The 43604-nt window shown below is 60.1% G+C and carries 40 protein-coding genes and 1 riboswitch (1 of these 41 cut by a window edge); of the genes, 18 read left to right on the top strand and 22 right to left on the bottom strand.

Going from position 1 to position 43604, the window contains the following annotated elements; all coding sequences use genetic code 11:
* The first annotated feature begins 44 nt into the window (after positions 1–44).
* On the top strand, positions 45–1223 hold the full coding sequence (locus tag KGA97_RS04710; RefSeq protein WP_223414047.1) for an NAD(P)/FAD-dependent oxidoreductase: 1179 nt from the start codon (positions 45–47) through the stop codon (positions 1221–1223).
* Positions 1224–1446: 223 nt separating this feature from the next.
* Positions 1447–3630: a YccS family putative transporter gene (yccS, locus tag KGA97_RS04705; protein ID WP_207284855.1), complete on the top strand. Its 2184-nt coding sequence runs from the start codon at positions 1447–1449 to the stop codon at positions 3628–3630.
* A 117-nt stretch (positions 3631–3747) separates the two neighbouring features.
* On the opposite strand, the gene KGA97_RS04700 is transcribed toward yccS, so the two are convergent.
* Positions 3748–4485 (bottom strand): substrate-binding periplasmic protein, encoded by a 738-nt coding sequence (locus tag KGA97_RS04700; RefSeq protein WP_008033284.1) that lies wholly within the window; start codon positions 4483–4485, stop codon positions 3748–3750.
* Positions 4486–4741: 256 nt separating this feature from the next.
* Between KGA97_RS04700 and KGA97_RS04695 the strand changes: the two genes are divergently transcribed.
* The gene (locus KGA97_RS04695; RefSeq protein WP_008044754.1) at positions 4742–5194 is read left to right on the top strand and encodes a GNAT family N-acetyltransferase; all 453 of its coding nucleotides are present in this window, start codon (positions 4742–4744) and stop codon (positions 5192–5194) included.
* Between the two features lie 98 nt (positions 5195–5292).
* Here the strand turns inward: KGA97_RS04695 and KGA97_RS04690 are convergent, their stop codons facing one another.
* From KGA97_RS04690 to KGA97_RS04680, 3 genes are read right to left on the bottom strand one after another with little or no spacing between them, the layout of a single operon-like run.
* On the bottom strand, positions 5293–5589 hold the full coding sequence (locus KGA97_RS04690) for a helix-turn-helix domain-containing protein (protein WP_008033286.1): 297 nt from the start codon (positions 5587–5589) through the stop codon (positions 5293–5295).
* A gap of 15 nt (positions 5590–5604) precedes the next feature.
* Positions 5605–6096 (bottom strand): YgjP-like metallopeptidase domain-containing protein, encoded by a 492-nt coding sequence (locus KGA97_RS04685; RefSeq protein ID WP_032832888.1) that lies wholly within the window; start codon positions 6094–6096, stop codon positions 5605–5607.
* Positions 6097–6142: 46 nt separating this feature from the next.
* Positions 6143–8266, bottom strand: coding sequence for a putative bifunctional diguanylate cyclase/phosphodiesterase (locus KGA97_RS04680; protein ID WP_223480275.1), 2124 nt, complete (start codon positions 8264–8266; stop codon positions 6143–6145).
* A gap of 322 nt (positions 8267–8588) precedes the next feature.
* Between KGA97_RS04680 and KGA97_RS04675 the strand changes: the two genes are divergently transcribed.
* Positions 8589–9257: a polysaccharide lyase family 7 protein gene (locus KGA97_RS04675; RefSeq protein ID WP_207284858.1), complete on the top strand. Its 669-nt coding sequence runs from the start codon at positions 8589–8591 to the stop codon at positions 9255–9257.
* Positions 9258–9449: 192 nt separating this feature from the next.
* Here KGA97_RS04675 and fba read toward each other — a convergent pair whose 3' ends face one another.
* The 6 genes from fba to tkt all read right to left on the bottom strand — a co-directional run bounded on the left by fba (position 9450) and on the right by tkt (position 15803).
* The gene (gene fba, locus KGA97_RS04670) at positions 9450–10514 is read right to left on the bottom strand and encodes a class II fructose-bisphosphate aldolase (protein ID WP_007981624.1); all 1065 of its coding nucleotides are present in this window, start codon (positions 10512–10514) and stop codon (positions 9450–9452) included.
* Between the two features lie 235 nt (positions 10515–10749).
* Entirely contained in the window at positions 10750–11082 is a 333-nt protein-coding gene (locus KGA97_RS04665) for an MliC family protein (RefSeq protein WP_008045002.1), read from the bottom strand.
* 56 nt (positions 11083–11138) lie between these two features.
* A complete protein-coding gene (locus KGA97_RS04660; protein WP_008033291.1) occupies positions 11139–11360 on the bottom strand; it encodes a hypothetical protein in 222 nt (73 codons plus the stop codon).
* A gap of 34 nt (positions 11361–11394) precedes the next feature.
* Complete coding sequence (locus KGA97_RS04655; protein WP_008033293.1) at positions 11395–12558, bottom strand: phosphoglycerate kinase; 1164 nt, start codon at positions 12556–12558, stop codon at positions 11395–11397.
* Between the two features lie 12 nt (positions 12559–12570).
* Entirely contained in the window at positions 12571–13623 is a 1053-nt protein-coding gene (epd, locus tag KGA97_RS04650) for an erythrose-4-phosphate dehydrogenase (protein WP_008033294.1), read from the bottom strand.
* Positions 13624–13805: 182 nt separating this feature from the next.
* On the bottom strand, positions 13806–15803 hold the full coding sequence (gene tkt / locus KGA97_RS04645) for a transketolase (RefSeq protein WP_008033295.1): 1998 nt from the start codon (positions 15801–15803) through the stop codon (positions 13806–13808).
* 260 nt (positions 15804–16063) lie between these two features.
* Here tkt and KGA97_RS04640 point away from each other — a divergent pair, with 260 nt between their 5' ends.
* The 4 genes from KGA97_RS04640 (at position 16064) to KGA97_RS04625 (ending at position 20692) form a co-directional block, all read left to right on the top strand.
* Positions 16064–17059, top strand: a complete 996-nt coding sequence (locus KGA97_RS04640) for an ArsR/SmtB family transcription factor (RefSeq protein ID WP_207284861.1) — start codon at positions 16064–16066, stop codon at positions 17057–17059.
* An 18-nt stretch (positions 17060–17077) separates the two neighbouring features.
* A complete protein-coding gene (gene metK / locus KGA97_RS04635; RefSeq protein WP_008033298.1) occupies positions 17078–18268 on the top strand; it encodes a methionine adenosyltransferase in 1191 nt (396 codons plus the stop codon).
* Between the two features lie 256 nt (positions 18269–18524).
* Positions 18525–20198, top strand: coding sequence for an NAD-dependent DNA ligase LigB (ligB, locus tag KGA97_RS04630; RefSeq protein ID WP_223480274.1), 1674 nt, complete (start codon positions 18525–18527; stop codon positions 20196–20198).
* Between the two features lie 98 nt (positions 20199–20296).
* A complete protein-coding gene (locus KGA97_RS04625; RefSeq protein ID WP_008045011.1) occupies positions 20297–20692 on the top strand; it encodes a DUF1090 domain-containing protein in 396 nt (131 codons plus the stop codon).
* A 128-nt stretch (positions 20693–20820) separates the two neighbouring features.
* On the opposite strand, the gene KGA97_RS04620 is transcribed toward KGA97_RS04625, so the two are convergent.
* Positions 20821–21270, bottom strand: coding sequence for a c-type cytochrome (locus KGA97_RS04620; RefSeq protein WP_008033302.1), 450 nt, complete (start codon positions 21268–21270; stop codon positions 20821–20823).
* 128 nt (positions 21271–21398) lie between these two features.
* Between KGA97_RS04620 and KGA97_RS04615 the strand changes: the two genes are divergently transcribed.
* The gene (locus KGA97_RS04615; RefSeq protein ID WP_223452596.1) at positions 21399–22583 is read left to right on the top strand and encodes a murein transglycosylase A; all 1185 of its coding nucleotides are present in this window, start codon (positions 21399–21401) and stop codon (positions 22581–22583) included.
* Between the two features lie 158 nt (positions 22584–22741).
* Here the strand turns inward: KGA97_RS04615 and KGA97_RS04610 are convergent, their stop codons facing one another.
* Together KGA97_RS04610 and KGA97_RS04605 are read right to left on the bottom strand one after the other, a co-directional pair.
* Entirely contained in the window at positions 22742–23125 is a 384-nt protein-coding gene (locus tag KGA97_RS04610) for an MAPEG family protein (RefSeq protein ID WP_008045013.1), read from the bottom strand.
* 41 nt (positions 23126–23166) lie between these two features.
* Positions 23167–24000 carry an EamA family transporter gene (locus KGA97_RS04605; protein WP_008033307.1) on the bottom strand — a complete coding sequence of 278 codons (834 nt, stop codon included), beginning with the start codon at positions 23998–24000 and terminating at the stop codon, positions 23167–23169.
* A 285-nt stretch (positions 24001–24285) separates the two neighbouring features.
* On the opposite strand from KGA97_RS04605, the gene KGA97_RS04600 reads away from it, so the two are divergent.
* Positions 24286–25455 (top strand): MFS transporter, encoded by a 1170-nt coding sequence (locus KGA97_RS04600; protein WP_008033308.1) that lies wholly within the window; start codon positions 24286–24288, stop codon positions 25453–25455.
* Positions 25456–25588: 133 nt separating this feature from the next.
* The gene (locus tag KGA97_RS04595) at positions 25589–26854 is read left to right on the top strand and encodes a cation:proton antiporter (RefSeq protein ID WP_223480273.1); all 1266 of its coding nucleotides are present in this window, start codon (positions 25589–25591) and stop codon (positions 26852–26854) included.
* Here KGA97_RS04595 and KGA97_RS04590 read toward each other — a convergent pair whose 3' ends face one another.
* Together KGA97_RS04590 and KGA97_RS04585 are read right to left on the bottom strand one after the other, a co-directional pair.
* On the bottom strand, positions 26855–27736 hold the full coding sequence (locus KGA97_RS04590) for a formate/nitrite transporter family protein (protein ID WP_223480272.1): 882 nt from the start codon (positions 27734–27736) through the stop codon (positions 26855–26857).
* A 196-nt stretch (positions 27737–27932) separates the two neighbouring features.
* The gene (locus tag KGA97_RS04585; protein WP_008033312.1) at positions 27933–28325 is read right to left on the bottom strand and encodes an acyl-CoA thioesterase; all 393 of its coding nucleotides are present in this window, start codon (positions 28323–28325) and stop codon (positions 27933–27935) included.
* Between the two features lie 198 nt (positions 28326–28523).
* Positions 28524–28622, top strand: a riboswitch (S-adenosyl-L-homocysteine riboswitch).
* A gap of 23 nt (positions 28623–28645) precedes the next feature.
* Here KGA97_RS04585 and ahcY point away from each other — a divergent pair.
* The 4 genes from ahcY to KGA97_RS04565 all read left to right on the top strand — a co-directional run bounded on the left by ahcY (position 28646) and on the right by KGA97_RS04565 (position 34201).
* Positions 28646–30055 carry an adenosylhomocysteinase gene (ahcY, locus tag KGA97_RS04580; RefSeq protein ID WP_008045025.1) on the top strand — a complete coding sequence of 470 codons (1410 nt, stop codon included), beginning with the start codon at positions 28646–28648 and terminating at the stop codon, positions 30053–30055.
* Positions 30056–30246: 191 nt separating this feature from the next.
* Complete coding sequence (metF, locus tag KGA97_RS04575) at positions 30247–31092, top strand: methylenetetrahydrofolate reductase [NAD(P)H] (RefSeq protein ID WP_008045026.1); 846 nt, start codon at positions 30247–30249, stop codon at positions 31090–31092.
* 196 nt (positions 31093–31288) lie between these two features.
* Positions 31289–32104 carry a substrate-binding periplasmic protein gene (locus KGA97_RS04570; RefSeq protein ID WP_223480271.1) on the top strand — a complete coding sequence of 272 codons (816 nt, stop codon included), beginning with the start codon at positions 31289–31291 and terminating at the stop codon, positions 32102–32104.
* Positions 32105–32326: 222 nt separating this feature from the next.
* Entirely contained in the window at positions 32327–34201 is a 1875-nt protein-coding gene (locus tag KGA97_RS04565) for a DEAD/DEAH box helicase (RefSeq protein WP_223434062.1), read from the top strand.
* Between the two features lie 250 nt (positions 34202–34451).
* Here KGA97_RS04565 and KGA97_RS04560 read toward each other — a convergent pair whose 3' ends face one another.
* The 3 genes from KGA97_RS04560 to KGA97_RS04550 form a co-directional block, all read right to left on the bottom strand.
* Complete coding sequence (locus tag KGA97_RS04560) at positions 34452–35048, bottom strand: YceI family protein (protein WP_008033318.1); 597 nt, start codon at positions 35046–35048, stop codon at positions 34452–34454.
* A gap of 32 nt (positions 35049–35080) precedes the next feature.
* Positions 35081–35632, bottom strand: coding sequence for a cytochrome b (locus KGA97_RS04555; protein WP_008033319.1), 552 nt, complete (start codon positions 35630–35632; stop codon positions 35081–35083).
* A 252-nt stretch (positions 35633–35884) separates the two neighbouring features.
* The gene (locus tag KGA97_RS04550) at positions 35885–37651 is read right to left on the bottom strand and encodes a flavin monoamine oxidase family protein (protein ID WP_008045037.1); all 1767 of its coding nucleotides are present in this window, start codon (positions 37649–37651) and stop codon (positions 35885–35887) included.
* A 223-nt stretch (positions 37652–37874) separates the two neighbouring features.
* Between KGA97_RS04550 and KGA97_RS04545 the strand changes: the two genes are divergently transcribed.
* Both KGA97_RS04545 and KGA97_RS04540 read left to right on the top strand, forming a co-directional pair.
* Positions 37875–39281 (top strand): adenosylmethionine--8-amino-7-oxononanoate transaminase, encoded by a 1407-nt coding sequence (locus tag KGA97_RS04545; protein ID WP_223480270.1) that lies wholly within the window; start codon positions 37875–37877, stop codon positions 39279–39281.
* Positions 39282–39421: 140 nt separating this feature from the next.
* A complete protein-coding gene (locus KGA97_RS04540; protein WP_223480269.1) occupies positions 39422–40141 on the top strand; it encodes a 16S rRNA (uracil(1498)-N(3))-methyltransferase in 720 nt (239 codons plus the stop codon).
* A 113-nt stretch (positions 40142–40254) separates the two neighbouring features.
* On the opposite strand, the gene trhA is transcribed toward KGA97_RS04540, so the two are convergent.
* Positions 40255–40872, bottom strand: coding sequence for a PAQR family membrane homeostasis protein TrhA (trhA, locus tag KGA97_RS04535; RefSeq protein ID WP_008033324.1), 618 nt, complete (start codon positions 40870–40872; stop codon positions 40255–40257).
* Between the two features lie 233 nt (positions 40873–41105).
* Between trhA and KGA97_RS04530 the strand changes: the two genes are divergently transcribed.
* Complete coding sequence (locus KGA97_RS04530; protein ID WP_008033325.1) at positions 41106–42020, top strand: LysR substrate-binding domain-containing protein; 915 nt, start codon at positions 41106–41108, stop codon at positions 42018–42020.
* A gap of 110 nt (positions 42021–42130) precedes the next feature.
* Here the strand turns inward: KGA97_RS04530 and madM are convergent, their stop codons facing one another.
* From madM to mdcH, 3 genes are all read right to left on the bottom strand, one after another.
* Entirely contained in the window at positions 42131–42895 is a 765-nt protein-coding gene (madM, locus tag KGA97_RS04525; protein WP_008026230.1) for a malonate transporter subunit MadM, read from the bottom strand.
* A 1-nt stretch (position 42896) separates the two neighbouring features.
* Entirely contained in the window at positions 42897–43313 is a 417-nt protein-coding gene (madL, locus tag KGA97_RS04520; RefSeq protein WP_008026228.1) for a malonate transporter subunit MadL, read from the bottom strand.
* A gap of 65 nt (positions 43314–43378) precedes the next feature.
* On the bottom strand, positions 43379–43604 hold the final stretch of the coding sequence (gene mdcH / locus KGA97_RS04515; protein WP_192416725.1) for a malonate decarboxylase subunit epsilon. It continues 686 nt past the right edge of the window; only the last 226 of its 912 coding nucleotides appear in the window; its start codon lies off the right edge, out of view; its stop codon occupies positions 43379–43381.

Genomic DNA, 43604 nt, shown 5'->3' with positions numbered 1-43604 from the left:
CTCCCACAGTTAGTTTTGTGGTGAGACAACTGGAGGACACCGTTTTGCGCTCTACCGAAGTCGTGATCATTGGCGCTGGCGCCGCAGGGTTGATGTGTGCGCTGACCGCCGCCGGGCGCGGGCGCAAGGTGATGTTGCTCGACCACGCGAACAAGGCCGGCAAGAAAATCCTGATGTCGGGCGGTGGCCGCTGCAATTTCACCAACATGTACACCGAACCGGGCAATTTTCTCTCGCAGAACGAACACTTCTGCAAATCCGCACTGGCGCGCTACACGCAGTGGGATTTCATCGGCATGGTCGCCAAGCACGGCGTGCCGTACCACGAGAAGAAACTCGGCCAGTTGTTCTGCGATAACAAATCCAGCGACATCCTCGAAATGCTGCTCAACGAGTGCGATCAGGTTGGCGCCAGCCTGCACCTGGACACATCGATCCAGACCATCGAGAAGCTGGAAAGCGGCTATCTGCTGGACACCACACTGGGCCAGATCACCTGTGAATCCTTGGTGATCGCCACGGGCGGCCTGTCGATCCCGACCCTCGGCGCCACCGGTTTCGGTTACCAGGTCGCGAAGCAGTTTGGCCACGAATTGTTGCCGACCCGCGCCGGCCTGGTGCCTTTCACCATCACTGATCAGCTCAAAGAGCTTTGCACCGAACTGTCCGGTACGTCGGTGGATTGCCTGGTGAGCTGCAACGATCAGAGCTTTCGCGAGAACATCCTGTTTACCCATCGCGGCCTCAGCGGTCCGGCGATTTTGCAGATTTCCTCGTTCTGGGAATCCGGCGACCCGGTAGAGATCAACCTGATGCCGGATCACGATGTGCCGAGCTGGCTGCAACAGCAGCAGGCCGAACGTCCGAACAGCGAGTTGAAAACCCTGCTCGGTGAAATCTTCACCAAGAAGATGGCCAACCTGCTGGCGGACAACTGGTTCGTCTCCAAACCGATGAAGCAATACACCCACGCGGAAATTGCCGACATCGCCGAGAAGCTGGCGAGCTGGAAAGTGGTGCCGGCCGGGACCGAAGGCTACCGCACGGCCGAAGTGACCTTGGGCGGTGTCGACACCAACGAAGTCTCGTCCAAGACCATGGAATCGCTGAAAAGCCCTGGGCTGTATTTCATCGGCGAAGTGCTCGACGTGACCGGGCATCTGGGCGGTTTCAACTTCCAGTGGGCGTGGGCCTCCGGGTACGCCGCTGCGCAATTCGTCTGACACAACCAATAACCTGTGGGAGCGAGCCTGCTCGCGATAGCGGTCTGACAGTCGACATCAATGTTGAATGTGCCGGCCTCATCGCGAGCAGGCTCGCTCCCACATTGATTATGGGTGGTTCGATAAAGGAACAGATTTTGCTGTCAGATGTGATCGGCGCCATTGCGTCGGCGTCATTACTGGCTCAATTTAGCGTCATTGCCTCGGAAGGCCCTCGCACTTCATGCCATCGACCCCTTTTCGTCAGTCCCTGCGTCGCCTCTGGGCGCTGGATAAATTCAGTTACAGCGTGCGGGTGTTCATCGCCCTGACCGGCAGCATGGCGCTGTGTTGGTATCAGGATGAAATGGGGCTGCTGATCCCGTTGTTCCTGGGGATCATCGCCAGCGCCCTGGCCGAAACCGACGACAGCTGGCAGGGCCGCCTCAATTCGCTGGCCGTAACGCTGGTCTGCTTCATCGTCGCGGCCCTGTCCGTCGAACTGCTGTTCCCCTACCCCGTCCTGTTCATCATCGCTTTCGCATTGGCCGCTTTCTGCCTGACCATGCTCGGTGCGCTCGGCGAACGTTATGGCGCGATTGCCTCGGCGACGTTGATTCTGTCGGTCTACACCATGATCGGCGTGGACCAGCGCGGCGGCGCAGTGACCGATTTCTGGCACGAACCGGTGCTGCTGGTGGCCGGCGCGGCCTGGTACGGTTTGCTTTCGGTGTTGTGGCAGGCGATGTTTTCCAACCAGCCGGTGCAACAGAGCCTGGCGCGGTTGTTCCGCGAACTGGGCTTTTACCTGAAGCTGAAATCGTCGCTGTTCGAGCCGATCCGGCAGATGGACGTGGAAGCGCGCCGACTGGAACTGGCCCAGCAGAACGGTCGGGTCGTGGCGGCCCTGAACGCTGCCAAGGAAATCATTCTGCACCGGGTCGGCAACGGTCGACCGGGCTCGAAAGTCAGCCGTTACCTGAAGCTCTACTTCCTCGCTCAGGACATCCACGAGCGCGCCAGCTCCTCGCACTATCCGTACAACGCGCTGGCCGACGCCTTTTTCCACAGCGACGTGCTGTTCCGCTGTCAGCGCCTGCTGCGCCAACAGGGCAAGGCTTGCCGAGCGCTGGCGGAATCGATCCAGATGCGCCAGCCATTCATCTATGACGCCAGCTTTGCCGAAGCCCTCAGCGACTTGCATGCGTCCCTCGAACACCTGCGTGTCCAGAGCAACCCGGCCTGGCGCGGACTGCTGCGCTCCTTGCGCGCCCTGGCCGCCAACCTCGGCACCCTCGACCGTTTGCTCAGCGATGCGAGCAACCCCGACGCCCTCGCCGACGCCACCGACAGCAGCCTGCTCGACCGTTCGCCACGCAGCCTCAAGGATGTGTGGATTCGCTTGCGCACGCAGCTGACGCCGACCTCGCTGCTGTTCCGCCATGCCCTGCGTTTGCCCCTGGCGTTGAGCATCGGCTACGGCATGGTGCATTTGATTCACCCGTCGCAGGGTTACTGGATCATCCTCACCACGCTGTTCGTCTGCCAACCGAACTACGGTGCGACCCGCCGCAAGCTCGGTCAGCGGATCATCGGCACCGCCATCGGCCTGACCGTGGCGTGGGCGCTGTTCGATCTGTTCCCGAATCCGCTGATCCAGTCGTGCTTCGCCATTGCCGCCGGTGTGGTGTTCTTTATCAACCGCACCACCCGCTACACCCTGGCCACGGCCGCGATCACGCTGATGGTGCTGTTCTGCTTCAACCAGGTCGGCGACGGTTACGGCCTGTTCCTGCCGCGACTGTTCGATACCTTGCTCGGCAGCCTGATTGCCGGCCTGGCGGTGTTCCTGTTCCTGCCGGACTGGCAGGGCCGACGCTTGAACAAAGTGCTGGCCAACACCCTCACCTGCAACAGCATTTACCTGCGCCAGATCATGCAGCAATACGCTGCCGGCAAGAGCGACGACCTGGCTTATCGCCTGGCCCGGCGCAACGCGCACAACGCCGACGCGGCGCTCTCGACGACGCTCGCCAACATGCTGATGGAGCCGGGGCATTTCCGTAAGGAAGCGGATGTCGGGTTCCGTTTCCTGGTGTTGTCGCACACCTTGCTCAGCTATTTGTCAGGACTGGGTGCGCACCGTGAAACCCAACTGCCGACGGACGTGCGCGAGCAATTGATCGAAGGGGCCGGCGTGAAACTGGCGGCGAGCATCGATGAAATCGCTCAAGGGTTGGCGAGCAAACTGCCGATTGCGATTCAGAGTGATGAGGAAGAGGCGCTGGCCAATGAGCTGGAGCAGATGCCGGACGAGATCGATGAAGGGCAGCGATTGGTGCAGACGCAGTTGGCGTTGATCTGCCGGCAGTTGGGGCCGTTACGGACGTTGGCGGCGCATTTGATCAAGGACACCGGCGAGGATTGAGATTTGTGGTGAGTGGGCCGGCCTCTTCGCGGGCAAGCCTCGCTCCTACAAGTATCGCCGCGATACCTGTAGGAGCTAGGCTTGCCCGCGAAGAGGCCATCAGCAACACCGCAAAAACTACATCCCGTGCTGCTTCATCAACTGCTCATAACTGCCATCCGCTTTCATCTCCGCAATCTCACGGTCGAAACTGGCCACGATCTCTTCATGGTGCGGATTTTTCAGACTGACCAGAATGTGCAGGCTGTTCTCGCTCAACGGCTTGGGCAGGAACTCCACGGCATTGCGCACCTTGGCGGACTCCCGGGCCAGGTAATAACGAGCGACGTATTCGTCTTCCAGCGTCAGCTTGACCCGATCGGCAGCGACCATGCGCACGGCCATGGCGAAGCTGTGCACCGGGACCTTCTGCAGCGAGGCGTCCTCATCGAACGCCGGTGAATAGGCGTAGCCGCGTACCACTGCAATCGGATAAGTGTGCAGCTGCTGCAGGTTGTTGTATTCGATCGGTGCGTCCTTGCGCTTGAGAAAGCGCACGCGGTTGAGCAGGTACTCGCCGGAAAACCGGCCGAGCCTGGTGCGCTCTTCGGTATACCAGGCGTTCACCAGCACATCGTAACGGCCTTCGCCCACACCCATCAGGGCACGTGCCCAGGGCACCTGTTCAAAGTCACTTGCATAGCCGGCTCGCGCCAGCGCGGTGCTGACAATGTCTGTCGCCAGGCCGCCATTGAGCAGCGTCGCATCAGTAAAGGGTGGCCAGGCATCGGCTACCAGTCGCAGCTTTTCCGCTGCCGCGCTCTGAGTCAGCAACAGCAATCCGATCAAGGCCAAAGCTCGATGCAATCGCGGCATGCTCGAAAATCCTTAGCGGGCGGCTGCCCGACGTGTTTTCAGCCAAAACTCCAAGGCCCCGTAACGGCGAAACCCAGGTACCAACATTAGCTCATCGAAGCCACTGCACAGCGCTTCAGCCCAGATTACACAAAGAAGACAACGCCGCGCGAATTGAATGATGGCATTTTGGCCTTTGTCACAGATTTCTCTGCCATAAAGACATCTTTCGCCCAGGCGATTAGTATCGGAGCGACTAGGTCAACGGAATGTGAAGATGACAATCGATTGGATCTGCAAGCACCACAGTGATCTGGGCAAAGAGCAGCTGTACGCCATTCTGCAGCTGCGCTCAGAGGTTTTCGTTGTGGAGCAGAAATGCGTCTATCAGGACGTGGACGGCCAGGATCTGGAGGGTGACACCTGCCACTTGATGGCCTGGGACGGCGATCGGCTGGTGGCGTACCTGCGCTTGCTCGACCCGGAATTACAGGGCGGCGATGTGGTGATCGGCCGGGTGCTTACCGCCCCGCAAGCGCGCGGCAAAGGGTTGGGTCATGAGCTGATCGCCCTGGCGTTGAAGCAGGCTGGGAAGCGTTGGCCTGATGTGCCGGTTTATCTGTCGGCGCAGGCGCATTTGCAGGGGTATTACGGGCGGTACGGGTTTGTCGTGGCGGGTGAGGAATACGTGGAAGATGGTATTCCGCATATCGGGATGCGTCGTTCTTGAGGGCCTCTTCGCGGGCAAGCCTCGCTCCTACACAGACTTCACTGTTTCTGTAGGAGCGAGGCTTGCCCGCGAAGGCGCCAGATCAAACACCGCAGGAGCTAGGGATATTCCAACACCGCTTTAATCTGCCGCAGATTCCGCTCGATCCATCCCCGATCAATCGCTCCCCACTCGCGAATCCGATAGCGCCCCGCATGATTGCGCGCGCCCTCTTCCTGCTCGAACTCGCAAACGATATCCAGATCCGCCAACGCAGCAATGGTGTCCTGCGCCGTGCGCCGGGGCATGCCGGTCACGTCGGTCAATGCCGGGACGCTGCTGGCCAGCCCACTGTCGATCAGGTACGCCACGTATAAACGGCGATAGAAGCTGCTCTTGGTCTTGCTCACGTCCATCCACACACTCCTTGGCTACTGCATTTCCCGCCACGTCAGGTACACCCGCAAATCGAATTCGACCTGGTGATACCCCGGCAACATGTGTTCGCACAGCTTGTAGAACGCCTTGTTGTGATCCGATTCCTTGAAGTGCGCCAGCTCATGCACCACGATCATTTTCAGGAACTCGCAAGGCGCTTCCTTGAATAGCGAGGCCACGCGAATTTCTTTCTTGGCCTTGAGTTTGCCGCCCTGCACCCGCGAGATCGTGGTGTGCAGGCCGAGGGCGCGGTGGGTCAGGTCCAGACGGTTATCGAACAACACTTTGTCGATGGCCGGGGCATTACGCAGGTATTCCTGCTTGAGGTCCAGGGCATAGGCATACAGCGCCTTGTCACTCTGCACGTCGTGCTTTTGCGGGTAGCGTTTGTCCAGGTAATCGCCCAGCCGACCTTCGGTGATCAGCCAGCGCACCTGGTCCTGCAACTCTACGGGATAGGCCTGAAGGTATTTCAACGCGGTCATCGGGATAGGCAACATCAATTACTGAAAGGCCGCCAGTGTAGCGAATTCAGTCGACCAACGTGCTCCAGTCGAACGGCCGCACAAAGTCGCCGACGTCTTCGGCCATCATCGGCCGCGCCACCAGGAAACCTTGCACGTACTCGCAACCATTGGCTTGCAGCCATTCATATTGCGCGACGGTTTCCACGCCTTCGGCGATCACCAGCATCCCGTACTGCTTGCACAGGTCGATCACATTGCGCACCAACGCCGCATCCCGCGAGGAGTCCGGCAACCGGGCAATCACATGCCGGTCAAGCTTGAGCGTGTCCAGTTCCAGATCCCGCAGATGCGACAACGAGCACGGCCCGGAGCCGAAATCATCCAGCGCCACCCGCACCCCCAGATTGCGCAGCAGGCGCAGTTGTTTGCGGGTTTCATCGGGGTTGTGCATCAAGGCCTCTTCCGTGACCTCGACCTCCAGATGCCGCGCCTGCAAGCCATGGCGCTCCAGCACCTGACGCAACTCGGTGACCAGGTTGGGCATGCCGAACTGTGTACTGCTCAAGCTGACGCCCAACACCAAATCTTCGGCAAACAAGGTTTCCCAGGCTTTGCGTTGCCCGGCGCCGCGATGATAAATCCAGCTACCCAGGCGACTGATCAACCGCGCCTCTTCCAGCAACGGCAAAAACAGCCCCGGCGGCACGTCGCCGACGCTCGGATGCTGCCAGCGCAGCAGGGCTTCGAACCCACGAATCTGCCCTCCGGCAATGGCCACCTGCGGTTGATACACCAGATTGAAATCGCGGTTTTCGATGGCGGTGCGCACACTTTCTTCGAGCATCAGCCGTGAGCGCGCCCGACCGTTCATGTCATGGTCGTAGAAGCGATATTGCTGACGCCCGGCACGCTTGGCTTCGTACATGGCGATGTCGGACGCTCGCAGCAAACCATCGAGATTGGCCCCGCAATCCGGATACGTGGCGATGCCGATGCTTGCCCCGAGGGCGATATCCAGCCCATCGATCTGCTGACAGATCGACACCCGCTCAATCAGCTTCTCGGCAATCTTGGCCGCTTGCTCGGGGAACTCCAGATCGAGCAGCGCCGTGAATTCATCGCCGCCCATGCGCGCCAGAATGTCGAAGGGTCGCAAGCAAGCCTTCAATTGTTCGGACACCCAGCGCAACACGCGGTCGCCGGCATCGTGACCAAGGGAATCGTTGACCCGTTTGAAACCGTCGAGGTCGAGGTACAGCAACACCCAGGCGCTGTCGTTACGCTCACCGCGCAGCAGCAGGTTTTCCACGGTCTGATAGAAACCACGGCGATTGAGCAGGCCGGTCAACGGGTCGGTCACCGCCTGGAATTCCAGCTGCTGATGCAGATGACGCACCACCGACATGTCCAGCACCGTCACCACCATCGCGTGTTGCTCGGTTGGCAATGGCGCGCATGAAAGTGCGACAGGCACCTGCTGGCCCGGCGCCGTACGCAATAGCGCATCGTGCAGGCGCAGGGTTTCGCCGCGTTTGTAACCGGCCAGCAGTTCTGAATCGGCCCAGACCGGAATATGCGGCTTTTGCAGGTAATCCAGAAACTCTTTGCCTTGCAGGTCTTGCACCGTGGCGTTGAGCAGTCGCGACATCGCCGGGTTGGCAAAGCGGATCAAACCGTCCTCGCCGACCACCAGGATGCCTTCGGCGGCATTGTCCAGCACCGAGGCGTTGAAGGCGCGCGCGACCTCCAGATCGTGGCTCAGGCGCTGCAACGCCCGGCGATTGCGCTGATGCTCCAGCAGCGCCTGGACTTTGGGCTTGAGAATCTGCGGGTCGAACGGTTTGAACAGGTAATCCACCGCTCCACTGGCGTAGCCCTTGATCACGGCATCCTGGGACTGTTCGTTGGCGGTGAGGAAAATGATCGGCGTGAGACGGGTGCGCTGACTGCCGCGCATCAGGCGCGCCACTTCAAAACCGTCCATGCCCGGCATCTGCACATCCAGCAGCACCAGGTCGATATCGTGTTCGAGCAGAAGGCCGAGGGCTTCGAAACCGGACGCAGCAGTAATGACCTGCCAGTCCTGGCGCTGCAGCAACGCGCGCATGCTGATCAGGTTTTCAGGGTAATCATCGACGATTAAAAGGGTTGAGCTGCCTTCGGCTGGCGTGGGTTGCGCGCATTCCATGCTGCTTCTCTATGTCGGGGCGTCAGGCCGGTTTCTCGTGAAAACCGGACAAATGTTACGTCTTCACTCTAGACCGGGATTCGCGAAAGCAGAAGATATCAGTACGCCATCATTTAACTAAAGGGTTCATTGCCCGACTAACGGTCGCCTCTACAGCCCGCTAAAACCGGGAAAGATGGCCTTTTAACAGGATTTTGACGTCATCCATTTGTCAGACAGACGTTAACAAAATAGCCTTCTACGCTTATAAAGACCGCCCCCAAAGGCGCGTGCTAGAGCTTCTGGTACGTCCGTGCCGCAAAAATTCGTGGAAGCTTTGCCTATGATCGATCTCGCATCCTGGAACCTCAGCGTTCCCGTCGGTAACCCGCCGTACACCGTTGAAACGGCCAAACTGGTGAATGGGTTCAAGGATCAATACTTCCACTCCGACACCGGCACACTGTTTTTCTGGTCGCCGGTGACTGGCACCCGCACCGAAAATGCCAAATACCCCCGCACCGAACTACGGGAAACCTACAGCAACGGCACCCTGAAAAACTGGTACTACCCGGACGCCGACAACTCCCTGCGCGCCACCCTGGCGGTGAACCAGGTGCCGAGCTCCGGCAAAATCGTCATCGGCCAGATCCACGCCTACGAAAGCCAGAAACCCATGGTGAAGGTCGAGTATCAGTACAAGACCACCACCAAGACCGGCAACATCGTCGCCAAAGTGCGCATGCACCCCGATGACGACGTAGGCCGGGTAATCACCATCGCCACTGGCGTGAAGCTGGATCAGGAGTTCTCCTACCTCATCCACCTCAGCCCTGGTGGTGCGTTGGGCATCAGTGCCGCGGGTTATCAGTGGGACACCAACATCAGCGCCACGTGGCGGGTCAAACCCCTGTACTTCAAGGCCGGGGTGTATGTGCAGGACAACACCGGGTACACCAGTGAAGGCGGTAAAGTGACATTTAGCAAACTGGATATTGATCACGATAAGTGATGTGAATCACGGCAGAACCTGTGGGAGCGAGCCTGCTCGCGATGGCGGAGTGTCATTCAACGTTGAAGTCGCCTGACACCCCGCCATCGCGAGCAGGCTCACTCCTACAATGACCGCATTCAACCAAGAGTCATCGCCCATAAAAAAACCCGCCTCTCGGCGGGTTTTTTGTGCAACTCAAACGCTGAAGGCTTAGTTAACCTTGGCGTTCAACTCACCTTTCAGATAACGCTGATACATCCCTTCCAGCGAAATCGCTTTGATCTTCGAAGCGTTGCCGGCAGTGCCGAAGGCTTCGTAGCGAGCGATACACACATCACGCATCGCAGTCACGGTCGCGCCGAAGAACTTACGCGGGTCGAATTCGCTCGGGTTGGTGGCCATCAGGCGACGCATCGCACCGGTGGACGCCAGGCGCAGGTCGGTGTCGATGTTGACCTTGCGCACGCCGTGCTTGATGCCTTCGACGATTTCTTCAACCGGTACGCCGTAGGTTTCTTTGATGTCGCCGCCGTACTGGTTGATGATCGCCAGCCACTCTTGCGGAACCGAAGACGAACCGTGCATTACCAGGTGGGTGTTCGGGATGCGCTTGTGGATTTCTTTGATGCGGTCGATGGCCAGTACGTCGCCGGTAGGCGGCTTGGTGAACTTGTACGCGCCGTGGCTGGTGCCGATGGCGATGGCCAGGGCGTCAACTTGAGTGCGTTTGACGAAGTCGGCAGCTTCTTCCGGGTCGGTCAGCATCTGGCTGTGATCCAGAACGCCTTCAGCGCCGATGCCGTCTTCTTCACCGGCCATGCCGGTTTCCAGCGAACCCAGGCAGCCCAACTCGCCTTCTACCGAAACGCCGCAGGCGTGAGCCATGGCGACGGTTTGTTGGGTAACACGGACGTTGTAGTCGTAGTCGGTCGGCGTCTTGCCGTCTTCGCCCAGGGAGCCGTCCATCATCACCGAGCTGAAGCCCAGTTGAATGGAGCGCTGGCAGACGTCAGGGCTGGTGCCGTGGTCCTGGTGCATGCACACCGGGATGTGCGGGAATTCTTCGATTGCCGCCAGGATCAGGTGACGCAGGAACGGTGCGCCGGCGTATTTGCGAGCACCGGCCGACGCCTGGACGATCACCGGGGAGTCAGTCTTGTCAGCGGCTTCCATGATGGCGCGCATCTGCTCAAGGTTGTTGACGTTGAAGGCTGGAACGCCGTAGCCGAACTCGGCTGCGTGGTCCAGCATCTGGCGCATGCTGATAAGTGCCATTGTGTGTGTCTCTCCCGGTTTGGGTCGTTAATCGTGCCAGCCTGCCGGAGCGGCGGCGGCTATTCAAGTTATTGCAGATCGGGGGTTAATCCAGTCCGCTCATTCGGTATTACGCAGAAACCCTGTAGGAGCGAAGCTTGCTCGCGAAAGCGGTTTAACTGACACCACATGCGTTGAATGTGGCGCCCTCTTCGCGAGCAAGCTTCGCTCCTACAGGCTTGGCACAAGCCTTCAATTACTCGGCTTTACAACCGCGGCCGATCAAATCGTTGGTGGCGACCCAGTAAACCAGGCCTTCCTCACCTTTTATGTGAAACGCCAGCATGTCGTTGCTGTACAGCGAACCTTCGGCGCCCGGCTCGAGCTTCAGGCGATAGACCTGATCGGCCCCACCGAGGCGCACGTCGACGGCCTTATGGCTGTCATCAGTGTAGCGCCAGACCACTTTGGCCTGGCTGTCGCAGGTCCAGGTGGCCCAGCTGTCCGTCGATTGGGCCGGCTTGAACAGGTCAAAATTCGAGCAACCTGCCAGCAGCACCAGCGCCGTAATGGCGATAAAACCTTTCATCCGTGTTCCTCGACTGACGGCGCACGCTGCCAGCCCTGAGTAAGGAGTCAGACCCGTCAAGGACAACCATGTTCCTTGGCGGGGGTCTGTGTTTCGTATTTGTCCAGGCCATCAGGCCCGGAACGCTTGTTGAGCACCGGGTTGGTTTCCGCTTGCCAGTCAGCCTGGTAGCAGCTTTTTTGTACCGATTGCGGCGCAGGTTCCGGTGCGGCCTTCGGGTTACTCCCGCAAGCCGCCAGTGAACCGGCGACGATCAACAGCGCTAGCGTCTTGACCATCTGAACACTCCTTTGCCTGGTCAAATCAGCGACCTCAGGCCTTGGCCCGACTTTCCAGGACTTCTACGGCCGGCAACACTTTGCCTTCGACGAATTCGAGGAATGCGCCGCCGCCGGTAGAAATGTAGGAGATCTGATCCGCTACGCCATATTTATCAATGGCCGCCAGGGTGTCGCCGCCGCCCGCGATGGAGAACGCCGAGCTTTCGGCGATGGCCTGGGCCAAGACTTTGGTGCCGTTACCGAACTGGTCGAATTCGAACACGCCGACCGGGCCGTTCCACAGGATGGTCTTGGACGACTTCAGCAGCTCGGCGAAATTCGCCGCGGTCTGTGGGCCGATGTCCAGGATCATGTCGTCTGCCGCCACATCGGCGATCAGCTTGACGGTGGCGGTGGCGCTTTCAGCGAATTCCTTGGCGACCACCACGTCGACCGGCAGCGGCACGCTGACTTTGGCGGCGATGGCGCGAGCGGTGTCCAGCAGGTCCGGCTCGTACAGCGACTTGCCGACCGGGTGACCGGCTGCGGCCAGGAAGGTGTTGGCAATGCCGCCGCCGACGATCAGCTGGTTGCAGATCTGGCTCAGGCTGTTCAGTACGTCGAGCTTGGTCGACACCTTGGAACCGGCAACGATGGCTGCCATTGGTTGAGCCGGAGCGCCGAGGGCTTTGCCCAGTGCGTCCAGTTCAGCGGCCAGCAACGGGCCCGCGGCCGCGACTTTGGCGAACTTGGCCACCCCGTGGGTCGAACCCTCGGCGCGGTGAGCGGTGCCGAAGGCGTCCATCACGAACACGTCGCACAGGGCGGCGTATTGCTGGGCCAGTTCGTCAGCGTTCTTTTTCTCGCCCTTGTTGAAGCGCACGTTTTCGAACAGCACGATGTCGCCGGCCTTGACGTCAACGCCGCCCAGGTAATCGGCAACCAGCGGCACTTCGCGGCCCAGGGCCTTGCTCAGGTAGTCAGCGACAGGCTTGAGGCTGTTCTCGGCCGAGAACTCGCCTTCAGTCGGGCGGCCTAGGTGCGAGCAGACCATCACGGCCGCGCCTTTTTCCAGGGCCAGCTTGATGGTCGGCAGCGAGGCCAGGATTCGCGCATCGCTGGTGACAACACCGTCCTTGACTGGGACGTTGAGGTCTTCGCGGATCAATACGCGCTTACCTTGCAGATCGAGGTCGGACATCTTCAACACGGTCATGGGTCGCACTTCCTACGGTTTTTTTGAAGTTGCTGTTTGCAGATAGTGTTCTGCAACGTCCAGCATTCGGTTGGCAAAACCCCATTCGTTGTCGAACCAGGCCAGGATGTTCACCAGCCGCGGGCCGGAAACTCGGGTCTGACTGGCATCGACGATCGCCGAATGTGGGTCATGGTTGAAATCACAGCTTGCGTGGGGCAGCTCGGTGTAGGCCAGCAGGCCTTTGAGCGGGCCGCTGGTGGCAGCCTCGCGCAGAATCCGGTTGACCTCGGTGGCGTCGGTATCGCTCACGGTCTGCATCGTAATATCGAGGCAAGACACGTTCACCGTCGGCACCCGCACGGCTTTGGCCTGAATTCGCCCGGCAAGTTCCGGCAACAGGCGTTCGATGCCGCGCGCCAGACCAGTGGACACCGGAATCACCGACTGAAACGCCGAACGCGTACGGCGCAGGTCTTCGTGGTGATAGGCGTCGATCACCGGCTGATCGTTCATCGCCGAGTGGATGGTGGTGATCGACACGTATTCCAGGCCGATGGCCTGATCCAGCAGGCGCAACAGCGGCACGCCGCAGTTGGTGGTGCAGGATGCGTTGGACACCAGCAGCTCGTCGCCGGTCAGGCAATCCTGGTTCACGCCGTAGACGATGGTGGCGTCGACATCCGCCTCGCTGGCCATCGGCTGGGAAAACAGCACGCGTGGTGCGCCGGCGTCGAGGAAACGCTGACCGTCTTCACGGGTGTGGTAAGCGCCGGAGCACTCCAGCACCAGATCGACGCCCAGGGACGCCCAATCGATGCCTTCGGGGGTGGCACTGCGCAGGACCTTCACGCAGTCGCCATTAATATGCAGACAATCGCCGTCGACCTTCACCTCGCCGGGAAAACGCCCGTGCGTGGAGTCGAAGCGTGTCAGGTATTCGATGCTGGCCATGTCCGCCAGATCGTTGATCGCGACAATTTCAAACCCGGCCGCCGAGCCTCGCTCAAACAACGCACGCAAGACGCAACGACCAATCCGGCCGTAGCCGTTGAGTGCAACTTTGTAGGGACGCGGTTGAGGCATGGGGTTCTCGATGACGCTTGGGAATGTGGTCGCCAGGCCTGCCGTCTTCGCGGGCAAGCCTCGCTCCTACAGGTTTGCGATTGTTGAGGATCGGGATGACCCCAATTCCGCCAACAACGCTATCCCTTGTAGGAGCGAGGCTTGCCCGCGAAGGCGTCAGCCCCGATAACGCAACTTCTGGATCAGTCTTCCAGCAGCTCTTCAGCCTGACCCAGGATGTTTTCCAGGGTGAAGCCGAACTCTTCGAACAAGGCTGGCGCAGGCGCCGACTCGCCGTAGGTGGTCATGCCGATGACGCGACCTTCCAGGCCCACGTACTTGTACCAGTAGTCCGCGTGAGAGGCTTCGATGGCGATGCGGGCGCTGACCTGCAACGGCAGGACCGATTGCTTGTAGTCGGCGTCCTGGGCATCGAACACGCTGGTGCACGGCATCGAAACGACGCGTACTTTACGACCCTGCTCGGTCAGCTTGTCATAAGCCTGAACCGCCAGGCCGACTTCGGAACCGGTGGCGATCAGGATCAGATCAGGCTCGCCTGCACAGTCCTTCAACACGTAACCGCCACGGGAGATCTCTTCGATCTGAATCGCGTTGCGGGTTTGGTGCTGCAGGTTCTGACGCGAGAAGATCAAGGCCGAAGGACCGTCCTTGCGCTCCAGTGCGCACTTCCAGCTCACCGCCGATTCCACGGCGTCGGCTGGACGCCAGGTGTCGAGGTTTGGCGTGCAGCGCAGGCTGGCCAGTTGCTCGATAGGCTGGTGAGTCGGGCCGTCTTCGCCCAGACCGATGGAGTCGTGGGTGTATACGTGGATTACGCGCTGCTTCATCAAGGCCGACATGCGCACAGCGTTGCGGGCGTATTCCATGAACATCAGGAAGGTCGCGCCGTAAGGCACCAGGCCGCCGTGCAAGGCAACGCCGTTCATGATGGCGGTCATGCCGAACTCGCGTACGCCGTAGTACATGTAGTTGCCGCTGGCGTCTTCAGCCGTGACGCCTTTGCAGCCTTTCCACAGGGTCAGGTTGGAACCGGCCAGGTCAGCGGAGCCGCCGAGGAACTCAGGCAACAGCGGGCCGAACGCGTTGAGAGCGTTCTGGCTGGCTTTACGGCTGGCGATGGTTTCGCCTTTGGCAGCGACTTCAGCGATATAAGCATCGGCTTTCTCGGTGAAGTCGGCCGGCAGATCACCGCTCAGACGACGAATCAGTTCGTTCGCTTCGGTCGGGAAAGCGGCGGAGTAGGCAGCGAAACGCTGGTCCCACTCGGCTTCGGCAGCGCGGCCGGCTTCCTTGGCGTCCCACTCGGCGTAGATGTCGGCCGGGATTTCGAACGGACCGTGGTTCCACTTCAAAGCAGTACGGGTCAGTGCGATTTCCGCGTCACCCAATGGGGCGCCGTGGCAGTCTTCTTTACCTTGCTTGTTCGGCGAACCGAAACCGATGGTGGTCTTGCAGCAGATCAGGGTCGGCTGCGCGCTTTTGCGAGCGGTCTCGATGGCGATTTTGATCTCTTCAGGATCATGACCGTCGACGTTGCGGATCACCTGCCAGTTGTAGGCTTCGAAACGCTTCGGCGTGTCATCGGTGAACCAGCCTTCGACTTCGCCGTCGATGGAGATGCCGTTGTCATCGTAGAAGGCGATCAGCTTGCCCAGGCCCAAAGTACCGGCGAGCGAGCCGACTTCGTGGGAAATGCCTTCCATCATGCAGCCATCACCCAGGAACACATAGGTGTGGTGGTCAACGATGTTGTGGCCCGGACGGTTGAACTGCGCCGCCAGGACTTTTTCAGCCAGGGCAAAACCCACGGCGTTGGCCAGACCCTGGCCCAGTGGACCGGTGGTGGTTTCAACGCCCGGGGTGTAGCCGAGCTCCGGGTGACCCGGGGTGCGGCTGTGCAGTTGACGGAATTGCTTCAGGTCATCGATCGACAGGTCGTAGCCGGTCAGGTGCAGCAGCGAGTAGATCAGCATCGAGCCGTGGCCGTTGGACAGCACGAAGCGGTCACGGTCGGCGAACGATGGATTGCTCGGGTTGTGCTTCAGGTAGTCACGCCAAAGTACTTCGGCGATATCCGCCATACCCATCGGGGCACCGGGATGGCCGCTGTTGGCTTTTTGCACGGCATCCATGCTGAGGGCACGAATGGCGTTGGCACGCTCACGACGGCTGGGCATCGCTGATCTCCTAGGGTTTGAATAAAACGAAACGGAAAAAAGGCGAGCATTTTCCCTCACAGGCATGCCTCGCGGCAATGACAGATAGTCATCTGAAGGCGTTTTTCCAATGGATAAAGACGGTTTCGGCTGGTGAAACCTTTCTGCTATTCGTTTGTAGAGTGAAACAAGTCATCAGAAGTGCCACCCATCGAGCAATATCAAAACTTTTTGATATTGCTCTTGCGGTACTTTCTGACCGTCACTAGACTGCTGGCCCTATGAATTTACGCGTGCCTTCCATTCAACATGACGAGAGCGATGAGCTGGCGGCCCTGTGCAAGGCCGGTGGCGATCCTCTGCGGCTGAATGTATTGCGCGCGCTGGCCAACGACTCGTTTGGCGTACTCGAACTGGCGCAGATCTTCGGTATCGGCCAGTCGGGCATGAGTCATCACCTCAAGGTACTGGCCCAGGCTGACCTGGTGGCGACGCGCCGTGAAGGCAACGCGATTTTCTACCGTCGCGCCCTGCCCCACACCGACCTGCTCGGCGGCAAGTTGCACGCCGCGCTGCTCGAAGAAGTGGACAACCTGACCCTGCCTGCCGATGTGCAGTCGCGGATCGGCCAGGTCCACGGGCAACGCGCAGCGGCCAGCCAAGACTTTTTCTCACGGGTCGCGGAGAAGTTTCGCGCCCAGCAAGACCTGATTGCCGGCCTGCCGCAGTACCGCGAAAGCGTGGTGGCCTTGCTCGATAAACTGAGCTTCAGCGAAGGCGCCACGGCCATCGAAGTCGGCCCTGGCGACGGTGCTTTTCTGCCGGAACTGGCGCGCCGTTTCACTCACGTCACCGCGCTGGACAACAGCCAGGCGATGCTCGAATTGGCGCGGCAGGTCTGCGAACGTGAAACGCTGGCTAACGTCAGCCTGCAACTGGCCGATGCATTGAATGGCGTAAGCCTCAAGGCCGATTGCGTTGTACTGAACATGGTGCTGCACCACTTTGCCGCGCCGGCCGATGCGCTCAAGCACATGGCCAAATTGCTGCAACCGGGCGGTAGCCTGCTTGTGACAGAGTTATGTAGCCACAACCAGAGTTGGGCCAGGGAGGCCTGCGGTGATCTCTGGTTGGGGTTTGAACAGGACGATCTGGCCCGTTGGGCCACCGCTGCGGGACTCGTTCCCGGGGAAAGCCTCTATGTAGGCTTACGTAATGGTTTCCAGATTCAGGTCCGCCACTTTCAGCGGCCAACTGGCGACACTCACCATCGGTAAATTCAGGAAAAAATCGAGATGAGCGAATACTCCCTCTTCACCTCCGAGTCCGTGTCCGAAGGGCATCCGGACAAAATCGCCGACCAGATTTCCGATGCGGTGCTGGACGCCATCATTGCTGAAGACAAGTTCGCCCGTGTGGCGTGCGAAACGCTGGTAAAAACCGGCGTGGCAATCATCGCAGGTGAAGTCACCACGTCGGCCTGGGTCGACCTGGAAGAAATCGTGCGTAACGTCATTCTGGACATCGGCTACAACAGCTCCGATGTCGGCTTCGACGGCGCCACTTGCGGTGTGATGAACATCATCGGCAAGCAGTCCCCTGACATCAACCAGGGTGTTGACCGTGCCAAGCCTGAAGATCAGGGCGCCGGCGACCAGGGCCTGATGTTCGGCTACGCCAGCAACGAAACCGACGTGCTGATGCCAGCACCGATCACCTTCTCGCACCAGCTTGTGCAACGGCAAGCCGAAGCCCGTAAATCCGGCCTGCTGCCTTGGCTGCGCCCAGACGCCAAGTCGCAAGTGACTTGCCGTTACGAAGGCGGCAAGGTTGTCGGTATCGACGCCGTTGTACTGTCGACCCAGCACAACCCTGAAGTGTCGTACAAAGACCTGCGCGAAGGCGTGATGGAGCTGATCGTCAAGCACGTGCTGCCTGCCGAACTGCTGACCAAAGACACCCAGTTCCACATCAACCCGACTGGCCAGTTCATCATTGGCGGCCCAGTGGGTGACTGCGGTCTGACCGGTCGCAAGATCATCGTCGACAGCTACGGCGGCATGGCCCGTCACGGCGGCGGCGCGTTCTCCGGTAAAGATCCATCGAAGGTTGACCGTTCGGCTGCCTACGCCGGTCGTTACGTGGCGAAGAACATCGTCGCTGCCGGCCTGGCCGAGCGTTGCGAGATTCAGGTTTCCTACGCGATCGGTGTTGCCCAGCCGACTTCGATCTCGTTGAACACCTTCGGCACCGGCAAAATCAGCGACGACAAAATCGTCAAACTGGTTCGCGAAGTGTTCGACCTGCGTCCATACGCAATCACCACCATGCTTGACCTGCTGCACCCGATGTACCAGGAAACCGCAGCGTACGGCCACTTCGGTCGTACCCCGGCGACCAAGACCGTTGGCGAAGACACCTTCACCACGTTCACCTGGGAAAAAACCGACCGCGCCGACGACCTGCGTTCGGCTGCCGGCCTGTAAGACCTCCCCGGCGGTACCAAAAGCCCTGCACGGTTCGCCGTGCGGGGCTTTTTATTGTCTTGCCTTTGAGACCGAGTCGCTCCCATCGCCGGCAAGCCGGTCTCGCTCCTACATTGGAATGCATTTCCCTGTAGGAGCGAGCCTGCTCGCGAAGAGGCCAGCCCAGTCACCCGGAAACACCAGGCAAAACACCCACCGTCCCCGCCAGAAAATACTGACTAGCCTTCAAGCATCCCCCTGAGCAAGGACGCTCACGATGCTTCTGCGCCTGTTTTCTGTTTTTTCTCTGAGCTTTTTTTGCCTCACTACAACCGCAGCCGACTGTCCCGACTGGCCGCCCGTCAGGGCTCTGGACGAAATCACCACCCTGCAAAAACAGATCGACACCTGGGATGACAGTTATCACCGCCATGGCCGCTCGTTGGTCGCCGACGAACTTTACGATCAAGCCCTCGCTCGCCTCACCGAATGGCGCAGTTGCTTTGACTTGGGCCTGACGCCCGAACCATTACGCACGGCTGGCGGCAAAATTGCCCACCCCATTGCCCACACAGGCCTGGAAAAAGTGCGCGATGGTCGTGCAGCCGAAACCTGGATGCGCGATCGCAAGGACCTCTGGGTACAACCCAAAGTCGATGGTGTGGCGGTGACGCTGATCTACCGCAAGGGCGTACTGCACCAGGTAATCAGTCGCGGCGACGGAATAAACGGGCAAGACTGGACGGCCTCGGCGCGACTGATCCCCGCCATCCCCCGGCAACTGTCGCGCCCGCTGGACTTGCTGGTGCAAGGCGAACTCTATTGGCGACTGGCCGACCATGTGCAAGTCAAGGCGGGAAGCCTCAATGCCCGCGCCACCGTGGCCGGTTTGATGGCGCGCAAGGAACTCAGCCCTGAGCAGGCGACCGGCATCGGCCTGTTTATCTGGGACTGGCCACAAGGCCCGGCCGGTTTGCCTGCTCGCATCGCCGCTCTGGATGAGCTGGGTTTGCCGAGCATCGCGCCTTACAGTCAGCCGGTACAGACAGTTGCCGATGCTGAACACTGGCGCAATTACTGGTACCGCTCGCCCCTGCCCTTTGCCAGTGATGGTGTGGTCCTGCGCCAGAGCCAACGGCCTTCGGCCGAGCGCTGGCAGGCAAAAACACCGTACTGGGCCGTCGCCTGGAAATACCCCTTTGCCCAGGCGCTGGCCGAAGTACGCAAAGTCGACTTCAAGGTCGGTCGCACCGGACGGATCACACCCGTGCTGGACTTGAAACCGGTGACGCTCGATGACCGGCAGATCAAGCGTGTCAGCGTCAGCTCACTGCGGCGCTGGGAGGAGCTGGACATCCGCCCCGGCGATCAGGTGTCCATCAGCCTCGCGGGGCTGACCATTCCCCGGCTCGACGGCGTCGTATTACGCGCCGCCGAACGCCCAGCCTTGAAAGCGCCGCTGGCAGCGGACTTTCATCATTTGAGTTGCTGGCAACCGACGCCGGGCTGCGAAAGCCAGTTTCTCGCGCGACTGACCTGGCTCAGTGGCAAGCAAGGGTTGGCCATGCCTCATGTCGGCCCGGGAACATGGGAGACACTTTTCGAAACAGGCCACCTGAACGGCCTGCTGGATTGGTTGACCCTCGATGCTCAAGAGCTTGCTAACATTAACGGCTTCGGCGAGCGCAGCAGTACTCGTCTTCTAAACAGTTTCAACAGTGCCCGCCAACGCCCTTTTGCTCGCTGGCTCAAAGCCCTGGGTTTACCACCGACCGGCCAGGCAAACCTCGCCGACTCCTGGCAGGAACTGGCACAACGAAACACCGAACAATGGCAGGCCGAAGCCGGCATCGGCCCGGGACGCGCGGCGCAATTGAGCGCATTTTTCCGCGACCCGCAGGTCCTGGCCTTGAGCGACACATTACGTGCGGCGGGGATCGACGGTTTTTAGCAACCGCAGATTCTCGCCCGCCCGGGAACCCAAAGAGGCCGACGAGCTCAAACGCCCATCGCCCTATCGACCCGATTGCACCTGCACATGGAGCTTTTATGAAATTTCTTTCACCGCTCGCCCTGCTGACCCTTTGCAGCGTGATGGCCGCGCCACTGATGGCCGTCGAAGAGGCCCCGGGGCTGACCGGTTGTGCCGCCAAGAAACAGGGCATCATCAACCAGATCGAACTGGCCAAATCCCATGGCAACGCCGAACAGCAGGCAGGCCTGGAAACGGCACTGAGCGAAGTCACCGCGCATTGCACCGACGCTTCGCTGAAGAAGGAGCGGGAAAACAAGGTCCTCGACGCCAAGCATGACGTCAGCCAGCGCCAGGCCGACCTCGACAAAGCCATGAAGAAAGGCGACCCCGAGAAGATCAACAAGCGCAAAGACAAACTGGCCGAGTCGCGCAAAGAGCTGCAAGACGCGCTCGACGAGCTGGATAAATAAGAAAAGGTAAAGTCAGGAATTTGCAGCGTTCTTCAGGGAGCTTCGCGAGCAGGCTCGCTCCCACAGGTGAATGCATTCCAATGTGGGAGCGAGCCTGCTCGCGAAAGCGTCAGCAAGAGCGCTGCAAATCAATGATCCCGAAATTCCTTATGGCACGCACTGCAGGCATCTTCGACCTTCTGCACCGCCGGCCCCAGGTTGCTGGCCTTGTATGGCTGAACCTTGCTGGCAATCACCAATTCACCGGTGGCGGCTTCAAGGGTGCGGGCCATTTCCTGAAAGCGTGCCTGTTTCTGCCACACATCGCCCTTGGCGCTGGTGTGATCTTCTTCGCGCACCTGCGGAAAATGCTTCCACGGTTCCTGGGACAGCGCATCGAGTTTCACCGCGCCGTCAGCGAATTTCGGGCCGTCGAATGGAATGCGGCCGCGCAACATGCCACCCAGGTCTTCGCCGGTCTTGAGCATTTGTTTGAAGATTGCCTTGCGCTGGCCCAGTGGCGAATTCGGATCGACACCGCCGCACGCGGACAAGGTCAGGCAGGCCAGCAATACAACGGAAAGTCTTTTAAGAGTCATGGTGGCTTCAGGTCACGGGAAACGGCGGCCAGTATCCTCGCGTCATCGGCAAAGACCAATAGCCCTATTATCAATACGGGTTGTTTGAGCGCATGGAGCACTCAGGCAACCGACAAAGGAATTACTCCATGAACAGCCGTTTCAAGGCATGGCGTCACCGCCTCGCCTGGACCCTCCCGATGGTGGCCGTGCTCGCAGGCTGCACCGGTGGTGACAACAACAAACCCAAGACCCACGCGTTGGCGACTTACTCCAGCGCCACCTGGGAAGCCCTGCCGACGGTGTCCGATAACGACCTGGTCGCCGGCTTCGGTTCATGGCGCAGCGCCTGCACCCGACTCAAGGCCGACCCGATCTGGGGCTCGACCTGTGCCGCTGCCACCAACGTGCCGCAAACCGCCAGTGACATTCGCGGCTTCCTCAAACAGAACCTCGACGTCTACGGCCTGCGCGCCGCCAACGACAATCCCAACGGCTTGATCACCGGTTACTACGAACCGGTCTACCCCGGCAGCCTGACCCAAACTGCCGTGGCGAACATCCCGGTATACGGGGTTCCAGAAGACATGATCATCGTCTCTCTGGACAGCATCTACCCGGAGCTCAAAGGCAAACGCCTGCGCGGACGGCTCGAAGGTCGCGTGCTCAAGCCTTACGACGATGCGGCAACCATCGAAACCAAAGGGGTCAAGGCGCCGGTCGTGGCATGGCTGACCGACCCGATGAACCTGCAATTCCTGCAAATCCAGGGTTCCGGTCGCATTCAGCTCGACGATGGTCGCCAGTTGCGCATTGCGTATGCCGACCAGAACGGTCATCCGTATCGCCCCATCGGCCGCTGGCTGGTAGAGCAAGGCGAACTGAAGAAAGAAGACGTGACCATGGGCGCAATCAGCGACTGGGCCAAGGCCAATCCGGCGCGCATTCCGGAACTGCTCGGCAGCAACCCGAGTTATGTGTTCTTCACCCGCAACCCGGACAGCAATGAAGGCCCTCGCGGCTCGCTGAACGTACCGCTGACGGCGGGTTACAGCGCGGCAGTGGATCGCAAAGTGATTCCGCTGGGCAGCCTGTTGTGGTTATCCACAACGCGGCCGGACGGCTCCGCGCTGGTTCGCCCGGTGGCAGCTCAAGACACTGGCGGCGCGATTGCCGGTGAAGTCCGTGCGGATTTGTTCTGGGGCACCGGCGAAGCGGCAGGGCAACTGGCTGGCGACATGAAACAGCAGGGGCAGATCTGGATGCTCTGGCCAAAAGGCGCGGCCTTGCCGCAAGTGCCTCAGGTGGCTGATGCGGTTAAAGCCAACCCTTAATTACTGTGGCGGCAGATAGATAGCTTTCGCGGGCAAGCCACGCTCCTACAGGGATCTGCGGCGATCACACAATTGTGATCGACTGTAATCCCTGTAGGAGCGAGCGGGCGGCGATCCGACTTGCCCGCGAAGGGGCCAAAATAAACACCGCAGATATGTCAGACCGAAATCACAAAGAAACTCACGATCAACCCCATCCCCACAAACCACACCAGCGACCGCAGAATCGCCCAGTCCGCCAGGTAGCAAATGATGTACAGCAGACGGCTGGTGATGAACAACACCGACAGCACATTGATCGTCACCAGCTCGGCGTTGCCGGCCAGGTGGGCCACGATCACCGCCGCCGCGAACGCCGGGGTCACTTCGAAACTGTTCAATTGCGCTGCATAGGCGCGCCGGCCCAAACCATTCAGTGACTCGAGAAAATCCCGGGGGTCATGGTTGTCTTTCAGTCCAAAACGGCCACTGATCTTGGCAATCCCCACGCAGAGATAGGGCAGGAAGAACGCAATCAAAATGCACCACAGAGCAACCGTCATATCGCAGTCCCTTTCTTCGAGTTATAAAATCCGGATTCCGGTCAAAACTTCATCACCAACATGCCGATCAGCACCAGCCCACAGGCCAAGAGCCGCGGCCGACCGAAAGGTTCTTTCAGATAGCGCATGCCAAACAGCACCACCAGAATCACGCTGATCTCGCGCAATGCCGCCGCTTCTGCAATCGACCCCAGCTGCATCGCCCACAGCACCAGAGCGTAGCTGAACAACACGCAGAACCCGACCGCCAATCCCAAGCGCCATTGTTCACGCCAGAACAGCATGAACGCCGGCCGCTTGCGCACCAACGCCAGCAGCGGAAACGGCCAGGCGCTGAGCAACGTCACCCAGACCAGGTAGTCCAGCGGATGCGACCAGCGCCGCAACGCCTGGCCATCGATAAAGGTGTAGCAGCCAATGCACAGGCCAATCAGCGCCACCACCGGCAGCATCGACCACGGCAAACGCGTACCGCCACCGCCCTGCCACAGCAGGCACAGCATGCCCAACGGGATGAGCAGAATTCCGAAGATCTGCTGATTCGTCAGCACCTCCCCGGCAAAGATCAGCGTCAAGGCCAGCACCACTAACGGCGACAAGCCACGCATCAGCGGGTACACCAAACCGAGATCACCCACCCGATAGGCCTGAATCAGCAGATAGCGATAAAGCAATTCGAATGCGGCCGATGCGAGAATCCATGGCCAGATTTCAATCGGTGGCAGCGCCACGAACGGCAGCATCAGCGCGACAAAAAGCATCGCCACGCTGTCCATGCAGGCCACGACCAACAACCGTTCCGCACTGAATTTAATCAGGGTGTTCCACGCCGCGTGCAACAGCGCCGCCACCAACACCAACGCCGTCGCAAGCACGGCACACTCCTTTTGTTCATCATCCTCACCCTGTAGGAGCACGGCTTGCCGGCGAAGGCGTACTTCAGACCGCTTTCGCCGGCAAGCCGTGCTCCTACAGGGACGGGGGGAGATAATTGATTCGCCATATGTCAGCAGCTGTTTATACTGCAAGCGACCACGCCGCACTCAGTTGCGCACAGACTAATTCCAATAATTTCTGCCATGACCCGCTCTCTTCGAGAACGGTCGTCGGCCTGCGTATGCCTGATCACAGCGTCAAGACTACCGACAGAGACCTTGCGCATGCCACTCGCCTTGCTTGCCCTCGCTGTTGCCGCGTTCGGCATCGGCACCACTGAATTCGTCATCATGGGCTTGCTGCCCGACGTCGCTCGCGACCTCGCCGTCAGCATTCCCCACGCCGGCCTGTTGATCACCGGTTACGCCCTGGGCGTGGTGTTCGGCGCGCCGATCCTCGCGGTCGGCACCGCCAATATGCCGCGCAAAGCCACCCTGCTGGGCATGACACTGATGTTCATCCTCGGCAACGTGCTGTGCGCGTTGGCGCCAAACTACGCCACGCTGATGGCCGCGCGAGTGGTTACCGCGTTGTGCCACGGGGCGTTCTTCGGCATTGGTTCGGTGGTCGCGGCCGGTCTGGTCGCGCCGAACAAACGGGCGCAGGCGATTGCCATGATGTTCACCGGCCTGACGCTGGCCAATGTGCTCGGCGTGCCATTGGGCACCGCGCTCGGCCAATACGCCGGTTGGCGCTCGACGTTCTGGGCGGTGTCGGTGATCGGTGTGATCGCAGCGATTGCGCAATGGGTCTGGTTGCCGAAGGACATCGCCATGGACAAGGCCAACCTCGCCAGCGAGTTCAAGGTGCTGGGCAAGGTCAATGTGCTGCTGGCCTTAGGCATGAGCGTGCTGGCGTCGACCAGCCTGTTCAGCGTGTTCACCTACATCGCACCGATCCTGCAGGACATCACCGGGGTCAGCCCGCACGGCGTGACCATTATGCTGCTGTTGTTCGGCGTCGGTTTGACGGCGGGCAGCATGCTCGGCGGCCGCCTGGCCGACAGTCGCTTGCTGCCTTCGCTGGTGGGTATGGCGTTGGCGGTGGTGGTCGTGCTGGCCGCGTTCACGCAGACCAGTCACTCGGTGATTCCGGCGGCAATCACGCTGGTGTTGTGGGGGATCTTTGCCTTCGCCCTGTGCCCGATTCTGCAACTGCTGATCATTGATCAGGCGCATGAAGCACCGAACCTCGGCTCGACGTTGAACCAGAGCGCTTTCAATCTCGGTAATGCGGCGGGCGCGTGGATTGGCGGGCTGGTGGTCGCCAGCGGCGCGGACCTGGCGGACTTGCCGTGGACCGGCGCGCTGGTCAGTGGCCTGACGGTGCTGACAGCGCTTTTCTTCATTTACCTGCAACGTCGCGGTGCGGCTGCGGTCAATGTGTCCGCCTGAATAATTGCCTTCGCGGGCAAGCCTCGCTCCTACAGGATCGCGCAGATCCCGTAGGAGCGAGGCTTGCCCGCGAAGAAGCCGACTCGGTGCACCTACCTGAAAACTAATCTCTCCCCTCATCCAAGGACCCCGGATGCTTGAACTTGTCGCTGCGTTTATCTGCCTCACCTCCCTCCTCACCTACGTGAATTTCCGCTTCATCGGCCTGCCCCCGACCATCGGTGTCATGGTCACCGCGCTGATGTTTTCCCTGCTGTTGCAGGGCCTGAGTTTCCTCGGTTACCCCGGCCTCGAAGAGCGCGTGCAACAGCTGATCGGCCAGATCGACTTCGGTGATCTGCTGATGAACTGGATGCTGTCCTTTCTGCTGTTCGCCGGCGCGCTGCACGTCAATCTCAATGACCTGCGCAGCTATCGCTGGCCCATCGGCCTGCTCGCAACATTTGGTGTATTGATCGCCACCGCCGTGATCGGCAGCCTCGCGTATTACATCTTTGCCCTGTTCGGCTGGCACGTGAGCTTTCTGTACTGCCTGCTGTTCGGCGCGCTGATTTCCCCGACCGACCCCATCGCGGTGCTCGGCGTGCTGCGGACCGCCAACGCGTCCAAACCGCTGAAAACCACGATTGTTGGTGAATCGCTGTTCAACGATGGCACCGCGGTAGTGGTGTTCACCGTGCTGCTGGGTATCGCGCAACTCGGTGAAACCCCGACCGTAGGCGCCACGGCCCTGCTGTTCGCGCACGAAGCAATTGGCGGCGTGCTGTTTGGTGGGCTGATTGGCTACCTGGTGTATCTGATGATCAAGAGCATCGAGCAGCATCAGATCGAAGTCATGTTGACCCTGGCACTGGTGATCGGCGGCTCGGCCATGGCGTCGGAGCTGCATGTTTCCGCACCGATTGCGATGGTGGTCGCCGGCCTGATCATCGGCAATCTGGGGCGCAATCTGGCGATGAACGACATGACCCGAAAGTACCTGGACGGTTTCTGGGAGCTGCTCGACGACATGCTCAACGCCCTGCTGTTTGCCCTGATCGGCATGGAGCTGTTGCTGCTGCCGTTCAACTGGCTGCACGTGCTGGCGGCAAGTTTGCTGGCCCTGGCCATTCTGCTCTCGCGCCTGTTGACCGTGGCACCAGCCATCCTCCTGCTGCGACGCTGGCGCACAGTGCCGCGCGGAACGATCCGGATTCTGACCTGGGGTGGTTTGCGCGGTGGTGTTTCGGTAGCGCTCGCCCTGGCGCTGCCATTGGGCCCGGAGCGTGATTTGCTGCTGAGCATCACCTACATCGTGGTGTTGTCGTCGATCCTGTTGCAGGGCTTGAGCATCGGCAAACTGGTCAAGCACGTGACCCGGGATGAGCCTGCGCCAACGGCACAGGCCGGGCATCACTGATTATTTTTTGACCTGCTGCGGGTCGGGTTGCCGATCCGCAGATTGCTTCGGCGGCCCGCTTTCGCTGCGAATCTGCGCATGGCTCAACAGCGCAAAGATAAAGCTGCCACCGATGATGTTCCCCGCCAGCGTGGGACCTGCGAACACCAGCCAGAAATCCTTCCACGGCAACTCGCCGGCAAACACCAGATACGACACCTCGGCCGAACCGACGACGATGTGGGTGAAATCCCCCAGCGCCATGAGGTAGGTGATGAGGATGATGATCCACATCTTGGCGCTCTCCATGGACGGGATCATCCAGACCATGGTCGCGATCATCCAGCCCGACACAATGCCTTTGGCGAACATCTTGCTCGCGTCGTTCTCCATGACTTTGCGCCCGATATCGAGGAAGGCCAGGTCGGTCCTGGTGTCGAAAATCGGCAGGTGCAACATCACATACGCGACCAGCAAGGTGCCGCAAAGGTTGCCCACCAGCACCACCGACCACAGCCGCAACAACCGGCCGAAATTGTTCAGGGTGGGTTTGGTCATGACCGGCAGCACCGCCGTCAGGGTGTTCTCGGTGAACAATTGCTGGCGGGCGAGGATGACCGCAAGGAACCCGGCGCAGTAACCGAAACTGGCAATCACCTTGAAGTGTTCGTCGTCCGGCAGGCGCGAGTTGAGCAACCCCATGGCCATCAGCGACAGGCCCATGGTCAGGCCGGCGGCGAGCGCCGACCACCATAGCGCGGCGACGCTGCGTTCGAGTTCCTGATCGCCCTGGGTGCGGATGATTTCGTGCAATACAGCCGCACGTGGCGGCTGGCTTTTTTCGACGTCATGCCGTTCTTCAGCCGAGAGGTTCGGGGTCTTGCCGTCTTTTTGCGCGTCCATAGAGCTCCGGAACCGGTGGCGTGTCATGTAGGTACGACACGCGGGGTTCGGCGCTTGTTCAGTGGCCCCACAAATGAAACCGCATTCTGTAGGAGCCGGCTTGCTGCGGGCGGCGTTCCGACGATGGGGTCGACTCGGCTTCTGCGCTGTCGCTGATTACGCTATCGCCAGCAAGCCGGCTCCTACGGAACTCGCATTACTCGTCCTTGAACTGGTCTTTGACGTATTTGATCTCGGTTCGGCCGTGTGGGGCGGGCAGGCCGTCTTCGCCGAGGTTGACGAAGACCATCTTCTCCACCGTCAGGATGCTTTTGCGGGTGATCTTGTTGCGCACTTCGCAGGTCAGGGTGATCGAGGTGCGGCCGAACTCGGTGGCGGTGATGCCCAGTTCGATGATGTCGCCCTGGCGCGAGGCGCTGACGAAGTTGATTTCGGAAATGTACTTGGTCACCACGCGCTGATTGCCCAACTGGACGATGGCGTAGATCGCCGCTTCTTCGTCGATCCAGCGCAACAGACTGCCGCCGAACAGCGTGCCGTTGGGGTTGAGGTCTTCGGGTTTTACCCATTTGCGGGTGTGGAAATTCATATTCACTCCTGAGCGTCTTGCCGAATGATGGGTGCCATCATGGCAGAGCCCGGACTAGAGCTCTATTAAGCATCGTCTATGGTCACGATTACCGTTCGGACATTGACCGACAGAAACGCTTTGGAAGATCAGCATAGCCCGCTATAATCGCCCCCGTTTCAAAACGGTAACGTTCCATTGATACCGTTTTCCCGCCACCTGTCCGAGGGGCGCTGCAGCAGGTTCAACCTGTCAGGCTCGGATGGGGCGTTGACTGGCCACGGCCAGACACTAAACGCACAACGGCGCCCATTCGCATACATTACGAATGGAGGCTCTTCATGAGCGCTGTTATCACGCCTGCAGATTTTAACGATTACAAAGTCGCCGACATGTCCCTGGCTGCCTGGGGCCGTCGCGAAACCATCATCGCTGAATCCGAAATGCCAGCCCTGATGGGTCTGCGCCGCAAGTACGTCGGTGAGCAGCCGCTCAAAGGCGCCAAGATTCTCGGCTGCATCCACATGACCATTCAGACTGCCGTGCTGATCGAAACCCTGGTTGCCCTGGGTGCCGAAGTTCGCTGGTCGTCCTGCAACATTTTCTCGACTCAGGATCAGGCCGCTGCTGCTATCGCCGCTGCTGGCATCCCGGTTTTCGCCTGGAAAGGCGAGACTGAAGAAGAGTACGAGTGGTGCCTGGAGCAAACCATCCTGAAAGATGGCGCGCCATGGGATGCCAACATGATCCTCGACGACGGCGGCGACCTGACCCAGCTGCTGCACGACAAGTACCCACAGGTTCTGGATCGCGTTCACGGCGTGACCGAAGAAACCACCACTGGCGTTCACCGCCTGCTGGACATGCTGGCCAAGGGCGAGCTGAAAATCCCGGCCATCAACGTCAACGACTCGGTGACCAAGAGCAAGAACGACAACAAGTACGGCTGCCGTCACAGCCTGAACGACGCGATCAAGCGCGGCACCGACCACCTGCTGTCCGGCAAGCAAGCGCTGGTCATCGGTTACGGCGACGTGGGCAAGGGCTCCGCTCAGTCCCTGCGTCAGGAAGGCATGATCGTTAAAGTCTCCGAAGTCGACCCGATCTGCGCCATGCAAGCCTGCATGGACGGTTTCGAACTGGTTTCGCCGTTCATCGACGGTATCAACACCGGTACCGAAGCAAGCATCGACAAAGCGCTGCTGGGCAAGATCGACCTGATCGTGACCACCACCGGTAACGTCAATGTTTGCGATGCGAACATGCTCAAAGCCCTGAAGAAGCGCGCTGTTGTCTGCAACATCGGCCACTTCGACAACGAAATCGACACCGCTTTCATGCGCAAGAACTGGGCATGGGAAGAAGTGAAGCCACAGGTTCACAAAATCCACCGTACCGGCCCTGGCGCATTCGATGCCCAGAACGACGACTACCTGATCCTGCTGGCCGAAGGCCGTCTGGTTAACCTGGGTAACGCCACCGGTCACCCAAGCCGCATCATGGACGGTTCGTTCGCCAACCAGGTTCTGGCGCAAATCTTCCTGTTCGGCCAGAAGTACGCCGACCTGTCGCCAGCCCAGAAAGCCGAGCGCCTGACTGTTGAAGTACTGCCGAAGAAACTCGACGAAGAAGTGGCCCTTGAAATGGTCCGCGGTTTCGGCGGCGTCGTGACTCAACTGACCAAGACCCAGGCCGACTACATCGGCGTGACTGTCGAAGGTCCGTTCAAGCCGCACGCTTACCGCTACTGATTCGACCTGCTGTCCGCTCCCCATGGGAGCGGACTTAAGCAGAAACCACGCTCCCCTGTAGGAGCGAAGCTTGCTCGCGAAAGCATCACCGCGTTGTTTCTGAAGCACCGTGTTGTTGCTTTCGCGAGCAAGCTTCGCTCCTACAGTAAACGTGGCGACTGCAAGGCTTACGCGTTTCCAAGGATATGACCATGTCCCAAGACCGTCGCTACAGCTTCGAGTTCTTCCCTACGAAGACCGACGCTGGGCATGAAAAGCTGCTCGCCACTGCTCGTCAGCTGGCCACGTACAACCCCGATTTCTTCTCCTGCACCTATGGCGCTGGCGGTTCGACCCGTGATCGAACCCTCAACACCGTGTTGCAGCTCGAAAGCGAAGTCAAAGTCCCTGCCGCACCGCATCTGTCCTGCGTAGGCGACAGCAAGGACGACTTGCGCGGCCTGCTGGCGCAATACAAGGCTGCCGGCATCAAGCGCATCGTTGCCCTGCGCGGTGACCTGCCTTCGGGCATGGGCATGGCCAGCGGCGAAATGCGACACGCCAACGACCTGGTCCAATTCATTCGTGAAGAGACCGGTGATCATTTCCACATCGAAGTCGCCGCCTACCCGGAGATGCATCCGCAAGCGCGCAATTTCGAAGACGATCTGACCAATTTCGTGCGCAAAGCCAACGCTGGCGCCGACAGCGCGATCACCCAGTACTTCTTCAACGCCGACAGCTATTTCTACTTCGTCGAGCGTGTACGGGCGATGGGCGTGAACATCCCGATCGTGCCGGGCATCATGCCGATCACCAACTACAGCAAGCTGGCGCGTTTCTCCGATGCCTGCGGTGCGGAAATCCCGCGCTGGATCCGCAAGCAACTGGAAGCCTACGGCGACGACACCCAGAGCATTCAAGGCTTTGGTGAACAAGTCATCACCGAAATGTGCGAACGCCTGCTGCAAGGTGGTGCGCCAGGGCTGCACTTCTACACACTGAACCAGGCTGAAGCGAGTCTGGCGGTGTGGAACAACCTGAAGTTGCCGCGCTGATAAACGTTTAAAGCAAGATCAAAAGATCGCAGCCTTCGGCCACTCCTACATTCGGGCATGTTTAATCCCTGTAGGAGCGGTCGAAGGCTGCGATTTTTTGCTTTCTACGTACTTTTATTGTGATGCAACACACGGAGATAGAGCATCTGCAGTCGGTTTCTGGCTCTTTCCCGTTTCTCGTCGTAATCTCAAGCCCATGCCTTTGATCCCACAGTTAATTGCCGTGCTGGTTTTCACTTGCCTGAGCTTCGCCGCTCGGGGCGAGAAGCTACGCATTGTCACTGAACCGTGGGCGCCTTATGTCTACGAGGAAAATGGCAAATCACTGGGCCTGGACTACGAAACCACGGCCATCGTCTTCAAGCGCCTGGGGATCGAAGTCGAGTGGCAGTTCCTGCCGTGGAAACGCTGCCTGTCGATGCTTGAAACCGGCCAGGCCGATGGCGCGCTGGACATTTTTCACAGCGACGAGCGCGAGGCGACCCTGCTCTACCCCAGCGAACCGCTCTCGGAAGTCCAGTTCGTGCTGTTCTATGCCAACGAACGCCCGCATCCGTTTAGCACCCTCGACGATCTGAAAGGCCTGACGATAGGCACCTCGCCGGGTTATCTGTACAGCCCGGACTTCCGTGAATCGACGCTGTTCACGCGCGAACCGGCGCCCACCCATGAAGCCAACTTCGGCAAACTGGTGCGCGGCAGGATCGACCTGCTGATCACCGACCGCCGGGTGGGCCAGCATTTGCTCGACGAATTGAATATCCGCGACCAGATCAGCGAAAACCCGACCGTCATCAGCCAGCAGAGCCAGTTCCTGGCAGTGCGCCGCAACGCGGGCATGGATTTGCTGGTGCAGCGTTTCGGCGCCGAGCTCAAACGATTCAAGCGTGAACCCGCGTACGCCGAACTCAGCGCCCGTTATGGCGCCGGTCCGGCTACCAGCACGAAAACTGCCGGGACCACCGCTGCCCGCGAAAAAACCGTTGAGCAGCAGGAAAGCGGCGCGCAGTGATTGCTCTGTTATACTCCGGCCTTCCCGCCAGGCTCACGCCCGGACGCTCGGACTTGTTCAAGGCATCTCGACCCCGCTACAGCGCAGCTTTTCAGCCCGCGCGAGCGCTCCAGACGAGCCTTCGAGGCCCAGCAGGACCGGACGGGATTGCGTCCTCTTAAACGCCATTCGCGCCAGGCAAGACTCCCATTGGGCCAAGCCCTAACTAAAACAGGATTACTCATGTCCTTTGCTTCCCTCGGTCTCTCCGAGGCTTTAGTCCGCGCCATCGAGGCAGCGGGCTATACCGAGCCTACTCCGGTGCAACAGCGGGCCATTCCCGCCGTGTTGCAAGGTCGCGACCTGATGGTTGCGGCTCAGACAGGTACTGGCAAAACCGGTGGCTTCGCCCTTCCGATCCTGGAGCGGTTGTTCCCTAACGGTCACCCGGACAAATCCCAGCGTCACGGCCCGCGCCAACCGCGCGTACTGGTCCTGACCCCTACCCGCGAACTCGCGGCTCAGGTACACGAGAGCTTCAAGGTCTATGCCCGTGACCTGAAGTTCGTCAGCGCCTGCATCTTCGGCGGTGTCGGCATGAACCCACAGGTTCAGGCCATGTCCCGTGGCGTTGACGTGCTGGTGGCCTGCCCTGGCCGCCTGCTCGACCTTGCCGGCCAAGGCAGCGTCGATTTGTCACACGTGGAAATCCTCGTGCTGGACGAAGCCGACCGTATGCTCGACATGGGCTTTGTCCATGACGTGAAGAAGGTCCTGGCCCGCCTCCCGGCCAAGCGTCAGAACCTGCTGTTCTCGGCGACGTTCTCCAAGGACATCACCGACCTCGCCGGCAAGCTGCTGCACAACCCGGAACGCATCGAAGTGACGCCGCCGAACACCACGGTCGAGCGTATCGAGCAACGGGTTTTCCGCCTGCCAGCCAACCACAAGCGTTCGCTGCTGGCGCACCTGATTACCGCGGGCGCCTGGGAACAGGTGCTGGTGTTCACCCGCACCAAGCACGGCGCCAACCGCCTGGCCGAATACCTGGATAAACATGGCCTCAGCGCCGTTGCCATCCACGGTAACAAGAGCCAGAACGCGCGCACCAAAGCCCTGGCCGACTTCAAGGCCGGCGAAGTGCGCATCCTGGTCGCTACTGACATCGCCGCGCGCGGCCTCGACATCGACCAGTTGCCACACGTGGTCAACTTCGAACTGCCGAACGTCGACGAAGATTACGTGCACCGTATCGGCCGTACTGGCCGTGCCGGTCGTTCGGGCGAGGCGATCTCGCTGGTGGCTCCGGACGAAGAAAAACTGCTGAAAAGCATCGAACGCATGACCAAGCAGAAAATCGCCGACGGCGACCTGATGGGCTTCGATTCCAGCGCCGTGGAAGCCGAGAAACCGGAAGTGCGCGAGCGTCCGGACGTGCGTAACCCGCGCAACCCACGTGGCCCGCGCGGCGACGGTCCGAACGGCAGCGGCGGTGGCGGCGGTCGTAAAGACAAGGGCAAGGACAAGGGCGGCAAGGAAAAACCGGCGGCCAGCGGCCGTGGCGAGCGCCCGGCACGTGAGCAGAAGCCACGCGAAGGCACGCCTGCCCGCGAGCAACAGCGCCCGGCGCCACGCGCTGCCGCTGATCGCGCTCCGGACGAGTTCCTGGACGACGATATCGATAACTTCGGTAACCGCGTCGACTACGTGCCTCAAGCCAAACCGGCCCAGGGCCGTGGCCGCCGTCCGGGTGCTCCGGCACAAGGCACGGCCGCTGGCGCAGGTGCTCCACGCACCGGCGGCAAGCCTCAGGGTCGCCAAAGCGGTCCACGCAGCAGCGACGGCGCCTCCACTGGCACGCCGCCAGCCAAGCGCAGCGGTCCACGCAACGGTGCACCACGTGACGGTCAGGCCCGTCGCGAAGAAGGCCGCAACCGTCGCCCGGCACGTGACGAGCAGTCTCGCTCGGAACCAGCCGTGCAAAACCCGCGTGGCCCGGCTCCGAAGATCATTCACAAGGAGTCGAAAACCGATCGTTTCCCGACACCTGAACAGCTTGATCAATTGCCAGGCCGTCCGCGCGGTGAAAAACCAGCGTTGCTGACTCGCAACCGCTGATTTGACGCAGCCATGAAAAATGCCCCTGATCTCACGATCCGGGGCATTTTTTTATGCATGACGCAAACCCCCTGTGGGAGCGAGCCTGCTCGCGATGGCGGACTGTCAGCCAACATATCTATCGAAGGTGATGGCCTCATCGCGAGCAGGCTCGCTCCCACAAGGGATGTGCAGTACCCATTCTTTTGGCAGGCAATAAAAAACGCCCCCGATCGCGAGATCGGGGGCGTTTTTGTGTCAGGCGCGAAAATTACTTCGCTTTGACACCTTCAAACGTCACGTACAGTTCAACCGCGTCGGACGCTGGGCCCAGGTCTTTCTGCTTGCCGAAATCGGAACGCTTGAGGTTGGTGGTGCCTTCGAAGCCGGCACGGTAGCCGCCCCATGGATCCTTGCCTTCACCCAGGAAGGTCGCCTTGACCACGACTGGCTTGGTCACACCAGCGATGGTCAGATCACCCGCCACGTCCGCAGTGTCTTTGCCAGCGGCGTTTTTGCCGGTGGATTTGACGCTGGTGGAAACGAAGGTGGCTTTAGCGAATTTGCTCGCGTTCAGGAAATCACCGCTGGCGATGTGCTTGTCACGTTCGGCGTTGTTGGTGAAGACGCTGGCGGTGTTCACATTGAACTCGATCTTGGCGTCTTCAGGCTTGGCAGCGTCGAAGCTGAACTTGCCATCGATATCCTTGAAGGTACCGGTGATGAAGCTGTAGCCCAGGTGGCTGATCTTGAAGTCAACGAAGGCGTGCTGGCCTTCCTTGTCGACGACATAATCAGCGGCCATTACGTTACCGGCGGACAGCAGAGCGGAACCGATTGCCAAAGCGGCGAGGGTCTTTTTCAACATGCTTTCTATTCCTTTGGAGTCGAGGTTGAACTTCAGGCTTTGCGACCCAGCATTCGAGTAAGGGTCGCATCACGATCGATAAAGTGGTGCTTCAATGCTGCCAACGCATGGAGACCGGAAAAAATTACCAGCACCCATGCCAGATACAGATGAATCTCACCGGCGGTGTCTGCCTGGTCCGGTAGTCCGGAAACCAGTGCAGGAACTTCGAACAGGCCAAACACCGGAATCCCGACACCATCTGCGGTGGAAATCAGGTAACCGGCAATCATCACAGCAAACAGACCCAGGTACAGGAACGAATGGCCAAACTTCGCGCCCATGCGCGTCAGCCGGCCATAGCTTTCCAGCGTTGGCGGTGGTGGGCTGATAAAGCGCCACAGCACCCGAAGCACCATCACGGCCAGCAACACCAGGCCAATGCTCTTGTGCAGCTCCGGCGCATCTTTGCGCCAGGTGCTGTAGTAGTCGAGATCGACCATCCACAGGCCCAGTGCAAACAGACCGAAGACCGCCAGCGCCACGCCCCAGTGCATGAAGATGCTGACCCAACCGTAGCGGGAAGAAGAGTTACGTAGCTGCATGCCCAAATCCTGTGAGAATTGCGACCAAGACTATCGAGTTATCTATCGAATTAAAGCGGAAAATTTCGCTTTGAAATATCGAGAAATACGATCAAGAGTCTGAAATCGGTGAGTTAAGGAAAGATTAACGACCAATGTGTGAAAAAAAATGACGCCCAGATCAAGAACACCAATGCCATGAGATTTATTCAATTCTTTTCTTCGGGCATAAAAAAACGCGGCATTTACGCCGCGTTTCTTTAATCCAGACGCTTACTGCGCTTTGGTATCAGCTACCGGGGTCGCAGCAGGTTTGGCTGCTGGTTTCTTCGCCGCTTCAGCTTTCTTTGCCGCCGGTTTGACCGGAGCTTTTTTGGTTTCGGCAGCAGGCTTTTTCGCCGGCGCCTTGGCCGCAGCCTTCTTGGCCGGCTCGGCTTTCACCGGGGCGGCAGGTTTCGGCGCTTCCACTGGCGCAGGGGCCGGGGCTGCTACTGGAGCCGGTGCCGGGGCTGGCGGTGTGACGGGCTCTGGCGCTTTCACGGGTTCCGGCTTCTTGTCGTCGTCCGAAGAACCACCGAACAGGTTGCTGAAGAAGTTGCCTTTCTTCGCCGCCACTGCGCCGGCTGCTGCAGCAGTCGCTGCCGGGACAACCTTCGCCGGTTCAAACGACTTGCCGGCCGCCAGGTCTTCAACCTGACCGGCTGCACGCTGACCGGTGCGCAACGCGCCTTCCAGAGTGCCCGGGTACAAGGTGTCGGTGTGTTCGCCAGCAAACGCTACGCGTTGCAGCGGACGTTCCCACAGGCGCCAGAACTTGCTGATCTGGCCCGGACCGAAGGCCAGGTAAGCGCCGCCCATCGACGGGTCGGTGCTGTAGCGACGGATTTCATAACCGGTGAACGAACCGCGCGCCTGTGGATAAAACGTGTGCAAGCGAATCAGCACCTGATCGGCCATCTGCTTGTCGCCGAAGGCCTGCATCACTCGTGCGTTGTCGCCGGACAGGTTGATCACCACGTTGGCGCCACCCTTCAGCGCCGGCTCGACCCACAACATGCCCAGGCCGGTGTTGCTGTAGATCTCGCCGGACATGCGCGCCTTGCTTTCCCAGACCGGCGTCTTGAACTTCAGCATGATCTGGTCGCGCCAACCGTAGTTGGTGCCTTTGATCGCGCCCATGTGCTGGGCATCCAGTGCCGGGGTCATCACGATTTTGTTGAGGGCGCGCAACGGCACCGCGACCACGACGTAGTCAGCCTGATAGCCGACGCTGCCGACCTTGACGGTCACGCCGTCCTTGTCCTGGGTGATGGACGAGACCGGGGAACTGGTCTTGATGGTTTTCAGCTGTTTGACGAAGGCTTGTGCCAGCACTGGGCTACCGCCCAGCAGGCGTGAAGCGCGCAGGTCACGGTCGGACACGCCACGGTAAACCCGGCTCTGTTGTGCGTAGTACAGCAACGACAGGCGCGAAGGTTCGTCATAACGGGTACGGATTTGCTGATTGATCAATTGACGAGCCGTGGCTGGCAACGTCAAACGGTCGAGCCAGTTGGAGACGTTGATCTGATCCAGGGCATGCAGCGCGCTGGTCGCTGCAGGGTTCAGCGGGTCTTCGATCGAGCGTGCCAGGTCGTCCAGGGTCTTCTCGTAACGCTTGAGCGCGTCAGCGGTGGCCGGCTCTTTGGTGGCCAGGTCAGCGGCGGTGTAATACACGCCGTCGATCAGGTAGCTCGGCGTGCGCACGAATTCAGGGGCCGGCGTGGTGCTCAGCTTGAAGGTCGATACGTACTTGTTCAAAACCGGCTGAGTCTTGTCGTTGCCGATCCATTCGCTGGTGGCCATGCCGGAACGACCGCCCAGGGTCGGCTTGGCTTCCAGCAGGGTGACCTGCCAGCCTTTGTTCTGCAGTTCGTACGCCGCCGTCAGGCCCGAGAGCCCGCCGCCGATCACGATCGCCGTTTTATCCTTGGCCAGCGCAGACACGCTGAACAGCCCCAACATCACCAGCGCACAGGCGCGCAGCCAACCAGCAGACATTCAGCGAACTCCGGAAATACACGTAGAAAAAAGCGGTTTTGCGAGTCAGACGACTCAAAGAACCGCGAAGAATACGTTAGCCATCAAAGGGCCGCCAGCGACGTCTATCGCCCTATACAAAGTAGCTCATTCGACACAATGGGTTGTCCCGATGCCACGCATTGCATAGGCTTGCGCGATTGTATGTCCGCGCCTGTCGCGGACCGCCTCGAGGAGACTGGAAATGGGCCTGAATAATCAGTGGATGCAACGCGATCTCGCCGTGTTGTGGCATCCCTGCACCCAGATGAAAGACCACGAACAGCTGCCGCTGATCCCGATCAAGCGCGGTGAAGGCGTGTGGCTGGAAGACTTCGAAGGCAAACGCTACCTCGACGCCGTCAGCTCCTGGTGGGTCAACGTGTTCGGCCACGCCAACCCGCGTATCAACCAGCGCATCAAGGATCAGGTCGATCAGCTGGAACACGTGATCCTCGCCGGTTTCAGCCATCAGCCGGTGATCGAGTTGTCCGAGCGTCTGGTGAAGATGACGCCGGAAGGCCTGACCCGATGCTTCTACGCCGATAACGGTTCGTCCTGCATCGAAGTCGCGCTGAAAATGAGCTTTCACTACTGGCTCAACCGCGGCCAGCTGAACAAGAAGCGCTTCGTCACCCTGACCAACAGTTACCACGGCGAAACCATGGCGGCGATGTCGGTGGGCGATGTGCCGCTGTTCACCGAAACCTACAAGGCGTTGCTGCTGGACACCATCAAGGTGCCGAGCCCCGATTGCTACCTGCGCCCTGAAGGCATGAGCTGGGAAGAGCACTCGCGGAACATGTTCGCCGCGATGGAACAGACCCTGGCCGAAAACCATGACACCGTCGCGGCGGTGATCGTCGAGCCGCTGATCCAGGGCGCCGGCGGCATGCGCATGTATCACCCGGTTTACCTGAAACTGCTGCGCGAAGCCTGCGACCGTTATGGCGTGCACCTGATCCACGACGAAATCGCCGTCGGCTTCGGTCGCACCGGAACCATGTTCGCCTGCGAACAGGCCGGCATCCGCCCGGATTTCCTCTGCCTGTCCAAGGCCCTGACCGGCGGTTACCTGCCGCTGGCGGCGTGCGTGACGACGGAAGATGTCTACAGCGCGTTCTACGACGACTACCCGACCTTGCGTGCGTTCCTGCATTCGCACAGTTACACCGGCAATCCGCTGGCGTGCGCGGCAGCCTTGGCGACGCTGGATATCTTCGAAGAAGACAACGTGATCGAAAACAACAAGGCGCTGGCCCGGCGCATGGCCTCCTCCACCGCGCACCTGGCCGATCATCCGAACGTCTCGGAAGTGCGTCAGACCGGCATGGTGCTGGCCATCGAGATGGTCAAGGACAAGGCGACCAAGGAAGCTTATCCGTGGCAGGAACGTCGTGGCTTGAAGGTGTTCCAGCACGCGCTGGAGCGCGGTGCTTTACTTCGACCGCTGGGCAGCGTGGTGTATTTCCTGCCGCCGTACGTAATTACCCCGGAGCAGATCGACTTTCTGGCGCAAGTGGCCAGTGAAGGGATCGACATTGCGACACGCAACAGTGTGAGCGTGTCGGTGCCGCAGGATTTCCACCCCGGTTTCCGCGATCCGGGTTGATTGATCACACACAGCGATCAATGTGGGAGCGAGCCTGCTCGCGATGCAGACGCCGAGGTCTTTCTGATCATCCTCGGTGATGCTATCGCGAGCAGGCTCGCTCCCACAAAGACGACCAACACCTTTTTCAGAGAACCCGCATGAGACTGTCCCGCTTCTTTATCGACGCCCCCCTGAGCACTGGCGAGCACGAGTTGCCCGAGGCCCAGGCCCATTACATCAGCCGCGTGCTGCGCATGGCCGAGGGTGATGCGTTGCAACTGTTCGACGGTTCGGGTCATGAGTTTCGCGCGACGCTGGTCGAGGTCGGCAAGAAGCGCGTCGTGGTGCAGATCGACGAAAGCTTCGCCGGGCCAATCGAATCGCCGCTGCAGATCCATCTCGGCCAGGGCCTGTCCCGTGGCGAGCGGATGGACTGGGCGATTCAGAAGGCCACCGAACTGGGCGTGACCGAAATCACCCCGATCTTCAGCGACCGCTGTGAAGTCCGGCTGAAGGACGAGCGCGCCGACAAGCGCCTGATGCACTGGCGCCAGGTGGCAATCAGCGCGTGCGAGCAATGCGGGCGTTCACGGGTGCCGGTGATTCACCCGCCGGTGTTGTTGGCGGACTGGCTGAAGCAGACCGAGGCGGAGTTGAAGCTGGTGCTGCATCCGGTGGCTGAGCCGTTGGTGAGTCATGCCAAACCTTCAAGTCTGGCATTCCTGATCGGTCCGGAGGGAGGTTTGTCCGATGCCGAAGTCGATCAGGCCAAGGCCAGCGGCTTCCAGGCCGCCCGCCTCGGCCCGCGGGTGTTGCGCACCGAGACTGCTCCAGTGGTTGCACTGGCGGTTGCCCAGCAACTTTGGGGTGATTTCTAGGCCGCCATCGCTAGCAGGCTAGCTCCCACATTGAATTTTGGGTGTTCACCAGTTTCATGTTCACTGGAGATTTCTGTGGGAGCTAGCCTGCTAGCGATTGGCCGCGACGCGGTTTAAAGGACGTAAAACATAATCGCCACAAAGTGCAGCAAACTCCCCGCGATCACGAACAAATGCCAGATCCCGTGCGCATGCCGCAACCGATGATCCAGTGCAAAAAAGATAATCCCCACGGTGTACAAAATCCCGCCCGAGGCCAGCCAGGCAAACCCGGCTGTGCCCAGCGCCGCCAATAGCGGCTTGACCGCCACCAGCACGATCCAGCCCATCACCGCGTAAATCACGATCGACAGGATCCGCGCTTCCGAACGCGGCTTGATCTCCTGAAGGATGCCGATCAACGCCAGCCCCCAGACAATCCCGAACAACGTCCAGCCCCACGGCCCGCGCAGGGTCACCAGGCAAAACGGTGTGTAGCTGCCGGCGATCAACAGGTAGATCGAAAAGTGATCGACCTTCTGCATGATCGCTTTCTTGCGCCCGCGCACGCTGTGGTAAACGGTCGATGCGCTGTAGAGCACCATCAAGGTGAAACCGTAAATCGCCACGCTGACGATTTTCCAAGGGCTGCCGTCCATGCCGGCGATCACCAGCATCCACACCACCCCGACCGTCGCCGCCACCGCCCCGACCAGATGCGTCCAGGCGTTCAATCTTTCCCCGTGGTACATGTGTTGCTCACCTCACAATCCAATGCAGCGTTGCGCAAGGCTCAGGCCTCAAGCGTAAAAGCGCAACTCTTCAGTACACCCTCACACCCTGTAGGAGCCGGCTTGCCGGCGATTGGCCCTCAAGCGTTACGATAATTTCAAGGCCGCCATCGCCAGCAAGCTGGCTCCTACAAAGGTCTGCGTGAGGCCAGAGAATTAGGCACAATCGAGCCATTCGAATAAGAGTCACGCCCATGCTGATCGATGAAGAGTTGACCCTGAAAAAACTCGAGGTGTTCCTCGCCTTCATGCGTACCGGCAATCTGGCTCGCGCCGCTGCCGAGTTGCAGACCAGCAACGTCAGTGTGCACCGGGCGATCCACTCCCTGGAAAGTGCCCTGCGCTGCCCGCTGTTCAAGCACGAAGGCCGTAACCTGACGCCGCTGGAAAGCGCCTACGTACTGGAAGAACGGGCACAGAAGCTGATTCAGGACGTGGTCGAAACCGTGCGCCTGACCCGCGAAGCCGCAGGCTTCTCGGCTGAGCGCTTCAAGCTGGGTTCGTTGTATTCGCTGACAGTGAAGACCGTTCCGCAACTGATCATGGGCCTGAAAATCCGCCGCAGCGAACTCAACATCGACCTGATCCTCGGCTCGAATTTCGACCTGTTGTACAAGCTCAAGAACATGGAAGTCGACGCGATCCTGGTGTCTTTGGACGAGAGCGTGAACGACCCGGATTGCGAGCAGATCCCGCTGTTTTCCGATGACATTTTCCTGGCCACCCCGGCGGATTCGAAGTTTGCCCAACGCACGGAAGTCGACCTGGCCGAAGTGCGCGACGAGACGTTCATTACCCTGACCCAAGGCTTCGCCACGCACCAGGATGGCAATCGGGTGTTCAAGCAGGCGGGGTTCGAGCCGAAGGTGGCGATGCAGGTCAACGACATCTTCACCCTGCTGAGCATGGTCAGTTCGGGGGTGGGTTATGCGTTGCTGCCAGGAAGGATTGCAGCGGTGTATGAGAACCGGGTGAAACTGATTCCGTTGCAGGAAAAGTATCGGTTGCAGCAGCACATCGGCGTGGTGTTTTTGAAGGCCAAGGAGCGCGATCCGAATTTGCTGGCGCTGCTGGCGGAGTGTCGGATGTATGCCAATCGCCAGGCTTAAGACCGAGGCGCGGCCATCGCGAGCAGGCTCGCTCCCACATTTGGAATGCAATCCCCTGTGGGAGCGAGCCTGCTCGCGATGGCGTCATAACAATCGCTACAACTCCCGGACTAACCAACAATCCCGCGAACAATGAAATACAGCAGCGATGGCCCAAGCAAGCACCCAAGCCCGGTGTGGAACGTCGCCGTCAGAGCCCCATAAGGCACCAACCGCCGATCCGTCGCCGCCAACCCAGCGGTCACACCGCTGACCGTACCGGCCAACCCGCCAAACACCATCGCCGAGCGCGGGTTATCCAACCCCATCCAGCGCGCTGCCATCGGCGTGCCGACCATCACCAGAATCGCCTTGATCAACCCGGTGGCAATCGACAATGCGACCACATCGGAACTCGCACCAATCGCCGCGCCAGTCACCGGCCCGACGATGTACGTCACCGCGCCCGCACCGATGGTGGTCATGCTTATTGCATCGCGATAACCAAACACCCAGGCAATGCTCGCCCCGACAATGAACGGCAACACCGTGCCCAGCAACAGCGCAATCACGCCGATCATCCCGGCCTTTTTCGCTTCGGTGGCCTGCACTTCGAACGCCGTGGCGACGATGGCAAAGTCGCGCAGCATCGCCCCGCCCATCAAACCGATACCCGAGAACAGTGTCAGGTCCGCCAGACCTTTTTGCCCGCCGGTCATGGTGCCGCCGACCCACGCCAGGACCAGGCCGATGACAATGGCAATCGCCGAGCCATGAATCCGCCCGAACGTCAGGCGTTTCGACAACACCACCGACACCCACATGATCACGCCAACGAACGCGAACGCCGTGACCAGACCGTTAGTTGCCAAGCCTTTCTCGATGACTTCCAACATATCAGCGGCCTCCTACTGGCGTGCCAACGGGCGTGAGTTCCGCAGGTTCATCAGGCAACGGTTCGCCTTTATGGGTCCGGCTGATCAGGGCAATGGTGCAACCGCAGAGCACCACCGAACCGATGGCCGCGAGCACCGCCACCGGGCCGCCGTGCAACGCGGTCACGACGTTCTGTTGCGCCGCCATCGCCACCACCACCGGAATGTACATGGCGCCCCAGAAGCCGACGCCCATCTCGCAATCCTTGGTCATGCCGCCGCGCTTTTGCATCCACAACCGCGCGCAGATCAGCAGGATCATCGCGATCCCGACCCCGCCCACATTGGATTTGACGCCCAGCAATACGCCCAGCGCATCGCCCAGAATCACCCCTGCCAGCGTACAGATCGCCAACAGCGCCACACCGTAAATAATCATTGTTGTAGTCCTCAAAGTGCATCGTCGAATGTTGTTTTTGTTGTTCGAAGGCCTGAGTCGGAGGTCTAGAGTTGGTGGCTTCCCTCCTCACGCAACAGCGCCTGCAAGGTGTCGAGCCGCGCCCCGTCGAAGGCAATCACGGTGCCCTGCTCGAACACCCGGCGCGCCAGCCCGGTCAGCACCGCACCGGGCGGCAGTTCGATCTGTAGCCGTACGCCGCGCTCGTAGGCGCTTTGTACCGTGCCGCGCCAATCGACGATGCGGCACATGTTGTAAGCCAGGTCTTCGCGC

The organism is Pseudomonas sp. BF-B-15 (assembly GCF_019946675.1).
Lineage (GTDB): Bacteria > Pseudomonadota > Gammaproteobacteria > Pseudomonadales > Pseudomonadaceae > Aquipseudomonas > Aquipseudomonas migulae.
Note: the sequence above shows the minus strand (reverse complement) of the source record. Positions and strands in the feature narration are given on the sequence as shown.

What these genes read in the sequence shown, in the direction of transcription:
- yccS (WP_207284855.1), top strand. Translation starts at nt 1,447, where the DNA reads ATGCCATCGACCCCTTTTCGTCAGTCCCTGCGTCGCCTCTGGGCGCTG.
- KGA97_RS04700 (WP_008033284.1), bottom strand. Translation starts at nt 4,485, where the DNA reads ATGCCGCGATTGCATCGAGCTTTGGCCTTGATCGGATTGCTGTTGCTG.
- KGA97_RS04695 (WP_008044754.1), top strand. Translation starts at nt 4,742, where the DNA reads ATGACAATCGATTGGATCTGCAAGCACCACAGTGATCTGGGCAAAGAG.
- KGA97_RS04690 (WP_008033286.1), bottom strand. Translation starts at nt 5,589, where the DNA reads ATGGACGTGAGCAAGACCAAGAGCAGCTTCTATCGCCGTTTATACGTG.
- KGA97_RS04685 (WP_032832888.1), bottom strand. Translation starts at nt 6,096, where the DNA reads ATGACCGCGTTGAAATACCTTCAGGCCTATCCCGTAGAGTTGCAGGAC.
- KGA97_RS04680 (WP_223480275.1), bottom strand. Translation starts at nt 8,266, where the DNA reads ATGGAATGCGCGCAACCCACGCCAGCCGAAGGCAGCTCAACCCTTTTA.
- KGA97_RS04675 (WP_207284858.1), top strand. Translation starts at nt 8,589, where the DNA reads ATGATCGATCTCGCATCCTGGAACCTCAGCGTTCCCGTCGGTAACCCG.
- fba (WP_007981624.1), bottom strand. Translation starts at nt 10,514, where the DNA reads ATGGCACTTATCAGCATGCGCCAGATGCTGGACCACGCAGCCGAGTTC.
- KGA97_RS04665 (WP_008045002.1), bottom strand. Translation starts at nt 11,082, where the DNA reads ATGAAAGGTTTTATCGCCATTACGGCGCTGGTGCTGCTGGCAGGTTGC.
- KGA97_RS04660 (WP_008033291.1), bottom strand. Translation starts at nt 11,360, where the DNA reads ATGGTCAAGACGCTAGCGCTGTTGATCGTCGCCGGTTCACTGGCGGCT.
- KGA97_RS04655 (WP_008033293.1), bottom strand. Translation starts at nt 12,558, where the DNA reads ATGACCGTGTTGAAGATGTCCGACCTCGATCTGCAAGGTAAGCGCGTA.
- epd (WP_008033294.1), bottom strand. Translation starts at nt 13,623, where the DNA reads ATGCCTCAACCGCGTCCCTACAAAGTTGCACTCAACGGCTACGGCCGG.
- tkt (WP_008033295.1), bottom strand. Translation starts at nt 15,803, where the DNA reads ATGCCCAGCCGTCGTGAGCGTGCCAACGCCATTCGTGCCCTCAGCATG.
- KGA97_RS04640 (WP_207284861.1), top strand. Translation starts at nt 16,064, where the DNA reads ATGAATTTACGCGTGCCTTCCATTCAACATGACGAGAGCGATGAGCTG.
- metK (WP_008033298.1), top strand. Translation starts at nt 17,078, where the DNA reads ATGAGCGAATACTCCCTCTTCACCTCCGAGTCCGTGTCCGAAGGGCAT.
- ligB (WP_223480274.1), top strand. Translation starts at nt 18,525, where the DNA reads ATGCTTCTGCGCCTGTTTTCTGTTTTTTCTCTGAGCTTTTTTTGCCTC.
- KGA97_RS04625 (WP_008045011.1), top strand. Translation starts at nt 20,297, where the DNA reads ATGAAATTTCTTTCACCGCTCGCCCTGCTGACCCTTTGCAGCGTGATG.
- KGA97_RS04620 (WP_008033302.1), bottom strand. Translation starts at nt 21,270, where the DNA reads ATGACTCTTAAAAGACTTTCCGTTGTATTGCTGGCCTGCCTGACCTTG.
- KGA97_RS04615 (WP_223452596.1), top strand. Translation starts at nt 21,399, where the DNA reads ATGAACAGCCGTTTCAAGGCATGGCGTCACCGCCTCGCCTGGACCCTC.
- KGA97_RS04610 (WP_008045013.1), bottom strand. Translation starts at nt 23,125, where the DNA reads ATGACGGTTGCTCTGTGGTGCATTTTGATTGCGTTCTTCCTGCCCTAT.
- KGA97_RS04600 (WP_008033308.1), top strand. Translation starts at nt 24,286, where the DNA reads ATGCCACTCGCCTTGCTTGCCCTCGCTGTTGCCGCGTTCGGCATCGGC.
- KGA97_RS04595 (WP_223480273.1), top strand. Translation starts at nt 25,589, where the DNA reads ATGCTTGAACTTGTCGCTGCGTTTATCTGCCTCACCTCCCTCCTCACC.
- KGA97_RS04590 (WP_223480272.1), bottom strand. Translation starts at nt 27,736, where the DNA reads ATGGACGCGCAAAAAGACGGCAAGACCCCGAACCTCTCGGCTGAAGAA.
- KGA97_RS04585 (WP_008033312.1), bottom strand. Translation starts at nt 28,325, where the DNA reads ATGAATTTCCACACCCGCAAATGGGTAAAACCCGAAGACCTCAACCCC.
- ahcY (WP_008045025.1), top strand. Translation starts at nt 28,646, where the DNA reads ATGAGCGCTGTTATCACGCCTGCAGATTTTAACGATTACAAAGTCGCC.
- metF (WP_008045026.1), top strand. Translation starts at nt 30,247, where the DNA reads ATGTCCCAAGACCGTCGCTACAGCTTCGAGTTCTTCCCTACGAAGACC.
- KGA97_RS04570 (WP_223480271.1), top strand. Translation starts at nt 31,289, where the DNA reads ATGCCTTTGATCCCACAGTTAATTGCCGTGCTGGTTTTCACTTGCCTG.
- KGA97_RS04565 (WP_223434062.1), top strand. Translation starts at nt 32,327, where the DNA reads ATGTCCTTTGCTTCCCTCGGTCTCTCCGAGGCTTTAGTCCGCGCCATC.
- KGA97_RS04560 (WP_008033318.1), bottom strand. Translation starts at nt 35,048, where the DNA reads ATGTTGAAAAAGACCCTCGCCGCTTTGGCAATCGGTTCCGCTCTGCTG.
- KGA97_RS04555 (WP_008033319.1), bottom strand. Translation starts at nt 35,632, where the DNA reads ATGCAGCTACGTAACTCTTCTTCCCGCTACGGTTGGGTCAGCATCTTC.
- KGA97_RS04550 (WP_008045037.1), bottom strand. Translation starts at nt 37,651, where the DNA reads ATGTCTGCTGGTTGGCTGCGCGCCTGTGCGCTGGTGATGTTGGGGCTG.
- KGA97_RS04545 (WP_223480270.1), top strand. Translation starts at nt 37,875, where the DNA reads ATGGGCCTGAATAATCAGTGGATGCAACGCGATCTCGCCGTGTTGTGG.
- KGA97_RS04540 (WP_223480269.1), top strand. Translation starts at nt 39,422, where the DNA reads ATGAGACTGTCCCGCTTCTTTATCGACGCCCCCCTGAGCACTGGCGAG.
- trhA (WP_008033324.1), bottom strand. Translation starts at nt 40,872, where the DNA reads ATGTACCACGGGGAAAGATTGAACGCCTGGACGCATCTGGTCGGGGCG.
- KGA97_RS04530 (WP_008033325.1), top strand. Translation starts at nt 41,106, where the DNA reads ATGCTGATCGATGAAGAGTTGACCCTGAAAAAACTCGAGGTGTTCCTC.
- madM (WP_008026230.1), bottom strand. Translation starts at nt 42,895, where the DNA reads ATGTTGGAAGTCATCGAGAAAGGCTTGGCAACTAACGGTCTGGTCACG.
- madL (WP_008026228.1), bottom strand. Translation starts at nt 43,313, where the DNA reads ATGATTATTTACGGTGTGGCGCTGTTGGCGATCTGTACGCTGGCAGGG.